Source organism: Alterileibacterium massiliense, assembly GCF_900104645.1.
Taxonomy (GTDB): domain Bacteria; phylum Bacillota; class Clostridia; order Peptostreptococcales; family Anaerovoracaceae; genus Alterileibacterium; species Alterileibacterium massiliense.
The window spans coordinates 288,358-346,028 of the sequence record NZ_FNWE01000001.1 but is presented as its reverse complement, the minus strand read 5'-3'; the positions used below and the strand labels follow the sequence as shown (position 1 = coordinate 346,028).

Below are 57,671 nucleotides of genomic sequence, written 5' to 3'. Positions count from 1 at the left end.
ATCACTATTATTTTCTGTATTTTTCTCATTATTTTTCATTTCTGCATTACCCGTTTCAGCACCCATTTTACAATACCTGCTTTCTAATCTCTTCCATCTGCTTATCAATGTTTGCGAGCATATCAGCACATCGCTTTAAATTGTCCTTAATATCTTCGGTCAATTCGCCATTATTCTTATATCTTAATTCGTGTTCAAGGGTGGCCCATGTATCCATTGCTATGCTTCTAAATTGTAATTCAACAGGCACATGAATCCTTTCCTTTACCAAAAATACCGGTATTGAAATAACAACATGAAGGCTTCTATAACCAGTATTTTTGGGATTCTCGCAGTAGTCCTTAACCCTTATTAGGTTTACATCAGACTGCTTTAATAATAACCTAGAAATCGCATAAATATCTCGTCTATAATTGCATATTACCCTGACTCCCGCGATGTCATAGACTTCCGCCCTAACCCTAGGAAGATTCTTTAGTGGGTCTGGTATACCATACCTTTCTGCTTTCTTGACAAGGCTATCTATAGTCTTGAGCCTAGATTCAATATGATGAATTGGCATATATTCGTTCTGCATTTCAAAATTATCACTTAAAATTTCAAGCTTTGTCGTAACTTCTTTTATCGCAGATCTATATGTAAGATTTATATCATCAATTTCCTCTTGCAATTTCTTATCAAAAACCAGTTCTTTTCTGATGTCCTCGAAGCTTATATCTGTTATAGTCATTCTACTTGCAGGCATTACATATTACCTCACTATAAAAATTTTTTATCTAGGAAATTTCATCTTTGCAGCTTTGACAACATTTCTAAGGAGAAGGGTTGTTGTAACCGCTCCTACTCCCCCAGGCACAGGTGTGTAACTTATATCAATTCCTGCACTTAAAACATCTTCTAAATCTAAATCTCCAGCAATCTTGCCATCCTTTCCCTTGCCCGTTCCAACATCTATGACAATCTGCCCATCTCTGAAATATCTTCTGTCATATCCACCAGTATTACCAGTTGCAAGTACAACAATGTCCGCATTTTTTGCCGCCAAAATCGCATCTTCTTCTTTAGTTTTTGTATGGCAAACTGTTATAGTTGCATTATCATTCATCATCATTAAGGCGAGAGGTTTTCCTACACGTAGGCTTCTACCAAAGATAGTAACCTTTTTCCCTTTGACCTCTTCTGATGAATTATAAAGAATTTCCATGCAAGCCTCTGCAGTGCAAGCGAAAAAAGTATTCCCCTTATCCTCTGCACTTAATAATTTAGAATATGAGACATCTGTTATCGCATCAATATCCTTATCTGGATTTATCATATTGGATAACTTCTTTTGATCAAGGTACCTAGGTAAAGGCATGAGAATGATAATTCCATGAATGTTTTCATCTTCATTTAGTCTAATTATCAGTCCTTCAACTTCATTTTCCATTATACCTTCTTCAAATATGAAATTATCACATGAAATTCCATATTTTTCCGACCTTTTAGTTATAGCTTTTTCATAAAAAATTTGCCCCGAATCTGCCCCCACTCTTATGGTTGCTAATTTCGGCACAATTTCTTTCTCTTTGAGATTTTCAATCTCGTTAGTTAAATTATTTTCTATTTTTTCCCTGATGGGAATTCCGCTTATTTCTTTTTTCATGATTGTCAATTATATCATATGACCCATCTTATTTCAGCACATCTCTCGCTAGTTTATCAGCCATTTCATTGTATTTATTCCCAGAATGGCCCTTTACCTTTACAAATTTAATTTCTATTTTTTTTCTTGACTCTTTAATAAATTCTTTGTAATCCTTAGTTAAAGGCAGGTTAGCCTTCCATTCATCGCAAGCCCACTTACCAATGCCCATATAGTCATGATAGATTGTGATTTCATCAAAATTATTTTCGATTGCAAAATCAATAGCAAGCCTTGCTCCTGCAATTTCACCTGCTACATTTCTTAACTTGCTTTCACCTTCATCATCATATTTTTTTGAAATTTGCTTTAAGATCTTGCCATCTTTAATGATTACGACGCCACCTGAATAAGTTTTATTTTTATCATCATAACTGCCGTCGACATATGCTATATATCCTTTTTGATAATTATCTTTTTCAGAAAGATACGCTTTAGCATCATCTAGCGAAGAAAAGCTTTTAAATTCTGCCCCTTTAAATCCATCTACCTCTTTCTTGCAATCGTCCCAGCTTTTGTAAATACCAATTTGTCTACCTTTTTTTACTGCATAAAACTTTTCATTTTTTTTAATCTTATCTATGTTTTTATTCAGAGTTTTTAAGAATGTCTTTCTATGAATTGGGCTGATTCCTATTTTCGAAATTCCCTCATAATGAGCCTTTGTTCCATATCCTTTATTGCTTGCAAAATTATAACCTGAGTATAGATTTTCCATTTTTATCATATAATCATCTCTGGCTACCTTTGCTACAATTGAAGCAGCAGCAATTGTTGCGGATTTTTCATCTCCCTTTATGATTGATTCCTGACTTATATCGACATCATTAAGCCTTATAGCATCTATTAATAATATATCTATATCAATCTTATTTTGTACTTTATCTACGGCTCTTTTCATCGCAAGCTTTGTAGCATTTAATATATTTATATCATCGATTTCTACATTTGTAGCTGAGCCGATTCCAATTGCGATCGCTTTTTCTTTAATTTCTTCTACTATCTCTCTCCTTTTTTTATCAGATAATTTTTTAGAGTCATCTATGCCTAGTATTTCGCAATCAAGGGGGAGAATTACGCAAGCGGCAACAACAGGACCTGCCAAGGGCCCCCTACCGACTTCATCAATTCCAGCTATGCTTTTAAATCCCTTATTGTGAAGCTCTATTTCATGAGAACGCATCTCATTCCATTTTTCTTTTTGTTTTATTATTCTTTCTTCTTTAGTCATATCTTTAGTCATATCTTTTAAACTTACGCCTTTTCAAGCGTTATTTTACCTATCTTTCCTGCTCTAAATTCATCTATTACAGTTCTTGCAGTTCTTTCATAATCAATCCTTTTACCTGGAAGAATGAATCCTCTTTTTAATGCCAGTGCTTCCATATTAGCAAGCTTGTCATCTGATAGCCCTGAAAGTTTATATCTATTCATAAATTCTTCAGGATAGTTATCAGCCAAAAATCCAATGAGCTCTAGTCCAATATCTTGTATTTCAAGTATTTCATCTTTGATGCTTCCTGCAAAAGCAAGGTTAAGTCCCACCTCTGGCTCTTCAAATTTAGGCCATAAAATTCCGGGGGTATCTAGTAATTGCATTCCATTTTCTAGGGTAATCCATTGTTTGCCCTTTGTAATTCCCGGTTTATTTCCTGTCTTTGTACTTTTTCTTCCTGATAATCTGTTGATAAGTGATGACTTTCCAACATTAGGAACACCTAGAATCATAATTCTTAATGGCCTTGAATTTCTCTTTTTCTCATCTCTTTCAGCTTGAAATTCATTTAATATTTTGTATAGCTTATCAATTCCTCTACCAGTCAAGGCGTCGATTTCTATCGCCTTATATCCTTCTTTTTCAAATAATCTTATCCACTCGTAGGTTTCTCTTTTATCAGCTAAGTCCGCCTTATTAAGAAGAATTATACGCTTTTTATTAGCAGTTATCTCATTAATTATGGGATTCTTGCTCGAATTAGGTATTCTTGCATCTAAAATTTCTATGATTATATCAACCAATTTAAGATTTGACTGTATCATCTCCCTTGTCTTTTTCATATGCCCCGGATACCAGTTGATATTTCCCATTTTAAATCCTCTTTTTAATTATTATTTTAATCATCTTTATTACTATTTTGATCATCTTTAAGTGCTTGCAGTACTTTATTAATTACACTTATATCAATTGCAAAATTATTAATATAAATAAAATGCATACCTAAGATATAATCTTTAGTATGCATCTATTGTCATAAAAACTTATTAAGACAATTTATTTGTCCTTCTTAATCTTAGCAGCCTTACCAGTTCTTTCACGCATATAGTTGAGCTTCGCTCTTCTAACCTTACCCTTGCTTACCAGCTCAATCTTCTCAATCTTAGGTGAATGAAGTGGGAATGTCTTTTCAACTCCGATTCCTTGAGAAAGCCTTCTTACCGTAAAAGTCTCATTTATGCCACCATGCTGTTTCTTAAGAACATATCCTTCAAATACCTGTATTCTCTCTCTCTGTCCCTCGATAATTCTGATGTGAACTCTAACCGTGTCACCGACAGAAAATTCAGGAATATCTGATTTTTTATATTCTTCTGTAATCTGTTCTAATATATTCATTGTTATTCCTCCTTCCTCTCCAAGACGCTCTTGATGTTATATTTACTATCAGAGGACCGCCCGTAATAACCATTCAAAAATATCATATGTGCCATTACAAGTCAAGTACAAATATTAAGCACGGGGGTGTGACCTGTTATACACATCCCTTACCCTAACTTTTATTACAGATAGATATGCCATTCCTGCTGAAATATCATCAAATCCCATAAGTTCCTGCAATGTCTTTAAGTCTCCTCCATTCTGCAATATATGAACAGCAAAACTATTTCTTAGTATCTGTGGCGTCATCTTCTCCTTTATATCCATCATTTCGCCATACTCTTTTAATATCTTCCATATACCTTGCCTTGTGAGCGGGCTACCTCTGAAATTAATAAAGACATAGTCATCTGGAAGCCTAATATCACCTTTGATAGCATTATATGCCTTATCTATATATTCAATGAGAGCTTTTTTGCAATATTTACCCATAGGAATAATTCTTTTTTCCTCAGTTCCATCGCTACACATGACAAAATTCATCTTAAAATTAATATCGCTAAATCTAAGTCTAACAACCTCGGTAACCCTAGCACCTGTTCCATACATAAATTCAAGCAATGCCTTATCCCTATATCCTTTATGTGAGTCATCAGGTAAATCAATCAGCTTCTCTATTTCATCCACAGTTAAAAATTCTATCTCCCTAGTCTCAGGCTTTGCTGTCTTAATATCATCAAATGGATTAATATCAATTTCTCCACGCTCCTTGTAAAAATCATAGTAAAGTCTTAGCGAAGATATTTTCCTATTTATTGTGGAAGCAGATTTTTTCTTTTTGTCTAAGTCCATAACATAGGCAACCGCATCATTCTCACGGCAGTCCAATAAGAAGCCAACTTCCCTTGACTTCAAAAACCTGTCAAATGCCCTTATATCCCTGCCATATGCGACAATCGTATTTGGAGCTTTGTTCTTTTCATCTTTTAAATATTGAATAAACTCATTCATTCTTCCCTCCTAAGACAATTAAATCGCTTTACGATAAAAATTTTTATATTAAAAATATACCATAAATGCGTAATTATTCAAGAAAAACTAATAAAAGCTCACATCATAAATCTTTTTAAATTAATATAATGCTAGATTTTTCGCTAGATTATATATAAATTCCCTCTTATACTTTTTTATCGTATTTTCATGAATATATATATTCGTATTATTCATACCATATGTTATGCTTTTTAAAATTACGCCCCTATATTCCGCAGGGATTTTTAGTATTGCCCTATGTATTGCATCAAGCTTATAATATGCGTTTCTTTCAACCTCTCCATACTCATCTATATTACTAGCAAGTATCCTTTCAAGCCTTTTTTTATCTCTTATTATCCATATGCATTCAAAATATATGCTCCTCGGAATTATTTCTTCATACTTATTACCTCTTTTATCATCTATATCATATTTATTATTAATAGTATTATTTTTTTTAATAATATCAATATTGTTATTTTTATAATAAATATTGTCTTTCTTATTATAATAAATTTCTTTCAAGCTTTTCTCCTAATATGTAAATCTAATTATTAAGAATAAATTATTATAAGAATAGCCTATTTGATTTAATTTTTATCATTATGAAAAAATTAAATATCAAAAAAGCCGTATAAAGTTCTATTTTTGCTAACTTCATACGGCATATGAGCATATATATTTGGCTATATGATAACCTCAACTACTTAACTTGTTTATAAGTCAAACCCAGAATTTTCTGTTATTACAGTTGGTTTAATTCCAAATTTATCATCTATAAATTTGGCGAAATCTTTTTTCGCATCATCTTCACCATGTACCAAGAAGACCCTAGGATTGTTTTTAAATGATGATACCCACTCTGCAAGAGCATCTCTATCTGCGTGAGCTGAAAAGCCTTCAAGATTTACAATCTCAGCATTTACCTGTACTTCTTCCCCAAAGAGGTTTACGCTGTCAGCTCCATTGAGCAATTTTCTCCCCAAGGTGTATTCAGCCTGATAGCCTACAAAGATAATAGAATTCTTTTTATTTCCAAGATTATGTCTTAGGTGGTGCCTTATCCTTCCTGCTTCACACATTCCGCTCGCAGATATTATTATCTTAGGCTCTTTGTTGATATTGAGTCTCTTTGAGTCCTCAGTAGACTTTGTAAATATTAAATTTTTAAAGTCCAAAGGATTGTCCCCTCTTTCAATATATCCCTTAGTTTCTTTATCAAAACATTCAGGATTTTCTTTAAATACCTGAGTTGCAGAAGTAGCCATAGGACTATCTATATAAACTTTAACATTCTTTAGCTTTGAATAAACTTCCGGATTATTGTCATATAATTTATTTAATTCATATATCATCTCCTGCGTTCTTCCTACTGCAAAAGATGGAATTACAACTGTGCCACCTCTTTCTGTAGTCTTTAAAATATTTTTTAGCAGGTCATCAATGCTCATAACATTCTCTGGATGAAGCCTATTTCCATATGTCGTTTCCATTACAACATAATCAGCTTCAGTAATAGTAGTAGGATCTTTTAATATAGGTCTATGCTTCATTCCAAGGTCGCCCGAAAAAACTAATTTTTTCTTTTCTCCATCCTCACTTATCCAAACTTCTAAAATTGATGAGCCTAGTATATGACCTGCATCATTAAATTTAATTGTCATCTGGTCATTTATTTCCACCTCTTCATTATATCTAACAGGTGTAATATACTTTAGACTTCTTTCTGCATCAACAACAGTATAAAGAGGTGCTACCGGTTCTTCACCCTTTTCCAAGGCTTTTTTAGTTTTCCACTCAGCTTCCTTTTCATGGATATATCCACTATCTCTTAACATTATCGGAAGAAGGTCCGCCGTTGCCTTGGTGCAATAAATATTACCTGTAAATCCTCTCTTCACAAGTAGTGGAATTCTTCCGCAGTGGTCTATATGTGCATGGCTCAGTACCATTGATTCAATTTCCTTAGGATCAAATGGAAAATCCTCATAGTTGAGCTTATCTCTATCTTTTCCTCCTTGAAATTGACCGCAATCGAGTAATATCGAATGCTCTTTCGTTGATATTTTATGGCATGAACCTGTTACTCCTGTTGTAGCTCCGCAAAATTCAATTCTCATCTTTAAATCTCCTATCACTGTCAGAGTGAAAATCTGACCCGCCTGTAATTATTAAATTATTTAAAATAGCATATTCCCTAAGCATTTTACTATCATTTTCTGAAGCAGATGGGTGAAAACATTCTATTCCATCCACTCTCATTTCAATCATTTTGTTAAAAAAAATATTTAGCCTATTTTGAAATTCTTCCCTATCTTCATTTTTTGACTTCATCTCCATGGGATGTGCTAAAATGGCAATACCTCCTGCCTCATGAATCACATTGATAGCATCTTCAGTAGCAAATACCTTTTTCTTAATAGACTTAATTTCCTCTCTTTTAAATATGCCATTGAATGCTTCTTCGACCGAATTTATGTATCCTTTTTTCATAAGAAGCCTAGCTATATTCGGTTTTCCAACGAATCTGCCTTTATTAAGTCCTTTTACCTCTTCATATGAAATCTCATAACCAAGCTCATTGAGTTCTTTAGCCAATGCCTCATTTCTCTCATTCCTATAACTGTCAAGAATGCTTATTGCAGAATTTAAGGCCTTACTAAAGTAATCAATGTAATAACCTAGTATATGAACCTCATATCCCTCACTGCTAATCGTAGACATCTCTATTCCGGATATGACATCTATTTCCCTATCCCTTGCATATTCATAGGCTATCTGAGAACCCAAGATAGTGTCATGGTCTGTTATCGATATTATTTTATAACCATTTTTCTCATATCTATCTACTATTTCAATAGGGCTAAGCACTCCATCTGAATAATGAGAATGTATATGAAAATCAGAAAAATTTTCTCGCATAGTTAGTCTTCTTGTTCGTTAGTATTTTCAAGGTAACTTATATAAGGAAGATTCCTATATTTTTGATCGTAGTCTAGTCCATAGCCTACCACGAATAAGTCCTCTACTGAAAATCCTACATAGTCAGCTACATAGTCATTAGTTCTCCTAGACGGCTTATCAAGCATAGTGCACACCTTTAATGCCTTTGGATGCCTTTCTCTAAGCTTAGCTAGCAAAAATTCTAATGTCTTTCCTGTATCTATTATGTCTTCAACCACAAGAACATTCTTATTATATAGATTTGTCTCGCAGTCCATTTTAATCGTTACAAAACCTGAAGATTTAGTACTTGAGCCATAGCTACTTGCAATCATAAAATCAATCTGCGTATCAAGCGTAAGATTTTTAAGTATATCGCTCATCCATAGAACCGCACCCTTCAAGGTTCCGATAACGATTAATTCCTCACCGGCGAAATCTTTTTCAATTTCCTTTACGAGCTCCTTTGCTCTCTTTGATATTTGCTCCTGAGTAAATAATACTGTTCCAATTGTTTCATTTGCCATGCTCATCTTCCTCCATTTTAGAGTCCGGTTTTGAACTTAAAATCAGCTCAATTTCTTTTATAAGATTTTCCGTTCCTGTTTTTTTCAATGATGAAATAGGAATTATTACATCATCTTTATTCATGTTAAGCGTTTTTCTTATTATATTCAAGGATTTCTGCTTCTGATTAGATGAAATTTTATCTGCCTTTGTAGCCACAACAATTCCATCTAATCCATAATATCTAAGATAGTCATACATCTGAATGTCAAGCTTTGATGGCTCATGCCTAATGTCGACAAGCTGTATTACCTTTCTTAAATTCTCCCTTCTACTTATATATGCTTCCATCATCTCTGCCCAGCCCTCTGTCATAGATTTTGAGAGCTTCGCATATCCATACCCCGGTAGATCAACAATTCTAAAATTGTCATTTATCTTATAAAAGTTAATTGTTCTCGTCTTTCCAGGATTTCCGCTCACATGAGCTAGTTTTTTTCTACCTGTAAGATTGTTAAGCAAAGATGATTTACCAACATTAGATCTTCCTGCAAAGGCAATTTCAGGAAGGTTCTCAGGTGGATATTGCCTAGGTTTAACCGCTATGGCTTCAAGTTCAGATTTATTTATCTTCATGCTATTACTCACCAATGTCCTCTAAAACAAGCGAAAAGGCTTCATCGACTGTTTCAATTGTATGAAAATTAAGTTTTTTTCTAACAGATGATGGAATTTCATCAATATCCGCTTCATTGTCCTTAGGTAGGATAATTGTTTCAATTCCCTGTCTATATGCAGCGAGAACTTTTTCCTTTATTCCTCCGACAGGAAGAATCCTTCCTGTCAAAGTAATTTCTCCCGTCATGGCTATATCCCTATTTGCTTTTTTGCCAGTTAGTGTTGACATCAGGGCAGTGCACATAGTAACACCAGCAGATGGTCCATCTTTTGGCGTTGCTCCTTCTGGAATATGAATTTGTATATCATAATCCTTAAAAATCTTATCATCTATCCCATATTTAGATGAGACTGATTTAATATAACCTAGGGCTGCACCAGCTGATTCTTTCATCACATCACCCATCTGCCCTGTGAGTATAAGCTTACCAGCTCCTGCCATTTTTACCGTTTCAATTGATAGAGTAACTCCTCCTACAGAAGTCCACGCCATTCCTGTCGTTATTCCCATAGCAAAGCCTCTGCTTAACTCATCATCTCTGAATATATGTTTTCCAAGATATGATTTAAGATTGTTTGAGTTAATTCTGTAAACTTCTCTATCCTCTGTTACAATCTTTCTTGCAACCTTTCTTAAAAGAGATGAAATCTGCCTTTCAAGATTTCTTACCCCTGATTCTCTAGTATAGTAATTTATTAAATCTCTAATAGCTGAATCGGAAAATACAACCTTGCCATCTGAAATTCCAAGCTCTTTTTTAACCTTAGGTATAAGAAATCTCTTTGCTATTTGAACTTTTTCTTCTTCAATATAGCTTGAAATCTCTATTACCTCCATTCTATCAAGGAGAGGTCTTGGTATCGTTTGCGTTGTGTTCGCTGTAGTGATAAACATTGCCTTTGACAAATCAAAAGGTATTTCCAGATAATGGTCTGTAAATGTTTTGTTCTGCTCAGGGTCTAGCACCTCTAAAAGAGCAGAGGCTGGATCTCCATGGAAATCAGAGCCTAGTTTGTCAACCTCATCAAGTAGAAATAATGGATTATTTGTTCCTGCTTCTATAATATTATTTATCACGCGTCCCGGTATAGCTCCAACATATGTCCTTCTATGCCCTCTTATCTCAGCTTCATCTCTCACTCCGCCAAGTGACATTCTGACAAATTCTCTATTTGTAGCTCTAGCAATGGATCTTGCAATTGAAGTCTTACCTACTCCAGGTGGCCCAACTAGGCAGATTATAGGTCCCTTTATAGCCTTGGTTAGTTTTAGAACTGAAAGATTTTCTAATATTCTTTCCTTTACCTTTTCCAGACCATAATGATCTTCATTCAATATTTTTTCTGCTCTATCTATATCAAGAGAGGTCTTTGATGATTTATGCCAAGGAAGCTCCAGAATTGTTTCTATATATGTCCTAGAAACATTTGCATCAGGGCTCATCATATTCATCTTTGAAAACTTATTTATCTCTTTTCTTAGTTTTTCATCTATTTTTTTAGAGAGCTTGAGTTTATCGAGCTTCTTTGTCCACTTATAAGCTTCCTCTTCTTCGGAATCACTTTCTCCAAGCTCACTTTTTATCACCTCTAGCTGTTCTCTCAAAAAATATTCCTTTTGACCACGGCTCATGTTTTGAAGTGTACGGCTGTTGATTTTCCCTGTCAGCTCTAAAATATTATTCTCCCTTGTTATTATATTTATGAGCTTTTCTATCTTTTCTGTTATTAGATCTATTTCGAGTAATTCCTGTTTTACATCGAAATCAACATCAATCTCGCCAGCGATAATATTTGTTAATTTGGCAGGGTCATCAATTCCCGCTATTAGCGTCCTTGCTGCTGTTTCGCCTGAATTATTGAGGTCTACATATTTAAAATAAGCTTTTTGAAGCACCCTTAAATGAGCGATTAAAACCACATCATCGTCATCTAAGCTTTGCTCTTCCTTGATTTCATAACTAGAAAAAAGTGCTCCATCTCTATCTTCAATTGAATTGATATTAACCTTCTTACCTGTTTCTGCAAGAACTCTAACATAATCCTCATGTCTTTTAACAACCTGCTTTAGTTTAAGTATAACTCCAGTCTTAAAGCAGTCGTCTTCACTTGGATCATTAATAGATGGATCCTTTTGCGCGGCCACAACCATGAGCTTATCCGAATTCATCGCATATTCGACTGCTTTCAAGGACTTATCTCTTGAAACATCAAATCCTACAATTGTATCAGGGAAAAAGCACTGACCCCTAAGTGGTATGAACCACGCGTTATTTTCATTTATATCCATAATAGCACTCTCTATCATAAGATCCCCTTTCGTGCTCATTTTACATTTAAAGCGGCACATGATTGCTCACTGCCGCCGCATTATTAATTCTTTTCTCTTTTTATTATTTTGGGCGGTAAACCTTTTTCTACCGTATCTTTCGTAATGATGCATTTTATTACGCCATCGGATGAGGGAAGCTCGTACATAACATCTCTCATTATATTTTCAAAAATTCCTCTGAGCCCCCTAGCACCAGTCTTTAGCTCTATTGCTTTATTCGCTATGGACATGACAGCCTCATCTTCAATCTCAAGTTCTATTCCATCCATGCCTATAAGTGCTTTATACTGTTTTATAATGGAATTCTTCGGTTCTATCATTATCCGCGTCAATGCAGACTCGCTTAGCTCTGTCAAAGGTACTATAACCGGCATCCTGCCAATAAGTTCAGGTATCAGCCCAAATTTCAGCAAGTCCTCAGATTCAACCTTTAAGAGAATATCATCATCTTCAGAATTCTTCTCTTTTTCGTCCGAATTAAAACCAATTATCTTGCTTCCATATCTTCTTTTTATTATCTCTGCAAGTCCTGTAAAGGCTCCACCACAAATAAATAAGACATCTTTCGTATTGAATGGAATAAATTCTTGCAGTGGGTGTTTCCTGCCACCTTGAGGGGGAACATTTGCTACCGTGCCCTCTATTATCTTTAAAAGTGCCTGCTGGACACCCTCTCCGCTGACATCTCTTGTTATTGACATATTCTCAGATTTTCTTGCTATCTTATCTATCTCATCTATGTAGATTATGCCTTTTTGTGCCTTTTCAAGATCTCCATCTGCAGCTTGATAAAGTCTGAGTAAAATATTCTCAACATCTTCACCAACATATCCAGCTTCTGTAAGCGAAGTTGCATCTGCCATGGCAAATGGGACTTGCAAAATATTTGCAAGCGTCTGTGCAAGCAGGGTCTTTCCACTTCCAGTCGGTCCTAGCATTAAAACATTGCTCTTTTGAAGCTCAACATTTTGCAAATCACTATCCTTATCATTTTTTTCAAGATATTTAATTCTCTTATAATGATTGTAAACTGCGACCGCAAGGGTTTTTTTTGCTTCTTCCTGCTCTATTACATATTGGCTTAAATGCTCAGCAATTTGATCAGGTGTCGGAATATCGTCAAGGCTATCTTGATCTTGGGTCGCATCATCTGAAATTATCTTTGAACAAGTATCTATACACTCATCGCAAATACAGATGTCATCCGGACCTACTATTATTCTATTTACTTCTTCATTTGTCTTTCCACAAAATGAACATTTTAATGTATTTTTTGAATTTTCTTCTTTCTTGCTCAAATCGCACTCCTACTTATTACCTGTCAATATACTGTCTATAAGGCCGTAGCTAACAGCTTCCTCAGAAAACATGAATTTATCTCTATCTGTGTCCTGCTCAATCTTCTTAATTGTTTGACCGGTGTTATTTGCTAAAATCTTATTTAGCCTTTTCTTAGTTTTCTGAATTAGGTCTGCCTGAATTTTTATATCAGATGCCTGACCCTGAGCACCGCCTAGAGGTTGATGAATCATAATTTCTGCACTAGGTAGAGCAAAACGCTTTCCCTTTGTGCCTGAGGAGAGGAGCAGGGCACCCATGCTAGCTGCCTGACCTACGCAAATAGTAGAAATTTCTGGTTTTACATAGTTCATCGTATCATATATGGCAAGACCTGCCGTAACCATTCCTCCCGGTGAATTTATGTAAATATTAATATCTGTATCAGGATCTTCTGCTTCAAGGAAAAGTAACTGAGCAACTACAAGGCTTGCAGTGCTATCGTCAATTTCTCCATCTATAAAAATGATTCTATCCTTGAGAAGCCTTGAATAAATATCGTAACTTCTTTCTCCAGCTCCAGTCTGCTCTATAACATAAGGAATTAAATTCATAAATTAATATTCTCCCCTAGCTTCCTTTTTATTTAGATTCTTCTTTTGCTATTTCATCCTTCTTTGATTCGTCTTCTTTAGGCTCGTCCTTTTTAGGTTCTTCCTTTTTAGGTTCTACAAATACAGCCTTATCAAACATCATATTAATTGCCTTCTTAACTTCAGCATCGGCTTTGAAATAATGTTCGCTTCCCTCGCCAAGCATTTTTTTGCACTGTTCTACAGTCTGTCCATATTGCTTTGCAAACTCTTCGATCTCTTTATCTATATCATCCTGAGAAGCTTCGATATTTTCCTGTCTGATTATGTTCTGTATAATAATTCTCGTGCCAACACGCTTCTTTGCATCTTCCCTTGCTTCAGATCTTAAATCATTTCTGCTCTTTCCAAGGTATCCAATATAAGTATCGAGATCCAAACCCTGATAACCGAGTTGCTGTTCCATTTCTCTTATTATTCTATCTGTTTCATCTGAAATCATAATATTTGGAATGTCGAAATCATTCTTTTCAAGTATTGTTTCAAGCATAGCATCTTTCATTCTAATTTCATTTCTTTCATCAATCTGTTTCTGTAATTTGCTTGAAATATCTTTCTTATAATCTTCAAGTGTCTCAAAATCACTTACATCGCTTGCGAGTTCATCATCAATCTCTGGTAAAACTTCCTTCTTGATCTCGTGAATCTTTGTCATAAATATAGCATCTTTACCAGCTAAATCTTTTGCACCATATTCATCTGGGAATCTTACCTCAACCTTAACCTCATCTCCACTATTCTTGCCAATTAGCTGATCTTCAAATCCTGGAATGAACTGACCAGAGCCAAGCTTTAACTCAAAGTTTTCCCCAGTTCCTCCATCAAATTTTTCACCATCAACCGTACCCTCAAAGTCAATGATTACAGTATCATCTTTCTCTGAAGCTCTATCAGTTATTGTTTCAAGCCTAGCCTGCTCTTTTTGTACATTTTCTAGCTCTCTTTTAATATCTTCTTCTGTAACTTCACCTGAAATCTTCTCTATCTCAATTCCTTCATAATCTTTAATTTCAATCTCAGGAGATAATTCAACCTTTATTGTTATAACGACAGGCTCGCCCTGCTTTATCTCAGGTGTTTCAACTATAGGTTGGTCTATAGGCTCGATTTCTAAATCTGTAATCGTCTTTGGATAATCATTTTTCAAAAGCTCATTGAGTGCTTCATCATAGAAAATATCCTTTCCATAATGGCTTTCAATTATCTTTCTAGGTGCCTTGCCCTTTCTAAAACCATTTATCGAAAATTGATTCTTAGTTCTCTTATATGCCTCTGTAATGGCATTATCAAATTCTTCGCTTGAATACTCTATAGTAATATTTGCAATATTGTTTTCCTTAGATACTAATGTGCTTTTCATTAAAACCCTCCAAATTGTAATTATATTATTTTATTTTTTTAATCATACTTATAACCTTGAATGCGACTTCAGATGTTTTTTGCAAAACCTCTTTGTAATTTTGACGCATCTTCAGGAATTAAATCGTGAGCTTGGGCAAGATTTGTAGCAAATTTTTTAAAATCTTCTTTATCGCCATGATACCATTCAACTTCCATTTCATTTACCGGTACCCTGCCTTTCTCTCCATCTATCCAGCCTATATCAAAAGATATGGCACTGAGTGAAGAACCTGTGTTAATCTTGACAAGTTGTCTATTAAATTGCATTTCCACATTTTTTACGAGTGGTTTTCCACCTGTTTTTGATTTTAGCAACGGATATACCTTGCTTGATTCAAAAATCTCAATATTAGGTCTATAAAATAACCTCTCGTCATTTATTACTAGATTTACTTCTTCTCTCTCGTGAAGTCCCGTTTCGGCATTAACATGAGCATCCCATTTAACCGTTGCTGTAATTCTATCATTTTCTATACGCAGTCTATATGCTATGCCTGCTTTTCTTAAGTCGAAATCCTCTGTGTCGAAGTATACAGCGTGCATATCTATATCTCTTAAAGAATTTTCAGAAATATTATGCGAAATCAAGGGATCTGCCATGATAATCCTAATGTCCATAGGACCTGACAACCTATATTTATATTCAGTTTCCATATAGTCTCCAACCTATTTAATCTATTACTGTACAACTAATTATATTACTAGAATTGAAATATTTTGTCAATTAATCTGGCTTTATACATGGCGATTTCAGAGCTTTAGCCGAGCTTAATCAATTTAATTTTTTTATCTCTATTTTTAAACAGATTATCTGTCATCTTTAGAAAATTTTCTGATAGATCGCTAGCATAATATCTATCCTTATAATCATTTTCTTTTGCAAGCATATCTCTTTCTGTTAAAATTCTCTTTACATCTCCTATAACTTCTTGCGATGAGCTATATAATTTTAGGTTTGGATAAATCCTATTGATGTTTTCAGAGATAAGTGGATAGTGTGTGCACCCAAGTATCAAACTGTCAAAATCACCATTTTTTACAAAATCGTCCATGTAATATTTAATGGTTAAATCCATTATCTTATTATCTACTATGCCTTCTTCTATAAGAGGTACAAAGGCTGGGCAGGCAAGACTACTTGTTTTTATATCAGGATTGTACTTTCTAAGGGTGGCATTATATATATCGCTATTTATCGTTGCCTTTGTTCCTATTATTCCAACGCTTTTTCTCGAATCCTTTGCTACCTTTCTTACCGTCGGTTCAATTACGCCTACGATAGGTATATCCTTAAACTCTTCCCTTAACATTTCAAGTGCCATAGATGTAGCCGTGTTACAGGCAATGACAATCAGTTTTACATTCATGCTTATAAGGTATTCGACTATATGTTTTGAGAAATCTCTGATTGTATCAGGGGATTTTGATCCATATGGCGTTCTCGCAGTATCACCGTAAAAAAGCACCTTTTCATTTGGCATCATGTCTTTAAGGCACATTATGCTGGTGAGTCCGCCAAGACCGGAATCGAAAAATCCAATTGGTCTATTGTCCATATTCCTAAAACCTTTCCATATGTATTTGATATATGATAATTGATATTTGACTATTTATTTTGATATTTTCTCTTTAACCTATGTGTATTCATATGTATATTGCATATAAAATAAATCATTTTAAATTGGATTATTTTTAATTAAATAAAGTTCCTAATTATTTAATTGCGAATAAAATTAATAAAATTATAAAATAATCCCTTGCAACCAAGGGATTATTTGGTGCGGATAGAGGGATTCGAACCCTCATGATTTGTGGTCACACGGACCTGAACCGTGCGCGTCTGCCAATTCCGCCATATCCGCACAATGAGAGAGGTTGCAAGCAATATAATTAAGCGTGCAACCGTTTATTGCAATCAATTACTGTCTGTTCAAATCTAATCTAAAGAATAAATTGAATTTAAAGCCGACTTAAAAGATGCCTATCACTTGCTCTCAAGCTAAGTTTAAGTTCAAATAAATCGCATTTTATATCGGCTTAAATTTATTCTTAAATTATAAATAAAGTAATTGCCCTGCTATTAGTGCTATTTGTTAGTCCTCTATGTCCATCAATTTATCGAACTCTTCTACAGCCTTGTTAAACTCCTCTTCATCTTCAATTTCAAGAAGCTCAAAGGTTTCATCATCATTGTCCTTATATCCATAGATATATACATCATCTGTTCCGTCAATCGGTGCAAGGGCAATATATTCTTTGTCATCAAGTTCAAACACGCCTATTACTTCTGCATCAACTGCTGTATCATCATCGAACTCCAGCGTAATAATATCCTCTTCATCTAAATCTTCTACTTCAGGATTAATTTGATTTTTATCAGCCATTATTTAACTCTCCTTTTAAGAATTTATCAATAGTCGGCTTAATATACCATGAACATTAAAAAATTACAAGTCCGCAGCAAAAAACTCAACTATGTTGTGAGCTACTTCTCTTGTTATACCTTTAACTTCAAGCAAGTCCTCATAGCTTGCATTTTTTATATTATCTATATTTTTGAATCGGTCGAGAAGCTTCTTTCTTCTCTTTTCTCCAACTCCATCAATCTCCTCTAAAACAGATTTTATCATTCTCTTGCCTCTGGTATTTCTTTGATAGGTAATAGCAAATCTATGTACCTCTTCCTGAATAGCACCAGCATAATTATAAAGTATCCTATCTTCTTTTAATGATATTTCGCTGCCGTCTTCAAATACAATTGCCCTCGTTCTATGAGAATCGTCCTTTGCAAGACCGATAGTCGGTATTGATATGGATAATCTTTCCATAGCTTTAATAACCGTCCTTACCTGTCCTATTCCACCGTCAACAAATATTATGTCCGGATATTCTTTAAACCCCGAATCACCATCAATTGTTCTTTTTAGTCTTCTAGTCAGTGTTTCATCAAGTGCAGCGTAATCATCTCCGGAAGAAAGTCTTATTTTGAACTTTCTATAATCTTTTTTTACAGGTTTTAAACCCTCATACACTACCATAGCACTTACGGTATCAATTCCATTCATATTTGATACATCATATGCCTCAATTCTATATTCTTTTTCATCTTCATCGCCCAGCGTCCTTGGCACTCTTCCTCTAAGTCCAGATGCTCTTTCTATTAACGAAGTAATCTTTCTCTTTATTTCCAGTTTTCTCTCGTCCTCTCTCTCGGCTCTCGCATCTAAAGATGCCTTTAATTTGATAGCATCTACCCTCGCCAGTTCAATCAGAGCTTTCTTACTTCCTCTTTCAGGAATATAAAGCTTTGTCTTGTGTTTTCCATCATATTTCATTTCATAATTCTTTTTATTTATTTCATTGAGAAATTCAGTTAAAATCTTCTCTTCTTTATTATTTTTTTCTAACAAGATTTCCCTAGGTAATTTAAGTTTATCTACATAATGCTGTTTTATAAACTCCGGAATCATATCGCTATAATTATCATCATTTGCATTTTCCATATAGCAAACGCTTCTATCGACAAGCTTCCCCTCTCTTACCTTATATTTTATAATGGCATTATTTTTATATGTATTTATCGGTATTAGAATATCAATATCTTTATTTGAAATATTTGTTGCCCTCTGCATCTCTCCGATAGAATTAATTGCCTTTAAATAATCTCTATATACGGCAGCATCTTCAAATCTAAGCTTAAGCGAGGCATCTTTCATCTTTTTCTCTAACTTCTTAACAATACTGGTTTCCCTTCCGCCTAGAAAATCCATTATCTCTCTTATCATTCTCATGTAATCGTCTTTTTTTATATCGCCTACACAAATGCCACCGCATCTACCTATGTGATAATAAAGGCAGGGTCTTACGCTCTTAGGAAATGATAAATTGCTACATTTTTTTATTGGATAGATTTGTTCTATAAGTTGAACAGCGACGCGAGCGGAGCCTACATCAGAATATGGGCCATAGTATTTATTTCCATTTCTTTCAGGATTCCTCGTTATTATTACCCTCGGGAATTTCTCTGAGAGTGTGATAGCAATATAGGGATAGCTCTTATCATCCTTCATAAGAACATTGTACTTTGGCATATATTCTTTTATTAGATTGCTTTCGAGTACCAAGGCCTCAAGTTCAGAAGCACAATTTATATATTCAAATTCCTTGATATTTGATACCATTGCTCTAACTTTTGGGTCTTGTTTTTTGGAAGACGAAAAATAGGAGGAAACCCTCCTCTTAAGATTAACAGCCTTCCCAACATATATTATCTCGCCAAGAGAATTCTTATGAAGATAAACACCTGGAGTATTCGGAAGTTTTTTTAGCTCTTCACCAATATTAAACATCAGAAATACCTTTCACTATTTTTTCTATAATTCTCTTTTGCAAGCTCTCTCCTTGCAATCTTTCTCGCCTTTTCAGCCCTTCTCATCCTTCTCTTTCTATTTCTTCTTTTTATTCTCCTCTTTCTTTCAATTCTCAGGAATATTATTAGCAAAATCAATCCCGATGAAATATACATGGCATTATTTGATATATATATCTTAGATGGAAAATATCCTGTGGAAATCGGTTTTTTTATAATAAGATCCACGGAACCTTGAAATTCATCACCAACATATATCTTATACTCTCCTACCTTCTTTCCCTCTTTTAAAGGAGCCTTGATATTTTTCTCAATTACTTTATTCTTCTCAATTAAGGATTTACTGCCCTCAGGAGGCAAATATACATAGGCTCTTTCCTTTGTATAGACAGGAACTATTGTCCTTTCTCCATTTTTTATCAAGGCATATCCCGCTTTTTTGTTCTTTTCAACTGCTATGGTTTTCTTAACTTTTACAAATCCATACTTTATGAGCTTGTTCATTTCTTTTGAGGCATTTTCTTTTTTAATATTTGATGTTACTGCTACAAGTTTAATATCCTTATTAATAGCACTCAGCATATAGTTGATATTTCCATTATCACTATCATCTATTATTCCAGCAAAGATGCTATAACCTCTTTTTTTAGCTTTTTCTGCGTCCTTTATAAGTTCTTCATTATTTTTTACTGATATTGTATTTCCCTTTTCTGTCTTTATTTTATAACCTTTTTTCCCCGACATCTTTTTAATAAAATCATCGCTCATCGCTATTCTCGTAAGGACTGCGTAGTCGCTCACACTGCTATATTGGTCTTTATCATATGTAAGAGCAGGGCTGGTGAAATTGGTGTTTTTGAGCTCAAGTTGCTTTGCTTTATTATTCATATATGTCACAAACTCACCTTGGCTTCCAAGAGAATAATCTGCAAGTGAAAAAGCTGCACTCCTTGACCCAGATATTAGCATAGCAGATAATAAATCCTTGACTTTTACGCTGTCACCCGCTTTAAAAACATCGTCTTTTTCTATATATTCTTCTTTTACCGTGACAAAATTATTCATCTCTTTCTTATCGTGCATATTGTCGGTAACAGATATGGCACACATAAGCCTTTCGGGACCTGAAATGAATTGCTTCCTATCAGGATTTTTGGAATATACCATCTCTCCTGTTGAAATTGACATAACAGCAAAAGACTCAGCACTTATCTCAGGCTCCTTTACCTCAGAATGCCTGGTCACTCCCTTTTGATTTTTCTTCACATATTTCTTTGATTTAGCTCCATAAATTTCATTACACGGGCAAAAAATGCAGGTTAATAAGATGGTGATTATTAAACCTGCACAAATAAATTTATTATTTTTTAATAATTTTATTTTATCCTTAATAACTATGACCTTGCCCTCTTTATCTTCTTAAATATGTGACTTTTCAAATCTTCTCATATAATCAACCAAGGCATCTACTCCTTCTTCAGGCATTGCATTATATATGCTTGCCCTCATGCCAGATACGCTTCTATGACCTGCCAGATTAATCATATTTTCTTTTTTTGCACCCTCTATGAATTCCTTGTCAAGCTCTGCATCTCCTGTAACAAAGGTGATGTTCATCAAAGACCTATCCTCTTTTCTAACTGGCCCTTTGAAAAGCTTGCTCTCATCGAGATATTTGTATATTTTATCAGCCTTTCTCATATTTGTTTCATGTACTACAGAAATACCACCTAGGTTTAAGAGATATTTGAAAACCTCTCCTGCGATATATATCTGCCAGCATGGAGGCGTATTATAGAGGGAATTTTTATTTATATGAGTTGCATAATCTAGGTAAACAGGCGTATTGGTCGGTGCCTTTCCCTGTAATTCATGCTTAATTATTACGATTGTAAGTCCCGCTGGAGCTAGATTTTTCTGAGCACCCGCAAAAATTAGACCGAATTTGCTAACATCAATTTCCTCTGAAAGAATACATGATGACATATCGGCAACAAGCACCTTATCTCCAACATCAGGATATTCATTATAATGCGAGCCATAAATAGTATTATTGTAGCAAACATAGACATAATCCGCATCTTCTCTAATGTCACTAGGCTTAATTTTCGGAATATATGAAAAGTTCTCATCTTCTGACGAAGCTACCGCCCTTATATCACCAAATTTCTTAGCTTCTTCAAAAGCTTTCTTAGCCCAGCTACCTGTTATTATATAATCCGCTTTCTTGGATTTTGTTAGAAGGTTAATTGGTACCATTGAAAATTGCAAGGTGCCTCCCCCCTGAATAAATAAAACATCATAGTCATCAGGAATGTTCATGAGCTTTCTTAGATTTTCTTCAGCATCTTCAATTATCTTTTTAAACTCCTTGGAGCGATGACTCATTTCCATAACGGAAATCCCTGTTCCTTTATAATCTAAGATTTCTGAACCTGCCTCTTTTAATACTTTAGCTGGCAGCACAGATGGCCCTGCTGAAAAATTATAGGCTCTCTTTGCTTCTTTCATTTATTTCACCTTCTTTTTTATAAATTCTTTTATATTAGCTATTATATTTATTTTTTAATAGATCTCTTATCTCTGTCAGCAGCATAACTTCCTCTGATGGTTTTTCAGGCTCTTCTTCTTTCTTCTTCTTAAACTTATTTAAAGACTTTATGATTAGGAATACAACGAGAGAAATAAGTATGTAATTGATTATGCTCTGTATGAACATACCATATTTTATTACAGCATCTCCTACTGTAATTGAAAGATTTTCAAAGCTCTTTCCACCTATTATCAGTCCTATTATCGGCATTATAATGTCGTTTACAAGCGAATTAACTATAGCTGTAAAAGCAGCTCCAAGAACAACAGCTATTGCTAAATCCATTACATTTCCCTTTGAGATAAACTCCTTAAATTCCTTAATCATTTTCTCTCCTCCATTTAAAAATATTTTTTTATTTTTCAATGAACTATTTAAAATTTATAATTTAATAACTTATTGTATAATTCAGTTAAATATTCAATTATTATTTTTATTAAATTATTTTATTGATGATTAATTTAATAATAGCCTAATCATTATTTAATCCAAGTTGTTATTTTGTGGCAAAATAATCTCTATTCCGCCGTGTATTGTCACTATCTCATTATTAGTGTCTCCCTTTTCAAATTCTCCGTCGAGAGTCCAGTGAGTGCCCTCCTCGATTTCAATTCTAATCTTTTTTGCACTGAGGAAGTTAATACAATCTGAATTCATTGTGCCAGTTAATATAGCAGTTGTTGTCTGATTTAATTCGATAATATTCTTTGGTCTTCTGACCAAAATCAGCTCCATTCTTCCGTCATTCATATATACATCGTCTGATTTTATTGTCACAATTCCTGCAACGGACTTTGAATTGCAAATCGCTCCGAAGATATAATCATCTTCAAGTATGGTCTGTTCAACTGTTCCCTCATCAACAAATACCTTGGTATGAATAGACTTTATGTTCAGCACTTCCGTAGCTCCTTGAAGTATATAAGCAGCATGACCCAGAATATTTTTTAGCGTCTGAGGCACTTTATATGAAATGCTGGTAAATGCTCCAAATGAAGCTACATATGAAAAATATCTTCCATTAAACCTACCAATGTCAAGTGGCCTAGGAACGCCATTTGCAATATTCTTCGCCGCCTCAACGATGTTTTTGGAGAGTCCTACGCTTGTTGCAAAATCATTTGTGCTACCCGACGGAATATAACCGATTTTACATTTTAAATTTGCATCCAAAACGCCGTCGATTATTTCATTTAAGGTCCCATCTCCTCCGGCACAGGCGATTACATCCATTCCCTCGCCATATTCCATGGTAAAAGTTTTTCCATCTCCTCTTTTTCCCGTGAGAAGAACTGTCGTAATATATCCGCCCTTTTCAAATTCCGCCAAAATCTCAGCTAGATATTTTGAAGCAAGCATTGTGCCTGCACGAGGGTTTAGGATAAAGAGCATCTTCTTTCTTTTAATTTTTTCACTCATCTTTATCTAACCTGTTTTCTATTTTTTTAATAATCTTGTCAGGAATTGCTACTGCCTGCTCTCCATCTTTCTCAATTTTTTCTGCTACAAGCTGAAGAACCTTGTCATCTGACAACCTATTCCTTTCCATGACAATATCCCAAGCTTTGTTAAACATCATGCCTATGCAGAGCACCCAAGCTATAAGATAGAACCATAGCATTATTCCAACTATATTTGATAAGGAACCATATAAAATATTCCTATTTAGAGCCCTATTTATATAAAAAGAATAAACTGATGTTATAAGCAATATTCCAAGGCTTGAAATTACAGACCCTGGAAGTACGCTTGCAAAAGGCACCTTGATGCATTGTATAACATAGTAATTTACTAGTACAACTATAAAGAACGCACCAAAGATAAGTGGCCACCTTAGTGCGAGCAGATATTTCATCGGTGCATATTGGTATTTATTTGAAAATCCCACAAATACAACATTACTATATATAACTATTACTATGGTTGCTGCAGCAGTTAAGATTGTCAAAAGTGCTGTTGGAATTGCAGCAATTCTTTCAGTCCAAAATCTGAATTTGTATACTCCGTCCGTAAGTATATAGCTATTCAATCTCGCAAGCGAAAATTCAAGTGCTGAAGCCGCCCAAAGTGCTAATATTATGAGGAAAACATTTCCGACACCAACTGATGAAGCATTTAGAATATTTGTGAGAAGTTCACTCATCTTGGATTCCATGTGCATTTGTAGCCACGCCTTTACGAAGCCAAGTGAAACATCAAAAAATCCGAGCACCTCTGACAACACAACAAGCGTTGGCACACTCGCCATGAAGAAATAATATGCAATTTGTGCTGCAAATCCGCTGAAATACTGGTCATCAAACTGTTTCCATATGTAAATTATCATTCTAAGGAACTTGTGCCAAAAATTGCGAATTTTACCTCGTTTATTTGCTTCTTTCACCAATTAATTCCTCTAACCTCTTTAAAGCCATGCCTCTATGGCTTATTGAATTTTTCTGCTCCTGACTCATCTCTGCAAAGCTTTTATCAAATCCATCGGGAATAAATATCGGGTCATACCCAAATCCTGCATCTCCTCTTTCCTCAGAAGCAATTCTTCCCTTGCATTCTCCTCTTGCGATAAGTCTTTCACCGTCACTTAAAATCAAAGTTATTACAGATACGAACCTTGCACCCCTCTTATCGGAAGGTACACCCTTTAGTTCTCTAAGCATCTTATCTCTATTGTCTTGCATAGAGCAATGCTCTCCCGCATATCTTGCTGAATATACACCCGGTCTTCCTTTTAGTGCATCGACTTCAAGACCGCTGTCATCTGCAATCACAGCCTCATCAATGAGTTCAAATATAGCTTTCGCCTTTATAATAGAATTTTCTTCGAGAGTCTCCCCCGTTTCTTCTACTTCAAACTTTGGAATGCCGAACTCATCTCTCGATACTGCTTCCATTCCATACTTAGAAAGAACATCTTTTATTTCCTTTATCTTACCCTCATTTCTTGAGGCAATTACAACCTTATTTTCCATGTTTTCCATATAATTATCCCTTGTAATTAACCCTTATTATAGCACATTATCCTGCTCTGCAACTTTCATCATTATGGCACATTCAATTCTTTTTCTTTGCAATTCACAGCCAAATTCATATACCTTATTTATATCTCCATTTGAATGGAAATTATTTGCCGCACAGCCACCTGCACAGTACAATTTTGCAAAACAATCCTTGCATTTATCCCTAGTATAGATGTTGTTCTTTTCAAAAAAGTCGCCCAGCTTGCCATCTATCAATCCTGTGTAGACACTTCCCATCTTAAAATCATCATCGCTTGCAAACTGGTGACATGGATATATATCCCCATTCGGTATTACTGCAAGATATTCTGTTCCAACACCGCAGCCGGATATTCTCTTATATATACATGGTCCGCCTGCCAAATCTATAGAATAATGATAGAAGTTAAAAGGCTTGCCTTCTTTCTTTCTCTCAAGCATTATCTTAGCTAGCTTTTCATATTCATCAAATAGCTTAGGCAAGTCGTCTTTACTAAGTGCATAATTCGCACTTTCATTTGACACCACAGGTTCTATAGATGTTTCCTTAAATCCAAGGTCTGCCATATGGATAACATCAGAGGCAAAGTCCTTATTATAGGCAGTATAAGTACCTCTAATATAATACTGCTTATCCTTTCTTTTTTCGACTAAATTCTTAAATTTATCTATTATCTCCTCATAAGAATCTCCGCCTTTTTTTATATGCCTCATCTTATTATGAACAGATTTTCTTCCGTCCATGCTTAAAACCACATTGCTCATCTCTCTATTTGCAAAATCTATAACATCATCATCTATTAGAACACCATTTGTTGTAAGTGTAAAATTAAATTTCTTATTATGTTTTTTCTCAAGGCTTCTTCCATATCTGACTATCTCCTTGCACACTTCCCAGTTAAGCAGTGGTTCTCCACCAAAAAGATCTACTTCAAGATTTTTTCTTCCCTCGGAATTTTCTATAAGAAAATCAAGTGCTTTCTTCCCTGTTTCAAGTGACATAAGCCCAGATTTATTATTATATTCTCCCTTTCCTGCAAAGCAGTATTCGCAGTCCATATTACAGCCATGTGCAACATGGAGGCAGAGTGCCTTTAATTTGGACTGCTTTTTCTTTAAATCTTTTGCAAGTTCTTCAAATGGGTCTTTCGAAAATAACAATCCATCCCTGATTAAAGCGTCAACTTCGTCAATTACGCCCCGAATATCATTCTTCGATATTTTATCTGATTCATATTTAGAGAGAAGTTCTTCTATTATCTTTTCTTTGCTATATTTCCCATATATGGATATTAGATCATAAGCCAAATCGTCAACTGAATGAACAGAGCCAGAGTTTCCGTCAATTATAATATTATATCCATTCATCTTATATTGGTGTATCATAAGCTATCTATTTCCTATATTTACTTAAATTAAACAATTAAAAAACGCTGCCTTTATGCAGCGTCTCTAAGTCCTTAGTTATCTTTACACTGTTCGCAATTCTGGTTTGCAACGCTGCATGATGTCTTGCTCGCTGACTGGCAAGAAGTCTGACACTCGCCACAACCACCTTTATCCAATGACTTTGATAAATCCCTTGTTGAAATCGTATTAATTCTCTTCATTGCTAACCCTCCTCATAAACTGTATCTAACATTAGCAAAATATGCCCAAGTTGTCAATCCGCTTAAGCTTTCAAATTGATTAATCATTATCCTGCTTTTTCCTATTATAGCGTTCTAATATCTTTACATCATATGAAAATACCGCTTCTGTTTTCATTCCTCTATTTATCACTCTTACTCTGTCAGGCTTTACTCCCTCTCTGACCTCAATAACTATGTCCTTGGTTTCTCCCTCACTTATTTCTATGCTTTCTTTAGTTTCACCATCAGGGCAAATATCCCAATCCTGAGTTTCTTCATTAAAAGACCTGTGCACGAACCTAACCCTGCCTCTCCTAACATCAATATGATATAAGAGCTTTCCATAGGCTATTGGCAAAAGACATTCGCTGTGCTTTAGGCTGAGCTGACCCCTTAAATTAACAATGCTACGCTCTTTCTTATACACGAGGCCTCTATACTGTGATTCTGATAGTAATGAGGTATCATTTACGAAAAGAACTCCGCAGTGTGCATGGCTTAGCACATATTTGGAAGTTGAGCCTATTGCATTTGTCATTCCCGCACTCGTTGACCTCGTCATTATTATCATGTCTGCATTTATTTCATCTGCATATTCAATTATCTTAGGCCCTGGCTTTCCACTTTTCGTGACCTTATGAACTTCGTATTCAGGCATGCTAGAAGCGATTGAATTAAGCTTTTCTTCCATCTCCCTTAGCTTTTCTTCGCTGCCAATTCTGGTAAGCGTATATTCAAAGCTGTCATGAACCATTATCAGAAATACTTCAAAGACTTTTGGCGAAAAGGATTTTTTTATTTGTTTAAATACCGTAAGGCTTCTCATCGTACCATCTACTGGTACTAAAATTTTTTTCATATAAACACCTTCTTCCTCATCTTCTTCTGATTATATATTTCAATATGTTAAAAAGCAATTAAAAGCAATTATCTGATAAATGTATTCTTTGTCAGCATAAAGTCAGCAAGCAAGAAATAGAGGTGTAAAAATTCTTCGTCAAATGCACAGATAATCTCATTTTCTACGCTATTTGCGTCTGGGTCTTCAGTGAGCTTTATATGTAAGTTCGCTCCAAGTGCAGCTTGCTGAACACCGTCAATTGCAACAATATAATTGCAACTAAGATTAGCCTCTCTAGTGACAGGAAATGAAATCAGTCTAATTTCATGTTCTCCTGTATCTAGAACATATTCATCTTTTTTGCTCGATGTGTCGCAGTACATGGTCCCTAGCATTTTGTCATTGACAGCTACATTGTAACCACCCTTGCCATTTTCACCATTTGCTACTATAAATCCTATTTCTTTTCCGCTTAGGTCATACATTATAATTGACAAAGGTTCGTAAACGGTACTCATCTTGCCATATTCATTGCCATTTACATCTCTGACGATCGAATCACCGCTGTTATAATGATATACCTTGTAAGTGTCAAGAGTATCTGGTATCTCATTTACTCCGTCCATGTATTCATCGATATAAAAGGCAATATTATCAACTAGAATGCTATTTACCATCTTCTGCCCAGCAAACATAGCATAGCTATCAGCATTTACTTCTGTTTTAGAGGTGTCTATAATCTGCTCAAGTCTCCACTCATCACCAGCTTTTGGCTCCAGTTTATCGAGCACAAAACCGCTTTTCATAACAATATTTCTGCCATCTTTTTCTAATCCTATGGCAATATAGTCTTTGAAAGGTCCAGGCCCAAAAATTACGCAGTCACCAAAGAACCACTTATGCCCGCCTATCCAGCATTTTCCTATTGGAGTATCCATATCTTTAAAAAGTTCATGAATCTCTTCAATGCTCATGTTTGTTCTATTCTTTATATTTCTAAGCTGCCTTTGGTCATCACCTTTTTTTGTTCCAGTAGTTATGTAGTAAAGTGCTCCTGCTACAACCACCATAGCACCCCCTACTATTAATTTCCCTGTAAACATATGCAAAATGCCATATAAGCCGAGCAAACCTAGAAAAAGCTTGAAGACCCAATCTCTTTTCATATTATCCTCCATTTAAATATTCGCATATCATCTAACCCTTTTATATCTAATATCATTATAACAGACTTTTATATAACTAATATTAAATAAAAAATTTCTTCTATATTATCTTAGTTAAGCGTATTTAAGAAATTAATCCGTTGTGTAATTATCAAAATATCCCTGAATATATACAATTGGAGTTCCCTTATCTCCCGATCCGCTCGTCAAATCGCATAGAGATCCAATCAAATCTGTGAGCCTTCTTGGAGTTGTACCCTCTGAAACCATATTTCCTGTAAGATTTGATTCTTTGGACTTTATCCTGCTCGATATAGCATCTCTTAGCTCTTTCCCAGATAAATCCTTATAATCGTTGTCAGCAAGATATTTGAGTTTCAATTCATTAGGAGTTCCGTCAAGACCAATTGTATATGCAGGAGATACAACAGGATCTGCAAGCTCCCAGATCTTGCCAACAGGATCTTTAAATGCTCCATCTCCATATACCATACATTCAATGTGCTTTCCGCATTTTTCAAAAATTTCAGATTGAACCCTATCTACAATATCCTGACAGTCCTGAGGAAAAAGCTTAACTGTGGACTCTGTAGCCTTATTAGAACCTAGAAGTCCATATTTTTCATTATATCCACTTCCGTCAATTGACTGATTTAAAATGTCATCCATGCCTATGACCTTTGCTCCGAGAGATTTTAAAATTCTCTTGGTTCTATTTCTGGAATGAATGTCAGCTGTAAGGATATTATTTGTGTAATCAAGGATTGCCTTAGGATTATTCGCAAAAATAACTTGAGCCTCTGCTCCTTCTTCTTCAATTATTTCCATATAATATTGTACATAATCTACATTTGTAAATGGATGCTTATTTTCTCCAAACAATTCTCTATACTTGTCTAATGTCAGTACATCTGTATAAGGGTCTACTCCCGCTTCGTCCATCTGATCTAGTGTAATAAGCCCATTACCTACCTCATCGCTAGGATAGCTAAGCATTAGAACAATCTTTTCCGCTCCCCTAGCAATTCCCCTTAAACAAATGGCAAATCTATTCCTTGAAAGAATAGGGAAAATAACACCTATAGTGCCTCCCCCAAGCTTATTTCTAACATCTTTAGATATTGCATCAATGTCAGCATAATTTCCCTGAGCTCTTGCAACAACGGATTCAGTTACACAAACTATGTCCTTATCTCTTATTGAAAATCCGTCCTCACCACAAGATGCCTTTAAAACAGTATCTACTATTATTCCTGCTATATCGTCACCCTCTCTTATTATCGGTGCTCTCAAACCTCTTGATACAGTACCTATAAGGCGTTCTCCGCTTTTATTTTCCATTATTTTCTCCTTTTTATAATTTATATATCACGACTAATATTATCATGAGGTTTTTTTTTATACAACTTTATATATTATGAATTTATCACTTATTATTTACATACTATCTAGAAAATTTATTATATCCGAATATTATATTTATTTTTCAATATATTGTTTGTTTTTTTAATATAAATCGCCCTTGCCTATCATTTTTTTACAACAAAAATTCTATTTTTATTCACTCCCCTTTGACATGATTTCATCTCCATGTTATCATCTCTTGAACGATGAATTGGAGGGCTCATGTTTAGCAATTTAATTTATTTTAATAAAGAAAAATATTCATATCCTGACCCTGATAAGCTTCAGGAAAAACTGTCATCTATTTCAACCATATCGGCATCAGATGATAATAAATATGTTGTATTTCCCGGTTTTTGTGACATTCATGTCCACCTAAGAGAACCGGGTTTTTCTTATAAAGAGAAGATTTCTACAGGAACAGCTGCTGCGGCACACGGCGGATATACTGCAGTTTGTACAATGCCCAACTTAAATCCGGTGCCTGACAACCTGCCCCACCTAAATGAAGAGCTTAAAATTATAGAAAAAGATGCTCTTATAAAAGTCTATCCATATGCTTCAATAACGGTTGGAGAGCTTGGATACGAACTCTCCGATTTCGACGCCTTATCTGACCATGTAATAGCTTTCTCAGATGACGGTAGAGGAGTACAAACTGAAGATCTTATGAGGGAGGCAATGATAAAGGCAAAATCCCTCGGTAAGACTATTGTGGCTCACTGCGAAGTAAATGATTTGTTAAATGGTGGATATATTCATGCAGGAAATTATGCAAAAAAACATAATCACCTTGGTATCTCAAGTGAAAGCGAGTGGAAACAGGTTGAAAGAGATGTAAAACTTGCAGATGAAACAGGTGCCTCATATCATGTTTGTCATATATCTACAAAGGAGAGCGTAGATATTATTAGAGATGCTAAGATGAGCGGTGTGGATGTAAGCTGTGAAACCGCACCCCACTACCTAGTATTTACTGATTCTGACTTAGAAGAAGATGGAAGATGGAAGATGAATCCGCCTCTAAGGTCAGCCGATGACAGAAAAGCTCTTATTCAAGGAATTATAGATGGGACAATAGACTGCATTGCTACCGACCATGCCCCTCATAGGGATGATGAAAAATCAAGGGGTCTAAAAAATAGTGCTTTTGGAATATCAGGTATCGAGACAGCCTTTCCTATTTTATATACAGAGCTTGTAATGAAGAAGATTATCCCTCTTGATAGATTGATTGAGCTCATAAATGACAATCCAAGAAAGCGTTTTGGCATACCTTCTTTAAATGATTACTCTGTATGGGACATTAGCTCAAAATACAAGATAGACTCTACTAAGTTTATATCAATGGGTCATTCAACCCCTTTTGAAGGTATGGAAGTATTTGGAAGATGCCTCTTAACGGTATGTGACGGCAAGACAGTTTATAAGATAAAGTAATTTTATAGTTATATATTTTTTATATTTTAAGATAGATGGAGGAAAAAAGTGGGTAAAAGAAAGGATATTAAAAAAATATTAATCATAGGCTCAGGCCCTATAATAATCGGACAAGCTGCTGAATTTGATTACGCAGGTACGCAGGCTTGCCTGTCTTTAAAAGAAGAAGGATATGAGGTTATTCTCTGCAATTCAAATCCTGCCACGATAATGACGGATACCTCTATTGCAGATAAGGTATATATGGAGCCACTAACCCTTGAATATGTTGCTAAAATTTTGAGATATGAAAGGCCTGATGCCATTCTACCAGGAATTGGTGGCCAGACAGGTCTAAATCTCGCTATGCAACTGGAAAAGAAGGGAGTTTTGAAGGAATGTGGTGTTGAACTTCTAGGCACACCTATAAATAGTATTGAAAGGGCTGAAGATAGAGAGCTTTTCAAGGAGATGTGTCAATCAATAGGAGAACCTGTAATTCCTTCTGAAATTACATATAGCCTTGAGGAGGCTGAAATCGCTGCTGAAAAGATAGGTTACCCCGTAGTTCTTAGACCTGCTTTTACCCTTGGAGGAACTGGAGGAGGTTTCGCAAATAATCCTGATGAACTTAAAGAAATCGGTATTAAGGCATTCAGACTTTCCCCTGTTCATGAAGTTTTAGTTGAGAAAAGCGTCAAGGGTTGTAAGGAAATTGAATTTGAGGTAATGAGGGATTCCAATGACAAGGCTATTACTATCTGCGGAATGGAGAACTTAGACCCCGTTGGCGTTCACACAGGTGATTCCATTGTAGTTGCCCCTATTCTCTCATTAAATAATGATGAGCTTAAAATGCTTAATGACAGTGCTATAAAGCTCATAAAGGAGCTGAAAATTGAGGGTGGCTGTAATGTTCAATTTGCACTTGACCCTGTTACAGGCAAATACTATTTGATAGAAGTTAATCCAAGGGTATCTCGCTCATCAGCTCTCGCATCAAAAGCAAGCGGTTATCCGATAGCAAGGGTCACAGCGAAAATTGCGGTAGGGATGTCGCTTGAAGAAATCAGTGTTGCAGGCGGTAATGCTTCAACAGAGCCAAGGCTTGAATACATAGTTTCCAAATTCCCTAGATTTGCATTTGATAAGTTCCCAGGTGCTCAAAACACTCTTGGAACGCAGATGAAAGCTACCGGAGAAGTTATGGGTATCGGTTCATCTCTTGAAGAATCAATCTTAAAGTCGGTCCGTTCACTTGAAATTGGCATTTCACATATTCACATGAAAAAATTTGATGATTATAAAGATGATGATCTCTTTACATATATAAAAGAGTTTAGAGATGATAATATATATGCCATTTCTGAGCTTCTTAGAAGAGGTTTTCCTGCATCAGAAATTCATGAAATTACAAAGATAACAGATGTTTTTATAAATGCAATAAAAAATATTACAGATGTTGAGAAGGAGTTACATGAAAATATCAACGATTTTGAAGTTTTAAAAAAGGCAAAATCTCTCGGTTTTTCTGACAAGTACATAGCAAAATTATGGAATACTGAAGAAGTTGAAATATACAATAGAAGAATAAAAAATAAACTTACTACCTCATTTAGAATAATTGATACCCTGCACACAGGTACATATATCCCTTACCTCTATTCGACATTTAATGAAGATGACCAGTCTGTAATAACTGATAACAAAAAGATTATCGTTCTAGGTGCTGGTCCAATAAGAATCGGTCAAGGGGTTGAATTTGATTACTCAACTGTTCATGCAGTTCAAACGATTAAGCGTGCAGGTTATGAAGCTATAATAATTAACAACAATCCGGAGACTGTTTCTACCGATTATACGACTGCAGACAAACTATATTTCGAGCCTTTAACGGTTGAAGATGTTATGGCAGTAATAAATATCGAAAAACCTCTCGGTGTAATAGCTTCCTTAGGCGGTCAGACTGCTATAAACCTAGCCCACCCTCTTATGGAGCGTGGTGTAAAGATTATAGGAACGGACTGCGAGGCTATAGATAGAGCCGAGGACAGAGACTCATTTGAAAAGGTTCTTGAAAACCTCAGTATACCAAAGCCAGACGGCAAGGCTGTTACAAATATCGAAGACGGTATTCGTGCGGCAGCTGAAATTGGCTATCCCGTACTTGTTCGCCCATCTTTTGTTCTTGGTGGCAGAGCTATGGAAATAGTTGGCGATGAGACAAAATTAAGGCATTACCTCAAGACGGCTGTTGAAATAGGAAATGATAAGCCTGTTCTCGTAGATAAGTATGTTCAGGGCACTGAGGTTGAAGTCGATGCAATATGTGACGGCATAGATGTTTTCGTTCCAGGAATTATGGGACTTGTCGAAAGGACTGGTGTTCACTCAGGAGATTCCATAAGTGTTTACCCTACCAATGCAATTTCTGATAAAATAAAGGGGAAGATACTTCAATATACTAAAAAATTAGGTCTTGGTATAGGTATTATAGGTTTATACAATATCCAATTCATAGTCGATCACGACGAAAATATTTATGTCATAGAAGTTAATCCTCGCTCGTCTAGGACTGTACCTTTCCTATCCAAGGCTACAGGATATTCATTAGCAGATATTGCAACAGATGTTATACTTGGTCTAAGCCTTAAAGAACAGGGTATTTTTGAGCTATACCCACCTGAAAAGAAAAAGTTCTATGTTAAGGTTCCAGTTTTCTCATTCAACAAGATAAAGGGGCTGGATGCATATCTATCGCCTGAAATGAAATCGACAGGAGAAGCTATAGGATATGATAGAACAATAAATAGAGCGTTGTACAAGGCTTTACAGGCTTCTGGAACAAAACTTCAAAACTATGGAACAGTATTCGTCACTGTTGCTGATGAAGATAAGGCGGAAGCTCTACCTCTGATTAGAAGATTCTACAATTTAGGTTTTAATATAGAAGCGACGAGAGGAACTGCAAATTATCTTAAAGAAAATGGAATTAGAACTAGGTCTTTAAAAAAGATAAGTCAATCTCCTGACCAGATTCCAGATGCTCTTAGGCAGGGGCATATCGCTTATGTAATAAATACGAGGGATATAATAGAAAGCAAGGCTATGAGCGACGGTCAATTAATCAGGCAAATATCAGCTGAAAACAATGTCACCCTCTTCACCTCACTTGATACTGTAAAAGTCTTATTAAATGTATTAGAGGAGATGACGCTGACAATTTCAACCATCGACGCTGAATAATAGCTGAATATTAATTGTAAATCGCCTTATTAAAAAATTATTAAACGCCTTATTAGTTGCTATGGGAAATTATAAAAATTATGAAAAAGGTATTATTTAAGATAAAAGAAAATATAGAAATCGCAGAAAATATTTTTAAGATGGTTTTAAGTGGAGATACAGAGGAAATAAATAAGGCTGGTCAATTTATTGATCTAAAGCTTTCTAATTATTACCTAAGAAGGCCAATATCCGTCTCAGATTTTGATGATAATTCTGTAACCATAGTATATAAGGTGCTTGGAAAAGGTACCAAGTTCATGACAATGCTACCTAGAGGACATATGATCGATGCCCTAACAGGTCTTGGCAACGGTTTTGATGAATCGAAATCAGGCCCCTCTCCCCTCTTAATTGGGGGCGGAGTAGGCATTCCGCCTCTTTTAAAGCTCGCTAAAATGTTTAATGAAATAAATGTAAATCCAAGCATAGCCTTGGGGTTTAATTCAGAAAAAGACGCTTTTTACATAGATGAATTTAAGGAGCTAAGCTCAAAAGTATTAGTCGCTTCCGTTGATGGCTCTATCGGCGTCAATGGTTTTGTAACAGATGTTTGTGAGGCCTTAATACCATCATCTTTTGTATATACCTGCGGTCCGCTTTCAATGCTTAAGTCAGTATACTCGTTTTGCGAAAAATATGATATTGATGGTGAATTCAGCTTTGAAGAAAGAATGGGCTGTGGATTTGGAGCTTGCATGGGGTGCTCAACTGAGGCGAGAGAACTTGATGCCCAAGGCGAGCCTACTGGTAAGTATATTTCAAAGAGGATATGCAAAGAAGGCCCCGTCTTATGCAGAAAGGAAATATTATGGAAATAAATCTGCAAGATAATAGGCTAAAAACAAATCTATGTGGTATAGATATTGACAATCCTATAATACCCGCCTCCGGAACTTTCGGATATGGATATGAGTTCGCCAAGATTTACGATATTAATTGCCTTGGTACTTTTTCTATTAAGGGTACCACTCTTTATCCTAGGTATGGTAATCCTTTGCCAAGGATAGCAGAATCACCCTCAGGTATACTTAACTCTGTAGGACTTCAAAACCCTGGAATTGACAAGGTGCTTAACCATGAATTGCGAGAACTTGAAAAGGTCTTTAATAAAAAGGTTATAGCAAATGTCAGCGGTTTTTCTATATCAGAATATGTAAATGTCTGTGAAATGCTCAATGATGAAGACATGATTGGCTGGATTGAGCTCAATATAAGCTGTCCTAATGTTCATGGAGGAGGGATGAGCTTCGGCACAAGTCCGGAATTAGCAGGAGAAGTCACAGCATCTGTTAGAAAAGTTACGAGCAAGCCACTTATCTTAAAGCTTTCGCCAAATGTCACAGATATTAAAGAAATTGCAAAATCTTGCGAGTCGAATGGAGCAGACGCAATCAGTTTAATCAACACCCTCCTAGGAATGAGGATTGATTTAAAATCGAGAAAGCCTATACTTAAAAATAGGACAGGTGGAATTTCCGGGCCTGCCGTTTTTCCGCTGGCTTTAAGAATGGTCTATGATGCATACGAAGCTGTAAAAATTCCGGTAGTAGGGATGGGCGGTATATCATCTGCAAGAGATGTTATAGAGATGATGCTTGCAGGAGCAAGGGCTGTAGAAATAGGTTCTGCAAATCTTATAAATCCTTATGCTTCTAAAGAGATAATTGATGAATTGCCTGCTCTTATGGACGAGATGAAGATAAATAATATTGAAGAAATAATTGGAGGGGCTCATGAATAGACTGTCCGAAGCTATAAGTTTAGATAAAAATTTAGAAAAAAGAATAGATATAAGAAGAGGAGATGCAAAAAATAGAGATGTCATAATCGCTTGTGATTTTAATAATAAAGCTGAGCTTCTCGACTTTCTTTCACTATTTGATGATAAGAAGCCATATGTAAAAATAGGAATGGAGCTATTTTATGCCGAGGGACCTCAGATTGTAAAAATCATCAAATCCCTAGGTCATAAGATTTTCCTAGATTTGAAACTTCATGACATACCTAATACGGTAAAAAAATCTATCAAGGTTTTAACAACTCTGGGCATTGATATGCTAAATGTTCACTCATCTGGAGGGATAAAGATGATGAAATATGCCACCGATGGTGTAATCGAGGCTTGTAATGAATATAATCTGAGAAAACCAACACTCATAGGCGTAACCCAGCTTACATCAACAGATCAAAATATGCTTAGAGATGAGCTGATGATAGATGCCGATATAAACGATGTCGTTCTCTCATATGCTAAAAATGCTCATATATCTGGACTTGATGGTGTTGTCTGCTCTGCTCTTGAGTCAAATATAATCCATGGCTCAATTTCTTCGGATTTTCTGACTATAACGCCTGGTATAAGGCTAAATGGTGACGATAAAGGAGATCAAAAGCGTGTCGTAACTCCTAGAAAAGCAAGAGAGCTCGGTTCTGATTATATCGTTGTCGGTAGATCAATCACAAAGGCAAATGACCCTCTCCTTTCTTATGAAAAGTGCATAAAAGATTTTATTAAATAATTTATTTAGGAAAAATTATTTTGAGGTGAATTAATGAAAATTAATAATATAAATTACAAAGATATGTTAAGCGACGAAGAAATAAGTAAAATTATTGCAAGTGACCTCCTCTCAATAGAGGCGGTTTTCTTAAAACCCTCTGACCCATTTACTTGGGCAAGCGGTATCCTAAGCCCGATATACTGCGATAACAGGCTAACATTGACTTCTACAGGTGTAAGAAATGATGTTGAAAATGGCCTCGCCACCTTGATTAAAAGACATTTTAATGAGGCTGAGCTCATCATGGGAACAGCAACAGCCGGTATTGCTCACGCTGCAATCACCGCCAATATATTGGATCTTCCAATGGGATATGTTAGAAGCTCTGCTAAAGACCATGGAAGAAAAAATCTTATTGAGGGAAGATTAAAAAAAGGTCAAAAAGTAGTAGTCGTTGAGGATTTAATATCCACCGGCGGAAGCGTCCTATCTGCTGTTTCATCTCTTAGAGAAGCAGGTGCTGAGGTAATTGGAATCGTCTCAATTTTTTCATATAAGATGAAAAAGAGTGAAGAAGTTTTTAAAGAAAATAATATAAAAAATGTTTCATTAACAAATTTTGATAGAGTTATAATGACTGCTGTAAAGGAAGATTATATTGAGGAAAGTTCCATAAAAGACCTATTAGCTTTTAGGGATAATCCATCTGATGAATCTTGGTTTAAAGGGGCAAAATAATGAAAAGTTTAATCGATATTTTAAACCTTAGTACGGCCGAAATTGATGAACTCATAAGAACTGCTATATCAATTTCAGATAATCCTGCGAAATATTCAGATATATGCCGTGGTAAAACCTTGGCAAATCTATTTTTTGAGCCATCAACAAGAACCAGAATGAGCATTGAATCTGCAATGTATTCTCTAGGTGGTAATGTTATAAATATGAACGACCAATCTACTTCATCAGCTTCTAAGGGAGAATCTCTATCAGATACGATAAGGGTCGTAAGTTCCTATGTTGATATTCTTGCAATTCGTCACCCTAGTGAAGGTGCCGGCCTTCTTGCATCAGAATTTTCTAGTGTCCCTGTAATTAATGCGGGAGACGGCGGACACTGCCACCCTACTCAAACTCTAGCTGACCTTTTGACTATTTATAGAGAAAAAGGAAGTTTCGATGACTTGACAATAGGCTTTTGCGGGGACCTTAAATATGGAAGGACAGTGCATTCTCTTATAAAAGCATTGCTAAGATATAAAGATGTGAAAATTTATCTAATTTCTCCCGAGGAGCTGGCACTACCATCATATTTAAAAGATTATATGAACGAGCTAGGCAATTCTTATATCGAAACGATTTCCCTTGAAGATGCAATCCCTAATCTCGATGTTTTATATATGACAAGGATACAAAAAGAGCGTTTTCAGGACATAAATACCTATGAAAATTTGAAGGATGTATACATATTAAAAAAAGAAAGTCTAAATCTAGCTAAAGATAATCTTTCTATAATGCACCCACTTCCTCGTGTAAATGAAATATCAATAGAGGTTGATAACGATCCTCGTGCCTGCTATTTTAAACAGGTCTTAAATGGAAAATATATGAGAATGTCACTAATAATAAAACTCTTATCTTTATATGAAAAAACTGCTTCAGTCAAAGAAACAGGCTCTCATAATGATATAGGCTCAAATAAAGAGATAATATCAAATGAAAAAATAGATTCAGATTTTAAATGCAAAAATCCTCACTGCATAACAAATCATGAGCGAGGACTTAAGGGCGTATATGAAATTAAAGATGGAAAAAAACAATGCGCCTACTGCGAATATGAAGAAGATATTTCCTGACTGATTTCTCTAGATACTTTTGATGGCACATGGTCGCTAATTTCAAATGCCTTATCATATAACCACTCCACATTGCTCTCCAAGGTGGTTGGAACTGCATACCAGAGTCCATCGTTTAGAAGTCCGCCATAGTAATCATTAGGCCAAGATATGCTCCCCTTTGACCTTGATCTTCCAAGCATAATTCCAAGTGTCGTCATTCTGCCATTGGACATATTTGTCCTAACATTTGGAAATACCTCTTTTGATGCTTTATTTAATGCGATAGGATTTTTTATACCCTTTGCTATAACCGCTTGAATAACCTTTTTATACCTATCTCCTCTTGATACATCTCCGCCGGAATTCTTTCTTATTCTGCAATATGTAGCCGCTTGAACGCCAGTTAGAGTCTGCTTCCCAGCACTCGTTATTTCGGTAAATTCAGAGCCAACATTTGATGCAGTCTCTCTCCCGTATTGATTAATATCCTCTATCTCATTTTCGGTAACCTCAATATCAACTCCACCGAGGGCGTCCACCATGTCGCTAACAGCTTGCCAATTGAAAAGCATGTATTCCCTTATATTTAAATCCATATTCCGATTTATCATGGAAACTGTATTCATAGCACCACCATATGCGTGTGCATGCGTCGCCTTAGATAGCACATATCCTTCGCCTGCATAACCTCTCATGGATAAGTACGAATCCCTCATTAGAGAAATAAGCTTCATATCTCCATTCTTTTTATTAATGCTTAATATCACAATTGCATCAGTTCTGCTACCGTCATATCCCTCCGACCTTCTGGCATCAGAGCCAAGAATTAGTATATTCCTATAATTTTTGAGCTCCCTCTCCGCTACTGGATTTATTCCATAATCTCTATTTCCAATATCTTTACGATCAAAATTCTTTGTGAGCGAAAAGAAGATGCCTGCTAAAGAAATGAATATGATTAAAATTATTAAGAAAAACCGCCTTATTTTTCTCTTAAATCCGAAATTCGAATTCTTCTCCGTTCTATTATTCTCACGGTTATTCTTGCGATATTTTTTTCGCTTTTTATTATTAAGCTCGTATCTAGACCTTTCAACTCTTCTTTTTTCTTGGTCTCTCAAATACTTTCGCTCAGCATTAATAGCATCACTATTTGAGTGAGCTTTTATATATTCCCTATATTGTTCTTCTTTCGACATTTCATCAATTTTTTTCTTCATTTTTACTCCTTAATTATATATAATAAAAAAGAAATGTATAGATAGTAAAATGCAAATTGCGTGAAGAAATAAGGAATTATCGCTTTTATCTATATATCAAGATGCTTATTAAAAAATGTTTATTCTGGGAAGGAGTAAAAATGTTACTAACAACAACTTATGATATTGATGGAAAAGAATATGAAACGCTAGGCCTAGTTACCGGTAGCACAATTCAGACTGTAAATGCTATAAGGGATATTGGAGCAGGATTAAAGACCCTTATGGGCGGTGAGGTTAAGAAGTACACAGAGATGATGAAAGATGCCAGAAGCCTTTCAACGAATAGAATGGTTGAAGAAGCTGAAAACATGGGTGCCGATGCAATCATCTGCGTTAGATATTCATCTTCAGCTGTAATGCAGGGAGCTGCAGAAGTTATGGTATATGGAACTGCTATTAAGTTCAAATAAAAGCCATTTCAAAGCCTTTGTTAAGCCTTTGAACCCCTTTAAATTGCTCATTTTTGCTATTTTAAGCGTTCTGTGCTATAATATAGTTGTCCGTTAATTAATTTTATATGTAAATATATTTAATATATAAGGAGAAATTATATGGGAATTATAGCATGGATAATACTTGGTGCTCTATCTGGCTGGATAGCAAGCATGATAATGAAGAAGAATGAGTCAATGGGTGCATTAGCTAATATAATCACCGGTATCATTGGTGCGTTCATCGGTGGAATAGTTTTCAACCTAATCGGAGCTGAGAAGGTTACAGGATTAAATCTTTACAGCGTTTTGGTATCTGTAGTAGGTGCTTGCATTCTTCTATGGATTGTTGGAAAATTTAAGAAGTAATTTATTATCAGAAATCAGCATTAGCAAGGGAGGTGATTAATAAATCACCTCCCTTTTTTCCATGATAACCTATGCAAATTACCCTTTTCTTCGAGACAAAGGAACTCATTCTGTCTCAGGGCTTCATATAATATTATCGAAACCGAATTTGATAAATTGAGAGATCTTGTGTCTTTTAACATTGGAATCCTTACGCAGTTTTCTTCATTATCAACCAATAATTCTTCGGGTATTCCCCTGCTCTCTTTGCCAAACATTATATAGTCGTCTTTGGAAAATTTATAATCAGAATAGTTATGCCTTGACTTTGTAGTTGCCATAATAACCTTAGGATAATAATTCAATCTTAAAAACTCGTCATAATCATCATAGATATGTAAATCTAAATCATCCCAGTAATCGAGCCCAGCCCTTTTTACCGCCTTTTCATCAATATTAAACCCAAGGGGCTTTATTAGGTGTAGCGATGTTCCTGTTGCAACGCAGGTTCTTCCTATATTACCAGTATTATATGGAATTTCAGGTTCCAAAAGAATTATATTCATCAATACTATCCTTTTCTAATAAAAACAATTATTTAATCTTATATCTTTCCCTTTTAATATATTTTTTAAAAAATGATTTCTTAATAAAAAAGAGGCAAGTTTACTACGAAACCTGCCCCCTTATTATGACAATATTAGTTCCAGAAATCAGTCTTTTGCTTTAGTCCAATATCCTTTGCGTGGAATACCGGATTAAGACCTTCTCTCTTCTGTCTTTCATAATCCATTAAGCACTTTATAGCAATTCCGCCTAGAATTAAAATTGAAGGTACATTCGTTATTACCATTAGTCCCTGGCACATATCAGCAAGATCCCAAACAAGTCCTGCACTAGCTACAGAGCCTAGGAAGATAAGAACTGTCGCAAGAATTCTAAATATAATAGTGCCTGTCTTTGACATATCTCTTCCTAAGATGAATGCCATATTGCCCTCGCAATATGAGTAATTACCAATCAATGTTGTAAATGCGAAAAGTGACATGGATACTGCTATAAATATAGGGCCAAATGCTCCTAGAGTAGAGCCGATAGAATTCTGAACATATCCTGCAGCATCAGCACTTCCATCTTCAGCTAGGAATTTAAGTGGTTCTATATTTGAACTTAGACACATAAATGCTGTTGCAGAGCAAATTAAAAGCGTATCTATAAATACAGATAACATCTGTACGAGTCCCTGCTTAGCTGGATGTGAAATCTCTGCCTTTGCTGCAGCATTTGGAGCAGAACCCATACCAGCTTCATTGGAATATAGACCTCTCTTTAGTCCGAACATCAAACATGAACCTGCAAATCCGCCGAATATTGCCTTAAAATCAAAGGCACTCTTGAATATCATTCCAAACATTGAAGGTATATTTTTGATATTCATTAAAAGCACGATTATTGAAATAACTACATAGATAACTCCCATAACGGGAACTAAAACTCCTGTTGCATTTATGAGTCTCTTTGCTCCGCCGAGTACGATTGAGCCGAAGAGTATAGCCAAGATTATTCCAATTATATATGGAGTCTTGGTATTATAGAATTTAAATGCTGCAAATGTAGACTGTAAATTATATGCAGCTAGCATATTATATCCAACAGCATATGTGAATACTATTAGTATTGAGAATATTACGCCAAGCCACTTTGCATTTAGAGCATCTCTCATATAGAAGGAAGGTCCACCATAACAGCTTCCATCTTCATCTTTCTTTTTATATATCTGTGCAAGTGTTGACTCAATAAATGCAGTTGCACCGCCTATAAATGCAGTAATCCACATCCAGAAGATAGCTCCTGCACCACCGCATATTATAGCTGTAGAAACTCCTATAATATTACCTGTTCCAACTCTTGATGCTGTAGATACCATCAATGCTCCAAAAGATGAAACTCCATCTTCGTTAACAGGTTTTTCCATTACTACGCTAACACTCTCTTTGAAAAGTCTTAGCTGTAACCATCCGGTTCTCACTGAAAAATAAATCCCTGCAACAAGAAGCAATAGAGGTACTATAAATGGTTTATATAATACATTGCTTATCGCAAGAACAACGCTGTCAATTGCATCCATATTGTTAATTCCTCCTATATTTTCGTAAATTTCTTCTTATTTTTCACAAACAAGTGCCATTATTTTACCAAAACCTTGACATAAAATCAACATAAATCAAGGGCACTTATTTCGTTATTTCAAGGAAATATGTTGCAATCAATAGAATTGTAAAAAATAGATATAATCCTACATATATAAGCTTATCTTTTTTTGTTCTATCCTTATACCAAGCATAAAAATTTTGTCCTGTAAACATCGCTGTCAATATAGCAAATGAATCAGTCCAAGGCTGGCGATTTATCATCTTTATCGCAACCAAGACGCTTGCTACAAGGATTCCTAATAAATATGCTATTTTAAATTCTTTTCTTGCTATCTGCATTTCAGATTCCGGTGCCTTATTCTTATTCTTTCCTAACATTATAATCCTCTATATTCTTCTTTATTCTTCTATATTCTTCTTTATTAATATGCTTTTATGCGTGCGGGATATTCGTATGCTCTGATATTTCTCTATTTATTGTACATAGGTCGTCAGCTCCAAGGTCGTGTAATTTCTCATGACCTGTTATCCTAGCAAACATCTTTAGCTCATCGAGAGTAACATTTAAGAAATTACCTAATCTCTTTGCAGCTAGGTCACCCTTAAGCCTACTTCTAAGCTCTGGATCCTGAGTTGCAAGTCCAACAGGGCAGTTACCAGTGCCACATATTCTATACTGCTGACAAGCTGCTGCAATAAGAGCTGAAGATGCTATAGCTATGGCGTCTGCTCCCATTGCAATAGCCTTTGCAAAATCAGAAGAAACCCTAAGTCCACCTGTAATCACAAGCGATATATCCGAATTGATGCTGTCCAGGTACTTTCTCGCCCTATAGAGTGCAAAGATAGTTGGCACGCTTGTCGATTCACGGAGGAGATATGGGCTTGAACCAGTTGCTCCACCTCTTCCATCAATTGTAATAAAGTCCGGTTCAGCATATACTGCAAAAGCCATGTCCTTCTCAATTCTTCCTGCGGCAAGCTTAATTCCAATAGGTCTTCCCTCAGATTTCATCCTTAACTCATCCACAAGTGCCTTTAGATCCTCTTTAGTATTAATTCCAGGGAACTTAGATGGACTTTTTATCTCATGACCTACTTCTTTTCCTCTCATCTTTGCAATATCAGGTGTTACCTTATCACCTGGAAGATGTCCCCCCATTCCAGGCTTTGTACCCTGTCCAATCTTTATTTCAATAGCAGATGCCTTTTTTAAATTTTCATCTGTAACGCTATATTTGTTAGGTATGTATTCAAAGATGTACTTATCAGCAGCTTCAAACTCTTCAGGAAGCATTCCTCCCTCACCGCTGCACATTGCTGATTTGCCTATTTTACTGCCTTTTGCTAGTGCAACCTTTGTTTCCTTAGATAGAGCACCGAAGGACATATGAGATACATAAACAGGATTTTCAAGTATCATAGGTTTTTTTGCATTTTTACCTATTATTGTAGTCGTATCTACCTCATCTTCATCATTTAGAGGCATTGGATCAAGCTGTGCTCCCATAATTAAAATATCATCAAAGCCTGGCATAGGCATGAGAGTTCCCATAGCTGCACTTATGCTCTTACCAGTTACAGCCATCTCATGGATTTCCTCCATGTATCTCATCTTATCATCGTGTCTTATATACCTGCTGTCATATGCAAGCTCGCTATCGTCTTCTACTATTATTCCCTCTTTTATTTCAGGCTCTTCTTCCTTAATAAAAACCTCTTTAGGTTGTTTACATATAGGACAAGACTCTAGTTCACTGAAGCTCCTTCCTTCTTTTTCCTCGTCAAAAACAAATCCACAGATTTTGCAAACATAAACTGCCATTGAGCTTTACCCCCTTTTTTCATACACTTTTAATATGCACATTTTCTGGTTAACTTTTATCATACATTCATGGCTATGTGCTTTTTTCATATGAACTTTATCATATTAATTTTCTAAAATGCGTACATCTGCCTTATTATACCATTATTTCGATAATTACAGAATACAAACTTATTATGCAAAATCAATTTTTTCTTCCTCTAATCTTAAATGCACTTATTAAAATTACTAGGCTTAATGCTAAGAAAAAAATCATCGACTGAATTAGAGGAGCGAAATTATAATCTCGTCCTACCCAGAAATCTAAGTAATCACTGCCTAATTGAGTTGTAGGAAGGAGATCTGATATATATCTTAATGCCTTAGGAAGCTTGCTAACAGGAAGTCCCATATATCCTCCCAAGATTAAAAAGATGAAATAAAGTGCCATCGATATACCATAGGTTGGACCAAATTTTCTTATTAGAGTTGCAATCCCATGTGCTAGTATGAGAAGAATGCCTGCTAAGATGTATAAACATAGTATCCAAAGTGCTATCGCTTTAAATTTAGGTTTGAATATATCGATAAAGGGTAGAGTGCCTGCCAAGTAAATAATTATGCAAAATGTGAAAAATATGTAATTTGAAACAAGCTTGTTTAATAGTATTTCCTGTTCTGGGAATCCGAATAGTACAAGCCTTTCCGGTATATTTTTGTCAAGTTCATTTGAATATGTTGCTGAATGGCTTAAAAATATGCTAGCAAGAGGTATATACATTGCCATACCTAAAAATATTGCTGTGGATGCCTCTTTTAAAAACTCCTTGGGAACATCACTTAAGGTGCCACCGATTATTAAATGTATTAATAAGACAGGAAAAATTGCTCCGAAGAAGATGGCATATCCATTGTAAAGCGTGTTAAGAAACTCATATTTTATAGTATATCTGTTCATGATCTATCCTCTCTTAAAATAATCCTTTGCATTTAATGTCATAATCTCAATATCATTATCACTTCTTCTATAGTTAATATTTGAATGTATCAACTTTTTTATTACGCTTTCTTCCTCTCTAGTATCCTTGCAAGATATGCAGGTGTATCCAACTGAAGATTTAATTTTATTATAATTTTCAGCAATTCTAACTGCTTCTGGGCTATCCTTAAATACAATGACAGACTTTCCGCAGTATTTTTGGAAAAGTTCTTCCTTGCTACCGTAATCTACCACCCTGCCCTTATCAATATATAAAATCTTAGTCGCTAAATTCTCGAGTTCCTCATAATAGTGGGAGGATATTAGAAGCGTATCATTCTTTCCCTTATACCAATCTATTAACTTGTCCATCAATCTCTGCCTTGTCTCATAATCAAGCCCCGATGTAACCTCGTCAAATATTGAGATTGGACTATTTTGACACATTACAAGTGTTAGAGTAAGACGCTGTTTCTGACCGCCTGATAGATGCTTCCACCTCTTGTTTAAGCAGTCTTTAAAGTCAAAGAAATCTATCATCTCGCGAAGCTTCTCATTAGATTTAATATTAGTTCCTGATACCATCTCTATTATTATCTTGATTGGAACAGTGTCAATATATTCATTCTGCTGCATATGAACTGCTATTTTGTTTTTAGGTATTCCGAGCGTAATACTGCCTTCATATGGAACAAGACCTAGTATGCTTTTTATCAAGGTGGTCTTACCTGCTCCATTGCTTCCTATTATCCCGACTTTTTCGCCATCTTTTATCTCTATTACTCTCCCTAAGTCAAGGGCTACCTTGTCTTTATATTTAACCTTTACATTGTCAAGCCTAATCATTTTTTCTCTCCATTATCATTTCAACCTTATTTATATTATCTAGCTTATCTAAAATATTTTCTGCTCTTAAATCAAATCCCATTATGCTTGCAAAATATTTTGCAATATAGAGCCCAAGTCCATGTGCCTTATCCTTTGATTCGCCCTCATCTACAGTGCTGACAAATGGCTCAAATATATCATCTTTTATTTTTTCATCTATCTTAGCCGGGCTGTTTATTACTCTTAATTTGTCTTTCTCAATATAAATTTCAATTTTACCTCCTTTCTCTGTATGCTCTATGGCATTTGATATTAAGTTAGATATAATTTTTTCATAAATCTCATCTATTCCATTAAAAACGACCTTTTCCGAATTAGTGTTGCAGATTATTTCTATATTCTTAACTTCTGCTTTTAAACTGTGTTTTTTTATAATCTTCTCGCATAATGTCCTTATATCAACCTCTTTAAATATATTATTATCTTCTATATAATTTATATTTACCATTTCATCTACTATATTCATCATCTCCCATAGCTTTTCTTTAAGCTCCGGCAGATATTTATCTCTATCAGAAAATTTTCCTATATTTGAAATCATTCCATCTGTAAGCAGGATCGCTGCAGAAATTGGAGTTCTGAGCTCATGCGATGAGGCTCTTACAAAGACCTCCCTTCTCTTATTTTCATATTCAAGTCTTTCAAAATTATCTGCTTGATTTTTATAGAGATGATTTAATGTCCTTGTGAGATTTGATATTTCATCATTTCCCCTTACTTCGATTGGCTTATAATTTGTCATTTTTGATGATGCCCTAGATTCTGCATCTTTTGCCAGTTTTTCTATTGGATTTACAATTTCCCTTGAAAAAATCGCCGATACGCCAAAAGATAAAAGAATCATTAGTAAAATAAGCATAGGAATTGCTCTTATAACAACTGGCGTAATCTCCTTAGCATTTGGTGTCGTAGTAGCAGAAATTACCATATAGATATAATCTACATCTTTTTTAAATGCTACATAAGTTGTGTACTGATAATCTGTATTGGCATTTTTTATTGAATATTCACTTATAATCGTATTCTCATCTACTCTATGATATTTCTGATACGCTTTTTTGTATTTTAAATAATTCTCGTCCTCTTTAAATGTTATTTTTAAACCATTATTGATAGAATTGAATATCTCATCTCTAGCGTCATCAAAAATTTTAGAAAATTCTTCATTAGTTTCACTATCTTTTAAATCTATCTTCTTACCATCATTTGACCTTATGAAATCAACCAGTTTTAAGACATTTTTATTTTCTATACTGACCTTGCCGTCAAATCCTCCGCCTGAAAGCTTTAAATAATTCCCCTCTTTTGGAATAATCACTCCGATTGCATAATCATCAGAATTTTTAACCTTGGCAAGGGTCCCCTCATCTTTTAATTTATTTACCGCCGATGTCGCATAATTAAGGTGTTCCTTTTGCTTGAAGTCTGCATACATTGATGGCATAAGGAAAAATAGGTACAAAAAAATTGCAGTACCTGCAATCAGCGAAATTATAGAGCTATAAAGGAAGGTTTTGCTTGATAGTTTCATATCTCATCTCTCCACCTGTAACCGATACCGATTACAGTTTCTATATAATCATGTGGTAACTTCTTTCTTAAATTTTTAATATGTGCGTCTATTATTCTGTCATTTGCTATATATTCATCATCAAATATCTTATTTATCAAAATATCTCTGCTGAATACCGTGCCTCTGTTGTCCTTTAATATCTTCATCAGGGAAAATTCGCTTACTGTAAGCCTTAGGTTTTCTCCCTTATAAAAAACTCTATAACCATCTTCATCAATAATTAGCTCATCATCATATTTATTTTGTAAATTAACTCCCGATGAGTTATCAAAATCTCTTGACTTCTCTACCCTTCTATAAAGTGCCTGTATCCTCTTTAGTAAAATAATGGGTGACGCTGGCTTTACAATATAATCATCTGCTTCATAATTAAATGCCTCAATCTGAGTATTAATATCACTATATGCAGTTAACATTATAGTTCCCACGGATTCACCATACTCATCTTTAATTCGTTTTAATACATCAAGCCCGCTTACTTTTGGAACTCTTATGTCTAAAATTGCAATATCGAAGATTATCCCTCCATCAATAATCGAAAGTGCATCTTCTCCATTTTTGCACTCGGTAACCTCATGTTCAGCAACCCTCATATATTCCGAAAGCACTTCCCTTATTGTATTTTCATCTTCAAGAAATAGAATCTTCGCCATATAAATTCCTTTCACAAGCACATATTACTATTTAGATATAAATTTGATATGAATTTGATGAGAATTATTTAATCATCTCCCTAGCAAAATCTCTAGCATGAATTTCTTTTTCCTCATTCATAAAGCGAGCATTATAACCCATATCACGCTCAGCCAAGCTTCCCTTGTATTTAAGACCGGAATGCTTACAATATTTTTTCATAGCGTCAGCAAAATTCTCCATGCCAATCTCCACCCTGTAACCACAGGTAGATATTATGGCAAGCTCTTTACCCTTCCAAAGCGATGGGCCTCTCTCATCGCCAAAATACTTATTCATTCCATATACGAGTCGATCGATGACGCCCTTCATAGGCATGGTGCAAAACCACGAATAAATTGGAGTCGCAAGGACGAAAAGGTCCGATTCTAATATCTCATTAAAAATTATATGAACATCATCATCTATTGGGCAGCCAAATCCATCCCAGATATTTTGACAGGTTCTGCAAGCATGGCAGCCCTCAATTTTCATATCATATAAGTCAAGTAGCCTAGAAGATACACCTGCTTTATCAAGCTCGTCTACAAAAGGAATTACCAATTGCTTAGTATTACCATTTTTTCTAGGACTTGCAAATAATATACATACCTTCTTAATCATTTTTACCACCCCTTATTTTAAATAAATATCTTAATAATTTACCAACCCATTATCAAAATAATTTGCCAAGCCATTCTTGATCCTTTAATATCGGTCTTCCTATTCCAATCAAATCCGCCTCTCTATCATCTATCAATTTTTCAGCTACAGATATTTCTCTAATTCCTCCTGTTAAAATTACAGGCACTGACACATTTCTTTTAATAATACGAGATGCGTCACTGAAATAACCCTGCTCATCTTCTTTTCCAGGTCTTCTATAAAAACATAGCCCGCCAGATACATCTATAAGGTCTACTCCTGCCTTTTCTAATAAGATTGAAGCCTCTTTTCCGTCGTAAATCGTATTACCTTTCTCCATATAGTCAGATGCACCAAGTCTAATGAAAATTGGATATTCATCTCCCAAATTTTCCCTTATACCTTTTATTATTTCAAAGTGAATCCTTAGCCTATTTTCAATACTTCCGCCGTAATCATCATCTCTTAAATTTGAAAGAGGTGAATAGAACTGATTGAGCAGGTATCCGTGAGCACTGTGAATTTCTACTGCATCAAAACCTGCCTCTTTTGCTCTAAGTGCTCCACTTACGAAGTCTGAAATTACCCTATCAATATCCTCATTGTTCATGCTTATGTCAGGCTCAAAATATTTGAGTCCAAGATTAGTTGATGGTCCAATATTCCTATGTCCCGTATCAACCGACCTAATTGCTCCCCCTGCATGGTTAATCTGACATATAGCAGGTATATCATAAGAATGAATTGCACTTGCTAGGGCTTTTAAGCCTTCTATATCCGAATCTCTGCTTATAGATAATTGGTGTCTTGATGCTGCTCCCTCAGGAGATACAAATGCGTGCTCTACTATGATTAACCCAAGATGACCCGTCTTTGCTATCCTTGAATAATATGCAATTGTTTCATCAGTAACCCTGTGCTCCAGTGAGCCTGTCGTGCTTGCCATAGGTGGTAATATCAGCCTATTTTTAATAATAAGATTTTTTATCCTAATATCCTCATATTTCTTCATTGCTAAACCTCTCTATTATCCTATTCGCCTGCTTTATGCCGTCACACGCTGCCGAGGTAATTCCTCCAGCATATCCTGAGCCCTCTCCTGCCGGATATATTCCGCGAGCATTAGTGCTCATTCCTTTTTCATCTCTTAATATTCTGACAGGTGCCGAGCTCCTTGTTTCAACTGCCTTGATAATGGCATTTTCGTCATCATACCCCTTAATTTTTTTTGCAAAATATGGCACCGCCTCTCTTATCGCTTCATATGCAAATGAAGGCATGGATGATATAACAGATTTTGCACTTCCATTGAGAAAATCTCTCATAGTGCATGAAGGAGGATTAAAATTTTTCCCGCCATTTAAAAATGCAAGCCTCTCATATCTTTCTTGAAATCTTACCCCTGCCAAGTCATCATCACCTTCAAAATCGCTGGTCCTGACATCAGCTAGGATACCGCTGTTTGCAGTACCACTATTTCTAAGCCTGTTGCTCATTCCATTTACACATATTTCTCCATCTTCTGTCGTACAGTTGATCACTTCGCCACCAGGGCACATACAGAATGAATAAACCCCTCTGCCATTGCTCGCCTTATATGAAAGCTTGTAATCTGCAGGGGGCAATCTTTTCTCATCTCCATACATTGCTCTATCTATGAGTTCTTGAGGATGCTCCATCCTAACTCCAATTGACAAGGGTTTTTGTTCCATATCAATCTTTATATCATTTAACATCTTATATGTATCTCTTGCACTATGTCCAATTGCAAGTATTAAAGCATTTGTTGGAATTTCTATTATCTCTCCCTCTTTATCAAGTCTTTGAACTGATATGGAAGATAGCTCGCCGGATTTTATCTCCATATTTATCAGTTTTGAATTAAATAGAATATCTCCTCCAAGGCTTAAAATTTCTTTTCTTATATTAGTTATAACTCCTCTTAAAACATCGGTGCCTATGTGAGGTTTCTTTTTGTATATTATTTCTTCACCTGCACCGGCTTTTGCAAATGTCTCAAGCACATATCTTATATTTGGATCTTTTATACCTGTTGTTAATTTGCCATCTGAAAAAGTGCCTGCACCACCTTCGCCAAATAAGTAGTTTGAATTATTATTTATCCTTCGTTTATTTACAAAATCATCTACATCTTTAACCCTCGCGTTCATCATCTTTCCACGCTCAATAACAAGAGGTTTATATCCCCTTTTAGCAAGTTCGAGGGCAGCAAAGATTCCACAAGGACCAAATCCAGCTATGACAACTCTACCCTTTATCTTAGAACTTCCACATTTTGGCGAAGTTTTATCATATTCCTTTCTAAATGTGCATTTATTTTTTTTCATCAATTTTTTTGAAATATCTTTTTTTGTATTAAAATCGACCGAGTATACCATCTTTATATTAGTTTTATCTCTGGCATCTATTGATTCCCTTTTCACGCTCCACCAAATTATTTCATCTTGAGGTATAGATAATAAACTAGAAATTTTTTTAGGTAATTCTGTCATCTCAGTGCCAATTTCTAATTTCACCTCATTTATCTGGTATTTTTTGCCCACGGTCCTTTTTCCGCCGTACCAAATTCTATCATTCATAAATTTGTAATCCTATTTTTTATCTTTTTTTATTTTGAGCATCTTTTTTATCTTTATCATCTATATCAATTTTGCAAACTGATTCATCATCATGAAAATCACAATATATTTCTTTAATCTCATCACTTTGTTTATCGAGTAATTTTTTTCGCTCACTTATCTGATTTTTTTCAAATCTTTTATTCTCTCTCCTCTGCTTTTTTAGTAGAGCTTCCATTCTAGCCTTTTCATAAGGGTTTTTAATGGATTCGAGCCTTTCTTTTATTCTATTTTCCGCAATATCCATATATTCTCTGGCAAGTTCATGCTCTCTATCTATATGTGATTTAATAATCTTATTTATCTCTTTTGGCGAATGAATAATCTCAACAACAGCATTGATTGGGTCTGCGTCTACAACCCTATATGTAATTGAACCTAGGAAAGGCATTATAAATACGCTAAGTGCTCCTGCAGCAATTAGAACAGAGGCTATGTCAGTATTCATAAATTCATACTTAACAGCAATTGTTGTTATCGCAACTATGAGCGGAAGGGCTGTCGTGCAATAAAATCCGACTGAAAATCTGTGGTGTATATTAATTCTAGTATCCGGATTTTTATCTAGGGAGAGAGATATAACAATAGGTATTGTTCTTATCAAAAATAGCATGAGTATAAATAATAAGAGAAGCATTGGTCTTTTTGAAACTGCTTTCAAATTTATACCACAACCTGAAACTACGAAAAATATTGGAACTAAAAATCCATATGCTATACCATTTAATTTTTCTTCAAGTGTGTAATTATCATCAGGTATTATATATCTTAATACAAATCCTGCGGCAAAAGCACCTAGGACAATATCCAGATCGAAAATTGATGAAAAGGCAACCAAGGTGATGAGTATTAGAATTGTTATCCTTAGAATTATTTGCGATGTGGTATCAGCTTTTTTAGAAAGAAAATTATAAAAAATCGATGCTCCTCTCATGACTCTATTACCAAGTGCTCCTATCCAAAGGCATATTAAGAGCATCAAAGCTAGTATTAAAGCTGTCTTCCATGTGGTTCTTGTAGATAGAAGGACTGCCATTGCAAGCACAGTAGCCAGCTCTCCCCATGTTCCATATGCAATTACCAGATCACCAACCCTAGTTCCTGTCAACGCCCTTTCCTTTAGTATAGGCATGAGTGCTCCAAGGGCTGTTGTAGTAAATAGAAGTGCTGTAGCAATTAAGCCCTGCCTGCCCTCTGCAATATTAGGCATTATAAAGGCTATAATAAGACCTATTATAAATGTGAAAATCCATGTAAGAAAACCCTTTCTTCCATCTCTTCCTGTCAATGCCTTGGGGTTAATCTCATATCCTGCAAGCAGGAATAAAAAGGCACAGCCGAGGTCTGAAAGGAAGATTATTGCCTCACTTTTTGCATCAATTACACTTAGTGCATTATGTCCCAAAATTGCACCTGACGCGATGAGTATAACTGTTTCCGGAATAATTTGCTTTGGTATAATTGCTGCAACAATCGGTGTAAGTGCCGCAATAAGGGCTATTACCATAAGTGAAATAAAACTCTCAGTCATAAGTATCTCTTTCTTTTTTATATTGCTAAATTCTAATTAAACCATTTTTATTCCTATCATTACCCCTAATAAGCATAAGATAAGAGAAATAATTGCATAAACTATTCCTATTAGTGCATTTCCATTTTCGAAATACTCAAATATTTCATATGAAAAAGTTGAAAAAGTAGTAAGTCCCCCGCAAAGTCCAAATTTTAAAAACAATAGTTTGTTCTGACTAATACCATTTTTTTGTGACTCTGCTATTATAATCCCTATCATAATAGCACCTAAAACATTTGCCATTAAAGTATTAATTGGGAAATTATTATGTGTATTAATTTCAACTTTGGTAATTAAATATCTCAATATTGAGCCAAAAAATCCCCCTATTCCTACTGCCAAACACCTTATTAACATATAGATTCTCCTTTCAATTTTATCTAACAATTATATATGTTATTGCAAAATTAGAAGTCATCAGCTATATGTCATAGCGGTTTCGGTAAATCCGCGGGAGAACTTCATTCCCATAACGATTTAATTATAAATAGTGTAATTATTCATTTCAAGAAATATATTATAATACTCAGCTAATACTCATCTAATTACTAAGCTGATACTCAGATAAAGCTTATAAATATCAAAAATTTCAAAATCCTTCCCACACAAAAAACCGTTGAAGTTTCAACGGTTTTACTTATATGGAAAGGAAATCATATATTGATAGAATTTCAGCATATGGGTGCGAATCGAAGGGTATGGGTGAAGCCCCATTTTCTGCATTTTGATAGAAGCATTTCCATGATTTAGATAAACAACCCGAAAACTTATCTTCCTATCAACCCAGTAATCAAAGCCTGGATCGCAGCAACAAACGGAATTATCAAAAATGGTGTGACTACAAAATGTTCCATGATTGCCAAATGCTTCATCCAGTTGCCGAACTCATAGTCAGGGTGTCCTTCTGTGCCGGGAATGACGATTTTATCCTTATATTTCCCCTGAAATAACAGACAATCCAGCAAAAAGAAATCTCCAAGGTTTAATATGCTCCACTGAATATATCCCATCAAAAAAAGATTCCAAAAGCCCGCAATGCCTGTATGTAAAATACTTGCTGTTGAATATATGAAGCAAATCCCGCAAATTATAATTGTCAAAATGTGATTTATTTTTTTCTCTTTTTTTGTCATCTGTTCGTGTGCGGCTTTCTGAATTGCCTTTGGATAAGAATCAAAAAAATATCTCGGATCAATAAGCACTACGGCTGCCACCGAACCGCTAAAGATTGCGGCTATCGCAATCCCGTCTAAAATCGCTCGCATTACATACATAAAACCCACTCCTTCGTCCTATCTCTTTGGAATCCAGGGAATGCACCTGTTTGTTCTATCCTTATAAGCCTCGTACTCTTTACCAAAGATTGCTAGCAGCCATTTTTCTTCCGTATTTTTCATCAAAAATGTCATGAAAAGCCAATACAAAGGAACAAGAAAAAATAAAATCCAGTTTCCTCGAATTAAGATTGCTCCGATTACAATAAGGAAAAATGCCGAATAAATAGGATGCATTACCCATGCGTAAATTCCGTCAGTCACCAGCTTGCCATTTTTTATTTTATCGATAACCCGAGATTTAATTACGGCTAAAACCCAGACTAAACCCCCCTCCATAATAAGAAGAACAGCTAAAATGAAGAGGATTATGCGGACATACTCATTATCTATTTGAGCAAAAGAAAAAAGATTAGTGTAGCTCAGTAAGATTCCCAATGCTGTAGTAGAAATAAGAACTCCGACAAAAATTGGGCCAACTCCCCATTGGCTCATTTTTTGTTCATTCAAGCAAGACTCACCCCCCTACAGTTTAAAAAATGTTATAAAGTTTTTTCACACAGGATGGCAAGCCAATTTTTGTCTGTGTGAAATGCTCTTATATTAGAAAATCCGACCTTTTGAAGCCTCTCTGTCAAGTCGCTCTCCTTATAAATTTTTAGTCCTTCGATGATATTTATCCACTTGTCCTGCTTTGGATCGGTTCCGTCCGATTCATTGACAATAAGGAATATGCCACCATTCTTTAGTACGCGAAATACTTCCTGAAAGCAGTTTTCAAGCTCGGGCCAGAAATACACGGTCTCGAAAGCGGAAACTGCATCAAAGGTATTTTCGGCAAAAGTCAAACAGGAAACATCGCCCTCAACAATTTGACAGCGATTTTCTGCAATAGCTTTTTGATTGTAATTTTGTGAAGCATCTACGCTTACAGGAGAGTAGTCTAATCCTGTTATATGGCCTTGTGGACAGCGCTTTACCCAGCTTGCCACATTTGCCCCGCCGCCGCAACCTATGTCAAGGACAGTTGCAGAAGAAGAAATATTGACATGAGAAAAGCCCCATTCAGCTACTTTGGCATGCCCAATATTCATAAGTTTAACCATCAACTTTCCTCCAAAGCCGATAGGTTTTGCTGTGTTTTGAAAAAATCCCATAAATGCTCCTTTATCCTAATAACTAAACTCTTCTGCCAGTTTTGTTTTATTTATAAGATTTGCATATGTTTTGGAGGAGTTTATCAGCTCCTTGTGTGTTCCCGAATCTTCAACCAAGCCGTCATCAATCACAATAATTTTGTCCACATTTTCGATTGATTTTAATCTATGAGATATAATGATTACCGTTTTATCTTTGATTAACTTGTTTAAGCTCTCTTGTATTTTCTTTTCGTTGTCGACATCAAGGCTTGCTGATATCTCATCTAATATCAAGATAGGAGCATCTTTCAAAAATGCTCTGGCAATGGATAGCCTCTGCCTTTCTCCACCAGACAATTCTGCTCCATTCTCACCAATTTTTGTATCAAATCCATCCGGAAGCTTTTCAATAAAATCTATGCAATTTGCAAGCTTTGCAGCTCTTTTTACTTCTTCGTCTGTCGCGGTTTCTTTTCCAAGGCGAATGTTTTCTAAAATGCTCGTATTAAAAAGTGTTACATCTTGAAAAACAATAGATACAACCTTAAATAATGAATCTGTAGATATTCCTTTGATGTCTTTGCCACCAACTAAGATTTTCCCTTCATCGTAGTCATACAGCCTTGAGATTAGTCTTAGGATAGTTGTTTTCCCGCAACCTGATATTCCGGCAAGTGCTGTAACTTCTCCTTGCTTTGCTATGAAACTGATATTTTTGAGCACCTTAGTGTCATCATCGTAGGCAAAAGATACATTTCTAAACTTAACATCATAGCTCAAAATATCGGTGTCTATGCCTTCTTGCAGAGCCGTGCTTCTCATTTCCTTAATTCTTCTTACAGCTGGCTCAATATAAAACATCTCCATTGTTCCTTCTTTTGAAATATCAAAAAGTTCTTTTACTTTTATTGCTCCAATGATGTATGCGACAAGATACAGCATCGTTATTTCACCGTGAAGAAAAAGAGACATTCCAATCATTATAACAACCGCTACGCTGATATACGAAAAAAGCGTAGACAATCCCATAACAGACATTGAACCAAATTCAACTTTGAAGTGAATTTTTTCGCTTTCTTCCATTTTTTTGTACAAAGAATCCTTCACTTTTGCAGATTGATTGAAGCTGCTTATCTCT

The 57,671-nt window shown here is 35.4% G+C and carries 57 protein-coding genes, 1 tRNA gene, 1 pseudogene and 1 riboswitch (1 of these 60 running past the window's edge); of the genes and pseudogenes, 10 read left to right on the top strand and 49 right to left on the bottom strand.

Annotated elements, in window-relative coordinates; translation table 11 throughout:
* Positions 1 to 67: 67 nt before the first annotated feature.
* The 31 genes from BQ5371_RS01715 to BQ5371_RS01565 all read right to left on the bottom strand — a co-directional run bounded on the left by BQ5371_RS01715 (position 68) and on the right by BQ5371_RS01565 (position 30,044).
* Positions 68 to 745 carry a GTP pyrophosphokinase gene (locus tag BQ5371_RS01715; RefSeq protein WP_083377371.1) on the bottom strand — a complete coding sequence of 226 codons (678 nt, stop codon included), beginning with the start codon at positions 743 to 745 and terminating at the stop codon, positions 68 to 70.
* Between the two features lie 27 nt (positions 746 to 772).
* The gene (locus tag BQ5371_RS01710; protein WP_071132220.1) at positions 773 to 1,645 is read right to left on the bottom strand and encodes a bifunctional 5,10-methylenetetrahydrofolate dehydrogenase/5,10-methenyltetrahydrofolate cyclohydrolase; all 873 of its coding nucleotides are present in this window, start codon (positions 1,643 to 1,645) and stop codon (positions 773 to 775) included.
* Between the two features lie 28 nt (positions 1,646 to 1,673).
* On the bottom strand, positions 1,674 to 2,927 hold the full coding sequence (locus BQ5371_RS07085) for a ribonuclease HII (protein WP_071132219.1): 1,254 nt from the start codon (positions 2,925 to 2,927) through the stop codon (positions 1,674 to 1,676).
* Between the two features lie 11 nt (positions 2,928 to 2,938).
* The gene (gene ylqF, locus BQ5371_RS01700; protein WP_071132218.1) at positions 2,939 to 3,772 is read right to left on the bottom strand and encodes a ribosome biogenesis GTPase YlqF; all 834 of its coding nucleotides are present in this window, start codon (positions 3,770 to 3,772) and stop codon (positions 2,939 to 2,941) included.
* Positions 3,773 to 3,956: 184 nt separating this feature from the next.
* Positions 3,957 to 4,298, bottom strand: coding sequence for a 50S ribosomal protein L19 (rplS, locus tag BQ5371_RS01695; RefSeq protein WP_071132217.1), 342 nt, complete (start codon positions 4,296 to 4,298; stop codon positions 3,957 to 3,959).
* Between the two features lie 114 nt (positions 4,299 to 4,412).
* Entirely contained in the window at positions 4,413 to 5,291 is an 879-nt protein-coding gene (locus BQ5371_RS01690) for a tyrosine-type recombinase/integrase (RefSeq protein WP_071132216.1), read from the bottom strand.
* A gap of 120 nt (positions 5,292 to 5,411) precedes the next feature.
* Positions 5,412 to 5,840, bottom strand: coding sequence for a hypothetical protein (locus tag BQ5371_RS01685; RefSeq protein WP_071132215.1), 429 nt, complete (start codon positions 5,838 to 5,840; stop codon positions 5,412 to 5,414).
* 191 nt (positions 5,841 to 6,031) lie between these two features.
* On the bottom strand, positions 6,032 to 7,435 hold the full coding sequence (locus BQ5371_RS01680) for an MBL fold metallo-hydrolase RNA specificity domain-containing protein (protein WP_071132214.1): 1,404 nt from the start codon (positions 7,433 to 7,435) through the stop codon (positions 6,032 to 6,034).
* A complete protein-coding gene (locus BQ5371_RS01675) occupies positions 7,425 to 8,237 on the bottom strand; it encodes a PHP domain-containing protein (RefSeq protein ID WP_071132213.1) in 813 nt (270 codons plus the stop codon). Before BQ5371_RS01675 ends, BQ5371_RS01680 begins: the two co-directional genes overlap by 11 nt.
* Positions 8,238 to 8,239: 2 nt before the next feature.
* Positions 8,240 to 8,791 carry a hypoxanthine phosphoribosyltransferase gene (gene hpt / locus BQ5371_RS01670; RefSeq protein WP_071132212.1) on the bottom strand — a complete coding sequence of 184 codons (552 nt, stop codon included), beginning with the start codon at positions 8,789 to 8,791 and terminating at the stop codon, positions 8,240 to 8,242.
* Positions 8,775 to 9,401, bottom strand: coding sequence for a ribosome biogenesis GTP-binding protein YihA/YsxC (gene yihA / locus BQ5371_RS01665; RefSeq protein WP_071132264.1), 627 nt, complete (start codon positions 9,399 to 9,401; stop codon positions 8,775 to 8,777). Before yihA ends, hpt begins: the two co-directional genes overlap by 17 nt.
* A gap of 4 nt (positions 9,402 to 9,405) precedes the next feature.
* Positions 9,406 to 11,751 carry an endopeptidase La gene (gene lon, locus BQ5371_RS01660; RefSeq protein WP_083377370.1) on the bottom strand — a complete coding sequence of 782 codons (2,346 nt, stop codon included), beginning with the start codon at positions 11,749 to 11,751 and terminating at the stop codon, positions 9,406 to 9,408.
* A 65-nt stretch (positions 11,752 to 11,816) separates the two neighbouring features.
* The gene (gene clpX, locus BQ5371_RS01655) at positions 11,817 to 13,073 is read right to left on the bottom strand and encodes an ATP-dependent Clp protease ATP-binding subunit ClpX (protein WP_071132211.1); all 1,257 of its coding nucleotides are present in this window, start codon (positions 13,071 to 13,073) and stop codon (positions 11,817 to 11,819) included.
* A 9-nt stretch (positions 13,074 to 13,082) separates the two neighbouring features.
* Positions 13,083 to 13,667, bottom strand: coding sequence for an ATP-dependent Clp endopeptidase proteolytic subunit ClpP (clpP, locus tag BQ5371_RS01650; protein WP_071132210.1), 585 nt, complete (start codon positions 13,665 to 13,667; stop codon positions 13,083 to 13,085).
* Between the two features lie 28 nt (positions 13,668 to 13,695).
* Positions 13,696 to 15,066 (bottom strand): trigger factor, encoded by a 1,371-nt coding sequence (gene tig / locus BQ5371_RS01645; RefSeq protein WP_071132209.1) that lies wholly within the window; start codon positions 15,064 to 15,066, stop codon positions 13,696 to 13,698.
* A 68-nt stretch (positions 15,067 to 15,134) separates the two neighbouring features.
* Positions 15,135 to 15,761: a CYTH domain-containing protein gene (locus tag BQ5371_RS01640; protein ID WP_071132208.1), complete on the bottom strand. Its 627-nt coding sequence runs from the start codon at positions 15,759 to 15,761 to the stop codon at positions 15,135 to 15,137.
* Positions 15,762 to 15,865: 104 nt separating this feature from the next.
* Positions 15,866 to 16,663, bottom strand: a complete 798-nt coding sequence (gene murI / locus BQ5371_RS01635; protein ID WP_071132207.1) for a glutamate racemase — start codon at positions 16,661 to 16,663, stop codon at positions 15,866 to 15,868.
* Positions 16,664 to 16,883: 220 nt separating this feature from the next.
* Positions 16,884 to 16,969 (bottom strand) — tRNA-Leu (locus BQ5371_RS01630).
* A gap of 231 nt (positions 16,970 to 17,200) precedes the next feature.
* A complete protein-coding gene (locus BQ5371_RS01625; RefSeq protein WP_071132206.1) occupies positions 17,201 to 17,491 on the bottom strand; it encodes a DUF1292 domain-containing protein in 291 nt (96 codons plus the stop codon).
* 63 nt (positions 17,492 to 17,554) lie between these two features.
* A complete protein-coding gene (uvrC, locus tag BQ5371_RS01620) occupies positions 17,555 to 19,456 on the bottom strand; it encodes an excinuclease ABC subunit UvrC (RefSeq protein WP_071132205.1) in 1,902 nt (633 codons plus the stop codon).
* Positions 19,456 to 20,742 (bottom strand): D-alanyl-D-alanine carboxypeptidase family protein, encoded by a 1,287-nt coding sequence (locus BQ5371_RS01615; protein ID WP_071132204.1) that lies wholly within the window; start codon positions 20,740 to 20,742, stop codon positions 19,456 to 19,458. The genes uvrC and BQ5371_RS01615 overlap by 1 nt, the downstream gene beginning before the upstream one ends.
* A gap of 153 nt (positions 20,743 to 20,895) precedes the next feature.
* Complete coding sequence (serC, locus tag BQ5371_RS01610) at positions 20,896 to 21,987, bottom strand: 3-phosphoserine/phosphohydroxythreonine transaminase (protein WP_071132203.1); 1,092 nt, start codon at positions 21,985 to 21,987, stop codon at positions 20,896 to 20,898.
* Between the two features lie 34 nt (positions 21,988 to 22,021).
* Positions 22,022 to 22,396 (bottom strand): large-conductance mechanosensitive channel protein MscL, encoded by a 375-nt coding sequence (gene mscL / locus BQ5371_RS01605; RefSeq protein ID WP_071132202.1) that lies wholly within the window; start codon positions 22,394 to 22,396, stop codon positions 22,022 to 22,024.
* 156 nt (positions 22,397 to 22,552) lie between these two features.
* Positions 22,553 to 23,488, bottom strand: coding sequence for a diacylglycerol/lipid kinase family protein (locus tag BQ5371_RS01600; protein WP_071132201.1), 936 nt, complete (start codon positions 23,486 to 23,488; stop codon positions 22,553 to 22,555).
* Entirely contained in the window at positions 23,481 to 24,452 is a 972-nt protein-coding gene (locus tag BQ5371_RS01595) for a YihY/virulence factor BrkB family protein (RefSeq protein WP_071132200.1), read from the bottom strand. The genes BQ5371_RS01600 and BQ5371_RS01595 overlap by 8 nt, the downstream gene beginning before the upstream one ends.
* Positions 24,436 to 25,047: an XTP/dITP diphosphatase gene (locus tag BQ5371_RS01590; RefSeq protein ID WP_071132199.1), complete on the bottom strand. Its 612-nt coding sequence runs from the start codon at positions 25,045 to 25,047 to the stop codon at positions 24,436 to 24,438. The genes BQ5371_RS01595 and BQ5371_RS01590 overlap by 17 nt, the downstream gene beginning before the upstream one ends.
* A gap of 27 nt (positions 25,048 to 25,074) precedes the next feature.
* On the bottom strand, positions 25,075 to 26,451 hold the full coding sequence (gene scfB, locus BQ5371_RS01585; protein ID WP_071132198.1) for a thioether cross-link-forming SCIFF peptide maturase: 1,377 nt from the start codon (positions 26,449 to 26,451) through the stop codon (positions 25,075 to 25,077).
* A 74-nt stretch (positions 26,452 to 26,525) separates the two neighbouring features.
* A complete protein-coding gene (gene scfA / locus BQ5371_RS01580) occupies positions 26,526 to 26,675 on the bottom strand; it encodes a six-cysteine ranthipeptide SCIFF (protein WP_071132197.1) in 150 nt (49 codons plus the stop codon).
* Positions 26,676 to 26,754: 79 nt separating this feature from the next.
* Complete coding sequence (locus BQ5371_RS01575) at positions 26,755 to 27,555, bottom strand: universal stress protein (protein ID WP_071132196.1); 801 nt, start codon at positions 27,553 to 27,555, stop codon at positions 26,755 to 26,757.
* 68 nt (positions 27,556 to 27,623) lie between these two features.
* Complete coding sequence (locus BQ5371_RS01570) at positions 27,624 to 28,703, bottom strand: hypothetical protein (RefSeq protein WP_071132195.1); 1,080 nt, start codon at positions 28,701 to 28,703, stop codon at positions 27,624 to 27,626.
* A gap of 132 nt (positions 28,704 to 28,835) precedes the next feature.
* A complete protein-coding gene (locus BQ5371_RS01565) occupies positions 28,836 to 30,044 on the bottom strand; it encodes a coenzyme F420-0:L-glutamate ligase (protein WP_071132194.1) in 1,209 nt (402 codons plus the stop codon).
* A 285-nt stretch (positions 30,045 to 30,329) separates the two neighbouring features.
* Here BQ5371_RS01565 and BQ5371_RS01560 point away from each other — a divergent pair, with 285 nt between their 5' ends.
* The 8 genes and pseudogenes from BQ5371_RS01560 to BQ5371_RS07155 all read left to right on the top strand — a co-directional run bounded on the left by BQ5371_RS01560 (position 30,330) and on the right by BQ5371_RS07155 (position 39,171).
* Positions 30,330 to 31,547: a dihydroorotase gene (locus BQ5371_RS01560; RefSeq protein ID WP_071132193.1), complete on the top strand. Its 1,218-nt coding sequence runs from the start codon at positions 30,330 to 30,332 to the stop codon at positions 31,545 to 31,547.
* Positions 31,548 to 31,595: 48 nt separating this feature from the next.
* Complete coding sequence (gene carB / locus BQ5371_RS01555) at positions 31,596 to 34,772, top strand: carbamoyl-phosphate synthase large subunit (protein ID WP_071132192.1); 3,177 nt, start codon at positions 31,596 to 31,598, stop codon at positions 34,770 to 34,772.
* Between the two features lie 80 nt (positions 34,773 to 34,852).
* Positions 34,853 to 35,632 (top strand): dihydroorotate dehydrogenase electron transfer subunit, encoded by a 780-nt coding sequence (locus BQ5371_RS01550; protein WP_071132191.1) that lies wholly within the window; start codon positions 34,853 to 34,855, stop codon positions 35,630 to 35,632.
* Positions 35,605 to 36,555 carry a dihydroorotate dehydrogenase gene (locus tag BQ5371_RS01545; protein ID WP_235821161.1) on the top strand — a complete coding sequence of 317 codons (951 nt, stop codon included), beginning with the start codon at positions 35,605 to 35,607 and terminating at the stop codon, positions 36,553 to 36,555. Before BQ5371_RS01550 ends, BQ5371_RS01545 begins: the two co-directional genes overlap by 28 nt.
* Positions 36,548 to 37,333: an orotidine-5'-phosphate decarboxylase gene (gene pyrF / locus BQ5371_RS01540; RefSeq protein WP_083377369.1), complete on the top strand. Its 786-nt coding sequence runs from the start codon at positions 36,548 to 36,550 to the stop codon at positions 37,331 to 37,333. Before BQ5371_RS01545 ends, pyrF begins: the two co-directional genes overlap by 8 nt.
* Positions 37,334 to 37,366: 33 nt before the next feature.
* The gene (gene pyrE, locus BQ5371_RS01535) at positions 37,367 to 38,053 is read left to right on the top strand and encodes an orotate phosphoribosyltransferase (protein WP_328586031.1); all 687 of its coding nucleotides are present in this window, start codon (positions 37,367 to 37,369) and stop codon (positions 38,051 to 38,053) included.
* Positions 38,053 to 38,964, top strand: a pseudogene (gene pyrB / locus BQ5371_RS01530) (aspartate carbamoyltransferase); the annotation flags it as partial. The gene pyrE and the pseudogene pyrB, both read left to right, overlap by 1 nt.
* Positions 38,938 to 39,171, top strand: coding sequence for a hypothetical protein (locus BQ5371_RS07155; protein ID WP_235821166.1), 234 nt, complete (start codon positions 38,938 to 38,940; stop codon positions 39,169 to 39,171). The pseudogene pyrB and the gene BQ5371_RS07155, both read left to right, overlap by 27 nt.
* On the opposite strand, the gene BQ5371_RS01525 is transcribed toward BQ5371_RS07155, so the two are convergent.
* Positions 39,141 to 40,373, bottom strand: coding sequence for an LCP family protein (locus BQ5371_RS01525; RefSeq protein WP_071132189.1), 1,233 nt, complete (start codon positions 40,371 to 40,373; stop codon positions 39,141 to 39,143). The genes BQ5371_RS07155 and BQ5371_RS01525 overlap by 31 nt on opposite strands.
* Positions 40,374 to 40,513: 140 nt before the next feature.
* On the opposite strand from BQ5371_RS01525, the gene BQ5371_RS01520 reads away from it, so the two are divergent.
* Complete coding sequence (locus tag BQ5371_RS01520; protein ID WP_071132188.1) at positions 40,514 to 40,825, top strand: heavy metal-binding domain-containing protein; 312 nt, start codon at positions 40,514 to 40,516, stop codon at positions 40,823 to 40,825.
* Between the two features lie 141 nt (positions 40,826 to 40,966).
* Positions 40,967 to 41,215 (top strand): GlsB/YeaQ/YmgE family stress response membrane protein, encoded by a 249-nt coding sequence (locus BQ5371_RS01515; protein ID WP_071132187.1) that lies wholly within the window; start codon positions 40,967 to 40,969, stop codon positions 41,213 to 41,215.
* A 44-nt stretch (positions 41,216 to 41,259) separates the two neighbouring features.
* On the opposite strand, the gene BQ5371_RS01510 is transcribed toward BQ5371_RS01515, so the two are convergent.
* From BQ5371_RS01510 to BQ5371_RS01430, 17 genes are all read right to left on the bottom strand, one after another.
* Positions 41,260 to 41,760, bottom strand: coding sequence for a tRNA (cytidine(34)-2'-O)-methyltransferase (locus BQ5371_RS01510; protein WP_071132186.1), 501 nt, complete (start codon positions 41,758 to 41,760; stop codon positions 41,260 to 41,262).
* Positions 41,761 to 41,894: 134 nt separating this feature from the next.
* A complete protein-coding gene (locus BQ5371_RS01505) occupies positions 41,895 to 43,322 on the bottom strand; it encodes an alanine/glycine:cation symporter family protein (RefSeq protein WP_071132185.1) in 1,428 nt (475 codons plus the stop codon).
* A gap of 106 nt (positions 43,323 to 43,428) precedes the next feature.
* Positions 43,429 to 43,725, bottom strand: coding sequence for a DUF6442 family protein (locus tag BQ5371_RS01500; RefSeq protein ID WP_071132184.1), 297 nt, complete (start codon positions 43,723 to 43,725; stop codon positions 43,429 to 43,431).
* A gap of 55 nt (positions 43,726 to 43,780) precedes the next feature.
* Complete coding sequence (locus BQ5371_RS01495) at positions 43,781 to 45,172, bottom strand: glutamate synthase-related protein (RefSeq protein WP_071132183.1); 1,392 nt, start codon at positions 45,170 to 45,172, stop codon at positions 43,781 to 43,783.
* Positions 45,173 to 45,356: 184 nt separating this feature from the next.
* Positions 45,357 to 46,109 carry an ABC transporter permease gene (locus BQ5371_RS01490; protein ID WP_071132182.1) on the bottom strand — a complete coding sequence of 251 codons (753 nt, stop codon included), beginning with the start codon at positions 46,107 to 46,109 and terminating at the stop codon, positions 45,357 to 45,359.
* A gap of 3 nt (positions 46,110 to 46,112) precedes the next feature.
* The gene (locus BQ5371_RS01485) at positions 46,113 to 46,976 is read right to left on the bottom strand and encodes an ATP-binding cassette domain-containing protein (RefSeq protein WP_071132181.1); all 864 of its coding nucleotides are present in this window, start codon (positions 46,974 to 46,976) and stop codon (positions 46,113 to 46,115) included.
* Positions 46,969 to 48,549, bottom strand: coding sequence for a sensor histidine kinase (locus tag BQ5371_RS01480; protein ID WP_071132180.1), 1,581 nt, complete (start codon positions 48,547 to 48,549; stop codon positions 46,969 to 46,971). Before BQ5371_RS01480 ends, BQ5371_RS01485 begins: the two co-directional genes overlap by 8 nt.
* Positions 48,546 to 49,244: a response regulator transcription factor gene (locus tag BQ5371_RS01475; RefSeq protein WP_071132179.1), complete on the bottom strand. Its 699-nt coding sequence runs from the start codon at positions 49,242 to 49,244 to the stop codon at positions 48,546 to 48,548. The genes BQ5371_RS01480 and BQ5371_RS01475 overlap by 4 nt, the downstream gene beginning before the upstream one ends.
* Before the next feature lie 64 nt (positions 49,245 to 49,308).
* The gene (locus BQ5371_RS01470; RefSeq protein WP_071132178.1) at positions 49,309 to 49,887 is read right to left on the bottom strand and encodes a flavodoxin family protein; all 579 of its coding nucleotides are present in this window, start codon (positions 49,885 to 49,887) and stop codon (positions 49,309 to 49,311) included.
* Positions 49,888 to 49,939: 52 nt separating this feature from the next.
* Entirely contained in the window at positions 49,940 to 50,920 is a 981-nt protein-coding gene (locus BQ5371_RS01465) for an NADH:flavin oxidoreductase (RefSeq protein ID WP_071132177.1), read from the bottom strand.
* On the bottom strand, positions 50,907 to 52,508 hold the full coding sequence (locus BQ5371_RS01460) for an NAD(P)/FAD-dependent oxidoreductase (protein WP_071132176.1): 1,602 nt from the start codon (positions 52,506 to 52,508) through the stop codon (positions 50,907 to 50,909). The genes BQ5371_RS01465 and BQ5371_RS01460 overlap by 14 nt, the downstream gene beginning before the upstream one ends.
* A 19-nt stretch (positions 52,509 to 52,527) precedes the next feature.
* On the bottom strand, positions 52,528 to 54,078 hold the full coding sequence (locus BQ5371_RS01455; protein WP_083377368.1) for a cation:proton antiporter: 1,551 nt from the start codon (positions 54,076 to 54,078) through the stop codon (positions 52,528 to 52,530).
* 36 nt (positions 54,079 to 54,114) lie between these two features.
* Positions 54,115 to 54,477, bottom strand: a complete 363-nt coding sequence (gene crcB / locus BQ5371_RS01450) for a fluoride efflux transporter CrcB (protein ID WP_071132175.1) — start codon at positions 54,475 to 54,477, stop codon at positions 54,115 to 54,117.
* Positions 54,478 to 54,521: 44 nt separating this feature from the next.
* A riboswitch (Fluoride riboswitch) is annotated at positions 54,522 to 54,598 on the bottom strand.
* A 289-nt stretch (positions 54,599 to 54,887) separates the two neighbouring features.
* Positions 54,888 to 55,394 carry a hypothetical protein gene (locus BQ5371_RS01445; protein ID WP_071132174.1) on the bottom strand — a complete coding sequence of 169 codons (507 nt, stop codon included), beginning with the start codon at positions 55,392 to 55,394 and terminating at the stop codon, positions 54,888 to 54,890.
* Positions 55,395 to 55,412: 18 nt separating this feature from the next.
* On the bottom strand, positions 55,413 to 55,904 hold the full coding sequence (locus BQ5371_RS01440; RefSeq protein ID WP_083377367.1) for a methyltransferase family protein: 492 nt from the start codon (positions 55,902 to 55,904) through the stop codon (positions 55,413 to 55,415).
* A gap of 32 nt (positions 55,905 to 55,936) precedes the next feature.
* Positions 55,937 to 56,551, bottom strand: a complete 615-nt coding sequence (locus BQ5371_RS01435; protein WP_071132173.1) for a class I SAM-dependent methyltransferase — start codon at positions 56,549 to 56,551, stop codon at positions 55,937 to 55,939.
* Between the two features lie 15 nt (positions 56,552 to 56,566).
* Positions 56,567 to 57,671: the 3' portion of an ABC transporter ATP-binding protein gene (locus BQ5371_RS01430; RefSeq protein WP_071132172.1), read on the bottom strand. Its footprint extends 617 nt past the window's final position; the window shows 1,105 of its 1,722 coding nt (coding positions 618–1,722); the start codon falls outside the window, past its right edge; its stop codon occupies positions 56,567 to 56,569.

What these genes read in the sequence shown, in the direction of transcription:
- BQ5371_RS01500 (WP_071132184.1), bottom strand. Translation starts at nt 43,725, where the DNA reads ATGTTAGGAAAGAATAAGAATAAGGCACCGGAATCTGAAATGCAGATA.
- BQ5371_RS01600 (WP_071132201.1), bottom strand. Translation starts at nt 23,488, where the DNA reads ATGAGTGAAAAAATTAAAAGAAAGAAGATGCTCTTTATCCTAAACCCT.
- uvrC (WP_071132205.1), bottom strand. Translation starts at nt 19,456, where the DNA reads ATGTTTAATATTGGTGAAGAGCTAAAAAAACTTCCGAATACTCCAGGT.
- BQ5371_RS01505 (WP_071132185.1), bottom strand. Translation starts at nt 43,322, where the DNA reads ATGGATGCAATTGACAGCGTTGTTCTTGCGATAAGCAATGTATTATAT.
- BQ5371_RS01485 (WP_071132181.1), bottom strand. Translation starts at nt 46,976, where the DNA reads ATGATTAGGCTTGACAATGTAAAGGTTAAATATAAAGACAAGGTAGCC.
- BQ5371_RS01715 (WP_083377371.1), bottom strand. Translation starts at nt 745, where the DNA reads ATGCCTGCAAGTAGAATGACTATAACAGATATAAGCTTCGAGGACATC.
- mscL (WP_071132202.1), bottom strand. Translation starts at nt 22,396, where the DNA reads ATGATTAAGGAATTTAAGGAGTTTATCTCAAAGGGAAATGTAATGGAT.
- BQ5371_RS01550 (WP_071132191.1), top strand. Translation starts at nt 34,853, where the DNA reads ATGAAAAAGGTATTATTTAAGATAAAAGAAAATATAGAAATCGCAGAA.
- BQ5371_RS01525 (WP_071132189.1), bottom strand. Translation starts at nt 40,373, where the DNA reads ATGAAGAAAAAAATTGATGAAATGTCGAAAGAAGAACAATATAGGGAA.
- crcB (WP_071132175.1), bottom strand. Translation starts at nt 54,477, where the DNA reads ATGTTAATAAGGTGTTTGGCAGTAGGAATAGGGGGATTTTTTGGCTCA.
- BQ5371_RS01515 (WP_071132187.1), top strand. Translation starts at nt 40,967, where the DNA reads ATGGGAATTATAGCATGGATAATACTTGGTGCTCTATCTGGCTGGATA.
- BQ5371_RS01565 (WP_071132194.1), bottom strand. Translation starts at nt 30,044, where the DNA reads ATGGAAAATAAAAGCGGAGAACGCCTTATAGGTACTGTATCAAGAGGT.
- BQ5371_RS01480 (WP_071132180.1), bottom strand. Translation starts at nt 48,549, where the DNA reads ATGAAACTATCAAGCAAAACCTTCCTTTATAGCTCTATAATTTCGCTG.
- BQ5371_RS01445 (WP_071132174.1), bottom strand. Translation starts at nt 55,394, where the DNA reads ATGTATGTAATGCGAGCGATTTTAGACGGGATTGCGATAGCCGCAATC.
- BQ5371_RS01575 (WP_071132196.1), bottom strand. Translation starts at nt 27,555, where the DNA reads ATGAAAAAAATTTTAGTACCAGTAGATGGTACGATGAGAAGCCTTACG.
- yihA (WP_071132264.1), bottom strand. Translation starts at nt 9,401, where the DNA reads ATGAAGATAAATAAATCTGAACTTGAAGCCATAGCGGTTAAACCTAGG.
- BQ5371_RS01490 (WP_071132182.1), bottom strand. Translation starts at nt 46,109, where the DNA reads ATGAACAGATATACTATAAAATATGAGTTTCTTAACACGCTTTACAAT.
- BQ5371_RS01545 (WP_235821161.1), top strand. Translation starts at nt 35,605, where the DNA reads ATGCAGAAAGGAAATATTATGGAAATAAATCTGCAAGATAATAGGCTA.
- BQ5371_RS01625 (WP_071132206.1), bottom strand. Translation starts at nt 17,491, where the DNA reads ATGGCTGATAAAAATCAAATTAATCCTGAAGTAGAAGATTTAGATGAA.
- BQ5371_RS01570 (WP_071132195.1), bottom strand. Translation starts at nt 28,703, where the DNA reads ATGAAAAGAGATTGGGTCTTCAAGCTTTTTCTAGGTTTGCTCGGCTTA.
- BQ5371_RS01475 (WP_071132179.1), bottom strand. Translation starts at nt 49,244, where the DNA reads ATGGCGAAGATTCTATTTCTTGAAGATGAAAATACAATAAGGGAAGTG.
- serC (WP_071132203.1), bottom strand. Translation starts at nt 21,987, where the DNA reads ATGAAAGAAGCAAAGAGAGCCTATAATTTTTCAGCAGGGCCATCTGTG.
- lon (WP_083377370.1), bottom strand. Translation starts at nt 11,751, where the DNA reads ATGATAGAGAGTGCTATTATGGATATAAATGAAAATAACGCGTGGTTC.
- pyrE (WP_328586031.1), top strand. Translation starts at nt 37,367, where the DNA reads ATGAAAATTAATAATATAAATTACAAAGATATGTTAAGCGACGAAGAA.
- murI (WP_071132207.1), bottom strand. Translation starts at nt 16,663, where the DNA reads ATGGACAATAGACCAATTGGATTTTTCGATTCCGGTCTTGGCGGACTC.
- BQ5371_RS07085 (WP_071132219.1), bottom strand. Translation starts at nt 2,927, where the DNA reads ATGACTAAAGATATGACTAAAGAAGAAAGAATAATAAAACAAAAAGAA.
- hpt (WP_071132212.1), bottom strand. Translation starts at nt 8,791, where the DNA reads ATGAGCATGGCAAATGAAACAATTGGAACAGTATTATTTACTCAGGAG.
- BQ5371_RS01560 (WP_071132193.1), top strand. Translation starts at nt 30,330, where the DNA reads ATGTTTAGCAATTTAATTTATTTTAATAAAGAAAAATATTCATATCCT.
- tig (WP_071132209.1), bottom strand. Translation starts at nt 15,066, where the DNA reads ATGAAAAGCACATTAGTATCTAAGGAAAACAATATTGCAAATATTACT.
- BQ5371_RS01460 (WP_071132176.1), bottom strand. Translation starts at nt 52,508, where the DNA reads ATGAATGATAGAATTTGGTACGGCGGAAAAAGGACCGTGGGCAAAAAA.
- rplS (WP_071132217.1), bottom strand. Translation starts at nt 4,298, where the DNA reads ATGAATATATTAGAACAGATTACAGAAGAATATAAAAAATCAGATATT.
- BQ5371_RS01495 (WP_071132183.1), bottom strand. Translation starts at nt 45,172, where the DNA reads ATGGCAGTTTATGTTTGCAAAATCTGTGGATTTGTTTTTGACGAGGAA.
- BQ5371_RS01710 (WP_071132220.1), bottom strand. Translation starts at nt 1,645, where the DNA reads ATGAAAAAAGAAATAAGCGGAATTCCCATCAGGGAAAAAATAGAAAAT.
- ylqF (WP_071132218.1), bottom strand. Translation starts at nt 3,772, where the DNA reads ATGGGAAATATCAACTGGTATCCGGGGCATATGAAAAAGACAAGGGAG.
- clpP (WP_071132210.1), bottom strand. Translation starts at nt 13,667, where the DNA reads ATGAATTTAATTCCTTATGTTATAGAGCAGACTGGAGCTGGAGAAAGA.
- BQ5371_RS01675 (WP_071132213.1), bottom strand. Translation starts at nt 8,237, where the DNA reads ATGCGAGAAAATTTTTCTGATTTTCATATACATTCTCATTATTCAGAT.
- BQ5371_RS01510 (WP_071132186.1), bottom strand. Translation starts at nt 41,760, where the DNA reads ATGAATATAATTCTTTTGGAACCTGAAATTCCATATAATACTGGTAAT.
- BQ5371_RS01435 (WP_071132173.1), bottom strand. Translation starts at nt 56,551, where the DNA reads ATGGGATTTTTTCAAAACACAGCAAAACCTATCGGCTTTGGAGGAAAG.
- BQ5371_RS01590 (WP_071132199.1), bottom strand. Translation starts at nt 25,047, where the DNA reads ATGGAAAACATGGAAAATAAGGTTGTAATTGCCTCAAGAAATGAGGGT.
- pyrF (WP_083377369.1), top strand. Translation starts at nt 36,548, where the DNA reads ATGAATAGACTGTCCGAAGCTATAAGTTTAGATAAAAATTTAGAAAAA.
- BQ5371_RS01690 (WP_071132216.1), bottom strand. Translation starts at nt 5,291, where the DNA reads ATGAATGAGTTTATTCAATATTTAAAAGATGAAAAGAACAAAGCTCCA.
- scfA (WP_071132197.1), bottom strand. Translation starts at nt 26,675, where the DNA reads ATGAAGAGAATTAATACGATTTCAACAAGGGATTTATCAAAGTCATTG.
- BQ5371_RS01680 (WP_071132214.1), bottom strand. Translation starts at nt 7,435, where the DNA reads ATGAGAATTGAATTTTGCGGAGCTACAACAGGAGTAACAGGTTCATGC.
- BQ5371_RS01455 (WP_083377368.1), bottom strand. Translation starts at nt 54,078, where the DNA reads ATGACTGAGAGTTTTATTTCACTTATGGTAATAGCCCTTATTGCGGCA.
- BQ5371_RS01465 (WP_071132177.1), bottom strand. Translation starts at nt 50,920, where the DNA reads ATGAAGAAATATGAGGATATTAGGATAAAAAATCTTATTATTAAAAAT.
- scfB (WP_071132198.1), bottom strand. Translation starts at nt 26,451, where the DNA reads ATGATACACCAATATAAGATGAATGGATATAATATTATAATTGACGGA.
- BQ5371_RS01640 (WP_071132208.1), bottom strand. Translation starts at nt 15,761, where the DNA reads ATGGAAACTGAATATAAATATAGGTTGTCAGGTCCTATGGACATTAGG.
- BQ5371_RS01470 (WP_071132178.1), bottom strand. Translation starts at nt 49,887, where the DNA reads ATGATTAAGAAGGTATGTATATTATTTGCAAGTCCTAGAAAAAATGGT.
- BQ5371_RS01520 (WP_071132188.1), top strand. Translation starts at nt 40,514, where the DNA reads ATGTTACTAACAACAACTTATGATATTGATGGAAAAGAATATGAAACG.